This is a genomic window from Halosaccharopolyspora lacisalsi, from assembly GCF_014137975.1.
GTDB classification, from domain to species: domain Bacteria; phylum Actinomycetota; class Actinomycetes; order Mycobacteriales; family Pseudonocardiaceae; genus Halosaccharopolyspora; species Halosaccharopolyspora lacisalsi.
On record NZ_JACGWZ010000005.1, the window covers coordinates 114,155 to 170,837 of the forward strand.

The following is a 56,683-nucleotide window of genomic DNA, read 5'->3' on the forward strand; positions in this document are numbered from 1 at the left end:
CTCTGCGCCCGGTGGCGCACGGAGACGACGATCGAACCGAAGTCGTGGACCCCGGCGGCGAAGACGGTTCCCAGCGTGATCCACAGCAGTGCGGGGCCCCAGCCCCAGAACGCCGCGACGGCGGGCCCGACGATCGGGGCGGCACCGGCGACCGACGTGAAGTGGTGCCCGAAGAGGACGTGCTTGTTGGTGGGGATGAAGTCGACACCGTCGCGCATCGTGTGTGCCGGTGTGGCACGCTGCGCGTCGAGTCCGTAGACCCGCCGAGCCAGGTAGGACGAGTAGTGGCGGTATCCGAGATAGAAGATCCCGAGCACCACCAGTGCTGGCACGATCGCGGGCATACGCTTCAACTCCTACGACAGGTGGTTTCGGTTCGATGGGGGCTCCATCAACTGTGCGACTGTAGAACCGGCACCCGCACCTACGCACTAGCCAGGAAGGCCTCGTTTTGCACAAGTCGGTCACAGTGTGGCGGCGCGCGCTGGTAGCCGAGGTCTGCTGGATCGACGGTGACGGGCGTCCGGCGAGCATCCCGGCCACGCCGCTGCTCCTCGACGACGTTCCTTGCCTGGCGCTGCCGTACGCCTGGCGGGATCGGGTCGCCGCCCTGCGGGATTCTCCCGAGGTCGCCTTCGCCGTCACCGACGCGCGGTCGCTGCCGGAGGAAACCACCGGAACCGCGGTGTTCGGTACGGCCGGGGTCGTCGAGGACCTGGACGGTTCGGTGTTCGCCGACGAGCTGCTGGAGCAGGAGCTGGTGAAGTATCCGCCGTCGCGGGTTCTCGCCGACAGCGTGCTCCTGCGCCGGGAGAACTGGTGGTGGCTGCCGCGCCTGATCGTCCGGCTCGACGGGATGACTCGCACCGCGGAGCTGACGCCCCGCACCGATCCCTCCCGGCAGGCACTACTGGTGCGCGACGACCTCGGTCTGCGGATCGACTCGGTCACCGTGGAACAGCGCGAGGAACAGCGCCCGCTGCTGCGGACTCTGGACGGGGAGAACCCGCGGGGTGACACCGGTCCGGCTCTCGTCCTCGGGCACGACCACACCACCGACTTCGAACGCTGGGAGCCGTGGAGCTTGAGCGGACACCTCAGGGGTGAGGAGCTGCTGGTCGAGCAGTCCAGTGGTCGGCCGGGAGCACCGTTGCCGTCGCTGCGGTTGCTCGAACGCATTCGCCGCCAGCGAGCTCTGGAGAAAGCCTGTCGACGCGGGATCACCGAGGCCGAACGGGTCCGTGGTGTACCCGGTTCCGCGCGATGATCACCTCTGTTCCGGCTGGACCAGGAGGCCGACTCCGGCGTAGGCGTTGGAGTCGAGTGCCTCGTCGTCGCTGACGGGTTCGTCGGGGCGCCACTGGGCGCTGGGCACGATGCCGGGTTCCATGAGCTCGTAGCCGGAGAAGATCTCGGCGACCTCCTGCCGGGTGCGCCAGTGCACGTGCGGGGTGGAGGTGCGTCCGGTGACCGTTTCGGCCCCGTGCTTTTCCTCGGCGGTCATCCGCAGGGCCGCGCTGTTGGAGATGACCAGGGCGCTGCCGGGGGTGCAGACGTCGCGGTAGGTGCTCATGAGACCGGCGGCGTCCGGAGTGTCGATGATGTCCAGGATCGCCACGGTCAGCACCGCCACCGGCCGGGTGAAGTCCAGCAGTCCGGCCACGCCGGACGCGTTCAGCACGGAGTGCGGCTGCCGCAGGTCGGCCTGGCTGACCGTGATACGCGGGTCGTCGCCGATCAGGTGGCGGGCGTGATGGACGGCGACGGACTCGACGTCGACGTAGGCGATCCGGGCGTCGGGATCGTGCTGGTGGGCGATGTCGTGGACGTTGCCCACGGTCGGTACGCCGGATCCCAGGTCGAGGAACTGGTCGATGCCCAGGTGGCACAGTTCGCGGACGGCGCGGCCGAGCAACGCGCGGTTGATCCGGGACCACGTCCGGATGCCGGGATGCACCCGGAGGAACTCCTCGGCGGCGTCGCGGTCGACGGCGAAGTTGGCCGCGCCGCCGAGGAAGTAGTCGTACATCCGGGCGATGTTCGGTGTGGTGAGATCCACCTCGGACGGTTCCGGCCCCGGCTCGCTCACGTGGTGCCCCTTTTGCTCGCGGTCATGTCCGACGTCGCAGTCTTGCAGCCCGGAATTCGGCGGAAAAGTGGTTCCGCTCGGCCACCGGATCGAAGACGGCCGATCGGCGCGTGCGGTGCTGCGCGATTCGTCGACCTCGGTCCGGGAGCGCTTCGGCTCAGGAGGCCTTCCGGCCGTGCTCGCGCAGCTGGGTGAACAGCTCGGGCAGCATCAGGTAGCTCCCGGCGAGGTAGGCCACTCCTCCCACGAGGAAACCGATCTTGACGATGAGCGCACCGGGGTAGGACTCGCTGGTGGGCAGCCCGGGCGTGCCGAGTCCGGGCAGGGCACCGATGACGAAGCCCACCGAGCCGATGACGAACAGCACTCCCACCCACCAGGAGACGTTGCGGGGATCGAAGCTGACGTAGCCGTGCCCCGCCTCGATGAACTGCAGGAAGCCGGACACCAGGAAGAGCACGGCTCCCAGCAGGCTGGTGGTCCAGAGTCCGAGCTCGGGCAACCAGTTCAGGCTGGAACCCAGCGCGAAGATCGTCTCGTAGTTGAACACCAGCGATCCCAGGAACAGCACGAACGGCACCAGGAACTCCAGGTGCCGCAGCTCGAAGGCGAACCAGCGAAACCGCTCCGGGGCGTGGCTGCGACGGTCGGGGCCGATGGCCCTGTCCGCGTTGAGGGTCTCCAGGATCTGCCCGTAGATGCTGACCGTGTAGAGCGTGGCCCCGACGAAGTAGCAGGTCTCGGCGAACAGCGACATCCGGTGGTGTCCCCCGAAGGCCCCGGGCACCAGCGAGCCCGCCGCCCCCGCCACGAAGCACACCGACCCCACCACGAAGATCGTGGCGATCCACCACGCCAGCCGGTGCGGTGCCCAGAACCGCAGCCAGGGGCTCTTGGTGGAGTGGTCCTCGCCTCTCGCCCGGGTTCGTAGTCCCAGCCGGTCGGGGTAGGTTCGCGGTCCCACGCCCTTGCGGTGGTGGCGGGACTCCCAGAGGTAGCTGGATTGGTCGGGAAGGCGGTAGGTTCTCCAGGTCACGAACGGTCTCGGGCCTCCCGAACCGGTCAGCTCCCAGTCCTGCGGGACCCGCGGCCCGACTTCCCTCCGTGACGTACCGATGTCGACCGTCCCCTGCACGCCGGTGATCACTGCGAGGGCCGCCACACCACCGTGAAGCCCACCGGACCAAGATATCCCCGCGACGCTCGAAAGCACCCGGTGAACATCCGCGCAGTCCCACCAACGAGCGACGATTCCCGCGTTCGTGGTGCGCCGTTGCTCAGCTCGGCGAGGTCGAACTGGACGGGGTGGCGAACGTCGTCGGTTACCGTCAGCACGGACCGCTGCGGCGGTCGCACCTGACGTCGTGCGTAGCGTGGCGATCCGAAGCGCTCCAGTTCCGCGGCGTGGTTCCGCGTGGCTCGTCGAGGTCGTGGTCACCGTGCCTACTCGGGTGGTTTGACGGCGGTGAGCCGTTCGATGGCCCCGAGGCGGAGGTGTCGCCGGTAGACGATGGTGAAGCCGGTGTCGCGGACCAGCGGGGCGACGTGGCGCAGGTGGGCGTCCTGGATCCCTCGCCGGGTGGAGAGCCGTTCGAGGAGGCGTTGGATCGCTCGGACCGGGCGGTGGGGGCTGGCGACGTGGCCGAGCAGTACCAGGTGTCCGCCGGGGCGCAGGACGCGGTGCGTCTGCGTGAGCGCGGCCCGGTCGTCGGGGATGCTGCTCAGTCCGAGCGTGCAGATCACGGTGTCGAAGGTGGCGTCGGCGAACGGCAGGGCCTGCGCGTCACCTTCGAGCAGGTCGACCGGCGGCTTCCTGCTCTCGGCTCGGGTGCGGGCGAGGGCGAGCATCTCGGGGCTGAGGTCGATGCCGGTCAGGGCCACTCCTGGTGGGTAGTGGTCCAGGTTGCGTCCGGTGCCGACGGCGATTTCCAGGGTCTCGCCGCGGGCTTGGGAGCAGGCCCAGGAACGGCCGTCGCCGAGCATGGCGCGCTCGTAGTGGCGCGTGTCGGAGTCGTAGTGCGGTGCGTAGGCGTCGTACTGGCGCCGTGCTCGCGAGGTCGCGTCCCGTTCGGTCATCGATCGTGTACCCGCTTCATCGTTTTCCCGCTTTCCCGGCGGGACCGTGCTCGTCGACGTTTCCGACCACCAGGGTGAGCCCCCAATACGGGAAACGCCATCGCCGCCCCGAGGCGACCGGTCACACACGCTGCTTGAACACCCACGCAGCCAGGGGAGCGAAGACGACGGTGATGCCCACCGCCCAGATCAGGCTCACCACGATCGGCCCCGCCTGCACTCCGGTGACCATCAACCCCCGGGAGGCGTCGGCGAGCACGGACACCGGATTGACGCCCACGAGCTCCCGCAGCCACCCGGGCAGGGTCTGCACGGGCACGAAGATGTTGCTGACGAAGGTCAGCGGGAACAGCGCGGTCATTCCGTAGATCTGCACCCGCTCGGGGTCCGGGGCGAGCAGACCGACCACCACGGCCACCCACGAGAACGCCAGCGCGAAGATCAGCAGCAGCGCCACCGCGGCGAGCAGCCCGACGATCCCCGTACCGACGCGGAAGCCGAGGATCATCCCCACGCCGAGGACGAGCACGATCGACCAGGCCTGCTTGACCTGGTCGGCCAGGATGCGGCCCGCCAGCGGGGCCCACCGCGCCAGCGGGAGCGAGCGCAGCCGGTCGAAGACGCCCTTGGTGAGGTCGGTGTTGAGTCCCTGACCCACGTAGAGGCTGACGAACAGCATGTTCATCACGATCACGCCGGGCAGCATGAAGGTCAGGTAGGCTCGCCAGTCGCCCATGATGGCGCCGCCGAACATGAAGGTGAACAGCAGCACGAACATGATCGGCTGGATGCTGAAGTCACCCAGCTCCCAGGGGTTGTGCCGCACCTGCACGATGGTGCGCCAGGCCAGCGTCAGGCTCTGGCGCACGCCCTGGACCGGAGTCACCCGCGCTTGCGGCCGCGGACCTGCCGGTGGGGCGTCGGCCGGAGTGCTCATGGCAGCATCTCCTCGCTCGCGGACCGCTCGGCATCCTCGGCGGGGCGGCCGGTCAGTGACAGGAACACCTCGTCCAGGCTGGAGCTGCGCAGCACCAGCTCGGTGACCTCGACCCCGGAGTCGTCGAGGCGGCGCACGACGGCGGGGAGCACGGCCGGATCGGTGACCGGCACGGTCACCCGCTGTCCGTCCACGTCGGGGGTGTGCCCCGCGAGGTCGCCGACCACCGAGGTCACCAGCGGCAGCTGGGACTCGTCCTCGGGACGCACCACCAGCCTCCGGGAACCGAGCCTGGCCTTGAGCTCGTCGGGTGTGCCGGTGGCGATGACCCGACCGTGGTCGATGACGACGATGTCGTCGGCCAGCGCGTCGGCCTCGTCCAGGTACTGGGTGGTCAGCAGGACCGTCACGCCACCGGCCACCAGCTCGCGGATCAGCGCCCACAGCTCGGTGCGAGCGCGCGGGTCCAGCCCGGTGGTCGGCTCGTCCAGGTAGAGCATCGAGGGGTGGCCCACGAGGCTGGCCGCGAGGTCGAGTCGGCGCCGCATCCCGCCCGAGTAGGTCTTCGTAGGCCGGTCGGCGGCATCGCTCAGACCGAACTGGGTCAGCAGCTGGTGGGCCCTGCTCCTGGCCCGTGCCCGGGAGGTCCCGAGCAGTCGACCGATGAGCAGGAGGTTCTCCAGTCCCGTGAGGCTCTCGTCGGTGGCCGCGTACTGCCCGGTCAACCCGATCAACTGGCGCACCCGGTGGGCGTCGCGGACCACGTCGTAGCCTCCGACGGTCGCGCACCCCGCGTCGGGTCGCAGCAACGTGCTCAGCACTCGCACGACGGTGGTCTTGCCGGCCCCGTTGGGCCCGAGCAGCCCGAGCACCGTGCCCGTCTCGACAGCGAAATTGACGCCGTCCAGCGCCGTGGTCGTACCGAACCGCTTGACCAGCCCCTCGGTCCGGATGGCGTGGTTCATCGTGGGCTCCCGTTCGTCGACCGGCGCGGTGGTCACCGAGGCCCCTCGAGGGCCGAGGTCCCGCACGTCGATCCGGAACCGTTACGAGCGGCGGGGTTTGCCGCGCTTGCCGCCCTGAGGTGCGCCGGAACCCGATTGTCGCTTCCCGCCGGTCGACTTGCGAGCGGCAGCCTTCTTGCCGTCGGAACGCTCGTGCTTCGCCGGCGCCGGGGCCGGCGAGCGCCCGCGCGAGCTGTTGACGGTGCGTCCGCGGACGATCCCGATGAACTGCTCCATCAGATCGGTGGTCTCGCCCTCCAGCCACGACAGCGCGACGCGCGACTGCGGGACGTCCGTGACCGGCCGGTAGGTGACGTCCCTGCGGTGGTGCAGGCGGGCGAGCGACTGCGGGACGACGAGCACCCCCACTCCGGCCGCCACCAGCTTGACGGCGGCCGCGGTCGTGGCGGGGCGCTCGATCGCGGGCCGTCCGGGCGGTTGCTCCCAGTCGAGGGTGTCGTCGAGGGGGTGGAACACGATCTCGTCGGCCAGGTCGTCGGTGGAGACCTCGTCGGCCGCGGTCACGAAGTGGTCCTTCGGGGTCACGACCACGGTCGTCTCGGTGTAGAGCGGGATCGCGTGCAGGCCCGTGCGGTCTGCCGGGAACCGGAGGAGGACCGCGTCGGCGGTGCGCTCCCGCACCGTGTCGGCGGCTTCGGCGGCGGACACCTGAACGAGGTCCAGGGGGACCTCGGGCGACCGCTCCTTCCAGGTCCGCACCCACTTGTCGGGTGTCACCCCCGGGACGTACGCGAGCGTGAAAGACGGGTGTTCGGGCGAGCCTGCCATACCGGCCAGATTACCGGGCGTGATGGCGGGTGACGTGTGCACGGTCGATACCCTGGACCCATGACGTCGCACAAGACCACCCAGACGATGAAGCCCGCGACCGCGGCGAAGAAGCTGAACGTGTACCTCGAAGCCACTCCCGCGGAGTTCCAGGAGGGTGTCGTCTCGCGCGACGAGCTGAACTCCCTGCAGACCGACCCGCCCGAGTGGTTGCAGGAACTGCGCCGCAACGGCCCCCATCCGCGGCAGGTCGTCGCGGCGAAGCTGGGCGTCTCGAACGGCGGTCTCGCGCGCAACGGAATCACCGATCCCCTCACCACGGAGCAGATCGACGCGTTGAAGGCGGAGATGCCCGAGTGGCTCCAGCGTGAACGCGCGACCCAGGCCGAGGTCCGGAAGGAAGCGGCGCGCGTCAAGGAGAAGACCGCGACCCCCGGTCAGTCGCGTTCCTGACAGCGGCACCGGTTCGCCGCCCCGCGGCTGTTCGCGCGGTTGCGTCGCTTCGCGTCGGAGCGGGCCGTCCGCCCGCGGTCGGCGCCGTGTAGTCGTGGTTCACCGGCGTCGGCCGCACCGGCTGACGAGGGCGTCGACGACGAAGGACAGGCCGATGCCGACCAACCAGGCGTCCTTGGCCAGACTCAGTCCCTGCTGAGTGGGTCGCGGACTGCCCCGCTCGTGCATGCCGGGCGTTCGCAGGTACAGCCCGACCAGGCCGCCCGAGAAACCGGTCAGTCCGGCCCCCGCCACGCCGGTGGGGACCACCGGAGCGAGCAGCGCGGCACCGAGCGTGATCTCTCCGGCGGAGAGCAGTCGGGTGAAGACGACGGGGTCCACCTGTTTCAGGAAGGGGTACGCCCCGGCCGCCATCCCGTGGAGCCCCTCGGCGGTTTCCTGGTCCACGGGACGTTTCGTCAGGCCCGAGTTGAGCACGAACGCCCCGACGATCAGCCTGGCGGGCAGGTGCCTCGCCTTGACCGGAACTCTCATCGCTACCTCCCGTACTCGCGGTGTCGCCCCTGCCGGTGACCGGGCGGTCCGAGCACGGCCCGAGCCGCCAGCGCCACGATCGCAGTCGAGATCCGGCAGCGCAGTGCGAAGGTCCCGGCGGATTCCGCGCGGCGGTGCTCCTCGGGTGCTCCTCAGTCGAGATCGATGCGGATGGTGAGCATGTCACCGCCGCCGGTCAGGCGGCGCAGCAGCATGCTGTCGAGGCGGTAGCCGGGGCGGCCGCTGCCGAGTCGGTGGTGCCGGGCGCGGGCGTCGTCGTCGTCGGGGAGCGGGTGGGCGGTGCCCTCGCGCCACCGCATGCGGAGTCCGTCGCGCAGGCGTGCCGGGCGAGCTTTGACGCGAACGCGCGGATCGGCGCGAAGGTTGCGCACGTAACCGGCGCGGTCGCCGAGCCCGGCGATGACCCAGAAAGTGTCCCCGTCGAGTCCGTTGGCCACCGGGGTCAGCCGTTGTCGCCCCGTACGCCGCCCGGTGGTCTGCAGCAGCGCATACGTCGGAGGTGCCAGACCCCGATCCAACAGGGCGATCATCGGAGGGTCGGCCAGCTGGGCGAAGTCCAGCGCGCTCCTCTCGCGGTTCTCGGATGATCGGGACTTGCGTGCCACTTCTTCACCGCTTCTCCGCGTCGTCGGACGGTCCCGGAACCCTGGTAACAGCGTCCACCGAGTTCACCGAGGCGCGCAACCGCGTCGACCCGCGGCTCCGGTCCCGGTTCAGCTCGCGACGTGGTCGTGTGAGTCGGGCTCGGTGTCGGGGACGATTTCGACGGTTCCGCCCGTGCCGTCGATGCGCAGGAGGTCACCGGTGCGGATCGCGGTGGTCGCGTCGCGGATGCAGATCACCGCGGGGATTCCGTACTCGCGGGCGACCGTGGGGCCGTGCGCGATCGGTGAGCCCGTGTCGCTGACCAGCCCGGCCGCCGTCATGAACAACGGTGTCCAGCCGGGGTCGGTGGTGGGGGCGACGAGGATCTCGCCGGGTTCCACGTGGGCTCGGACCGGGTCGATGACGACCCGGGCCCGGCCCTCGGCCCGTCCCGGAGCGGCCGGCATGCCGGCGAATCCGTCCTCGGGCGCGATGGTGGGTATGGTCGCCTCGACGTCGGTGCCGTCGGTCAGCAGCGTTCCCGGGACGCTGCGGCGGCGTACTTCGTGAGCGTGGACGCGGCGTCGCTCGGCCACCAGCTCCCGGCGTTCCGCGCGGTCGCGGACGGCCGCGTGGGCCTCCTCCAGTTCGAGGAACATGATGTCCTCGGGAGCGTCCAGCAGATCGGCGGCGGCGAGCTCCTCTCCGGCGAGCACGAGCTGGCGGCGCATCTCGGCGTAGGGGATCAGCCAGGTGAACTTCGCGTACTCCCGCATCCCGGTCAGCGACCGCGACCGGCGCATGAGGAACGCCGCGATCCGGCCCCGGACAGGGCGGGCGCGCACGGCCCGCGCGCTGAGCTCCGCGAGCTTGGCCTCCGCCGCTGCGGCGGCTCGCTCGAACCGGCGCTCCGGTGCCTGCTCGGGGTCCTGCAGGCGCAGGTAGTTGGCGACGGCGCCGAACACCGGTGACGGGTCCTCCCGCCAGCGCGGGACGCCGATGTCGACTTCGGCGGCGGTGCGGTGCCCGTAGTCGTCGAGGAAGGCGTCGATGCCGATGTCGGGCAGTTCCCCGCGCCGGTAGCGCTCGGTCAGCTCGTCCGGGGAGGTGTCGGTGAACAGCGTGCCGTGCGGCCGGGCGCGTTCGGCGATCCGCCACAGGGCCAGGTCCATCTCCGTGGTGACGTTGTGCGGCATCCCTCCCAGCACGATGTCGGTCTCCTGCTTCGACGCGATGCCCTTGAGCAGGGACTCCGGGGCGGTACCGGTGAGGATTCCGGCGAAGACCGGACCGATCACCTCCACGAGCGCCTTGCTGAGCATGGTGTCGAAAGCGCTGCCGGTGACCCAGTCCAACCGCTCACGGGCCGTCGCGCCGTCTCCGGGTCCCTTCAGGTGGCACAGGCTCTCCGCGGCCCGAAGGGCCTTGGCGCGGCCTGCGGCGGGCCGGGCCAGGGACAGCCCGAGACCGGTCAGGGTCTTGGGGAGCAGGGTGGCCGCGAGGGAGAACGCGGTGCGGAGGGAGAACGGCAGGCCGGGCCGTGGCGCGAAGCGCGGGTCGCCGAGCATCCGCGTCACGGCCTCCTGGACGCGCGGGCCGTAGACGTCCAGCCCGGTGGCGAGTTTCCGGCGCATCGACTTGCTGCGGAGGAAGGGGCTGAGGTCGACGTAGAGGCGACGTCCGATGTCGACCATGAGGCCGTCCGGGTCGCGCGGGTCGACGGTGACCCCGGCCGTCCTGCACCAGCGGCTCCACACCTCCTGCATCATCGTCATGCCCATGGGGGTGAACGGCCGCAGCATGCCCTGCAGGTGACCCGCTTCCAGGTAGAGGCGCGGCAGGTCCTGGAGGTTCTGCGGGGGGAGCGGGAAGAGCGTGGTGATCGGGCGCGACTGCAGGATCCACAGGATGCCGTCGGCGTCGTAGGCCCACTCCACGTCCTGGGGCGCGCCGAAGAGGTCCTGGAGTCTGCCTCCGGCGTCGCGGAGTTCCTCCAACTGCGCGGCGGTGAGGCAGCCCGCGTCGTCGTTCGGCGCGGTGCCCTCGTCGAGCGCGTGGTGGTCGGGCTCCGTCGACCCGTCGACGACGGCGGTGCCCAGTCCGCGGACGGCGTCCACCACGGTGCGGGTGCGGGTACCGGTGACCGGATCGGCGGTGAACAGGACGCCCGCGGTGTCGGCGTCGACCATGCGCTGGACGACGACGGCCATGCGCACGTCGGCGCGGTCGATGGCGTTGGCGTCCCGGTAGGCGACCGCGCGCTCGTTGTCGAGAGAGTCCCAGCAACGGCGGACCGCGTCGACGACGGCCTCGGCGCCCTCGACGTTCAGGTACGTGTCCTGCTGGCCGGCGAAGCTGGTGTCGGGCAGGTCCTCCGCGGTGGCGCTGGAGCGCACGGCCACCGGGCCCCCGCCCATCCGCTCGTAGGCGGCGGTGATGGCCTCCGCCGGTATTTCCCCGGCGGCGTACGCGGTGGTGGTGACGCAGAAGCCGGGCGGAACCCGCTCGCCGGCCGCGACCGTCTCGCCCAGGTTCCCGGCCTTACCGCCGACGAGGTCGCCCATGTCACGGCGGACCTCGTGCAGCTCGACGACGGCGTCGCCGTCGGCTTCCGCGTTCGTCATTCGTCGGACTCCTAAGCCTGAGCTGGGCCTCGTGAGTGCGGGCGTCTCGGAGTCGCGCGAGGCCTCGGGCGAAGGAGTGGTATCCATGTGTGCTCCGTCCTGGCTCGCTCGACCATCGACGCCGACCAGGCTTCCCGGCACACCGCGAAGCACCCTACTCCCGCGAGGAGCCTCTTCAACAGCCCCGATCAGCGGCGGCTGGTGCGGTACCGGTCACTTACCGGTCACTTACCGGTCTCGGAGGTCCTCGGCGGTGATCGGACGGCCCGGCAGCGACTCGCCCGGGCGCGTCCGCAGCCCGTCGAGCATGATCGAAAGCGTCCGGTCGAACGCGAGCGTGGCCAGGTCGTGGTTGGTCGTCGGTTGGCGCAGGATCTGCGAGAGCATGATCGCGACGTCGCCCGCGCCGACGTCCGGACGCATCGTCCCCGCCGCCTGAGCGGTCTTGATGGTCCGATCGAGCTCGGCCATCAGCGCTTCCCGGAACTCCCCGGTCCTCGGGTCGTCGTGCAGGATCTCCCTGGCCCGTGCGGAGACCAGGGCGAGTTGGATGGTCACCCGGAGCTGGTGGGACCGGCCGACCAGGCGTACCAGCGCGTCCCACGCCGTCGGTTCCTCGGCGGTGGCCGCGCGCGCCTCGTCGAGGACCTGCGCGAAGCTCTCCTGCGCGACCGCGCGGATGAGCGCCTCCCGGTCCGGGAAGCGCCGGTAGAGCGTGCCGACACCGACGCCGGCGGTGCGTGCGATCTCCTCCATCGGCGCGTCGGGACCTTGCGCGGCGAACATCTCGCGGGCGGCGGCGAGGATCTGGTCGCGGTTGCGCCGTGCGTCGGCCCGCAGCCGGGCATCCGGGTCAGCCGCCATCTCGTTCCTCTCCGTCACCGGTGGGGAATTGTCGCATTCGCGCACAGGTGGACGGAAACCTTCCGGATCGGTACCTTGGTGCCAGACAAGCGGAAGAAGACCTTCCACATAGTCCTTGACTCGCACACGTGGTCCTTGGCTCACACAGTCTTTCTCCCGGATCGGGGTGGAACCGTGACCGCTCGACTTCCCGACACGCTGCCCATCACACGCGGCTGCCCGTACGCGCCTCCGGACGAGCACCGCCGGTTACAGCAGGAAGCGCCGATCTCGCGCGTGACGTTGCCCAGCGGCATGACCGTGTGGGCGCTCACGCGGCACGAGGACATCCGCACGATGCTCACCGACCCGCGGTTCAGCTCCGACAGGCGCAATCCGAACTTCCCGCTGCTGCTCGAGGGACAGCGCCTGAACACCGACTTCGTCCCGTCCCTGATCGGCATGGACCCGCCGGAGCACGGTCCGGCTCGTCGCGAGGTCGTCGGCGAGTTCACCGTCAAGCGGATGGCCGCGCTGCGCCCGCGAATCCAGGAGATCGTCGACGAGCACATCGACGCGATGCTCGCCGGGCCACGTCCCACCGACCTGGTGAAAGCGCTGTCGCTGCCGGTGCCGTCGCTGGTCATCTGCGAGCTGCTCGGCGTCCCCTACGACGACCACGACTTCTTCCAGGCCCGCTCGTCGCTGCTGCTGAGCCGGACGGCCTCGCCGGAGGAGCGCAAGCGCGCCGTTGACGAGCTGCGCGAGTACCTCGGCGAGCTGATCCTCGCCAAGGAGCGGGTACCGGCCGACGATCTGCTCAGCCGCCGGCTCGCCAAGTCCGACGACCACGAGGAGCTGAAGAGTCTCGCGTTCCTGCTGCTCGTCGCCGGGCACGAGACCACGGCGAACATGATCTCGCTCGGCACGATGACCTTCCTCGAACGTCCCGAGGACATCCGCACGATCCACGAGGACCCGTCGAGAACGCTGCCGGCGGTCGAAGAGCTGCTGCGCTACTTCACGATCGCCGAGATCGCGACCTCCCGCGTCGCGGTCGACGACACCGAGATCGGCGGTGTGCCGATCCGCGCCGGGGAAGGCGTGGTGGCGCTGAGCAACACGGCCAACCGCGACCCCGAGACCTTCGACCGGCCCGACGAGCTGGATCTCGAGCGCGGTGCGCGGAACCACCTCGCCTTCGGCTTCGGCGCGCACCAGTGCCTGGGCCAGAACCTCGCGCGGATGGAGCTGCAGATCGTGTTCGACACGCTGTTCCGCAGGATCCCCGGACTCCGCCCGGCCGTGCCCCTCGACACCCTGCCGTTCAAGGACGACGCGAACGTCTACGGCATCCACGAGTTCCCCGTGACCTGGTAAGGAGATACAGCGATGCGCATCGTCGCCAACACCGACGTCTGCGTCGGCGCGGGTCAGTGCGTGCTCACCGACTCGGCGGTGTTCGACCAGGACGACGACGGCACGGTTGCCGTTCTGATCGAGAACCCGGAGGGACAGCGCCTGGACGGCGCGCGGGAGGCGGTCACGCTCTGTCCCAGCCGAGCTCTGTCCCTCGTCGAGGACTGAGCCCCACCCGCACCGATGGGCCACGAACCGGGTCCTTGCGCGACCGGGACGGGTGGTCCGTGAACGGAGGAGTTCCGGCACTCGCATCGCCGGAACTCCTCCGTTCACCCCGTGGGCCCCTCCGGCGCATCGGCCGGTTCGTGGTCGGTGGTGAGGTGCCGGACGCCGTCGAGGACGGTGTGTTGCCAGTGCACGAGGTCGTGGCCGCCGGGGAACCGGTGGAGGGGGACGTCGTAGCCGCGAGCCCGCAGCACCGTTCGCAGGTGACGGTTGGCGGCCAGGCCGACGCCACCATCCTGGAGTCGACGTGACGGAAGCTTCGTCCCGCTCGGAACAGCTCGTCTCTTGTGGAGGGTGTGGCAGGAGGGCGGACGGAGGGGCGCCTCCGCCGACCGAACCTCGGCGAGAGCGTTGGCGCGAACCGGTCGCGGTGCTACCTTAACGAGTGTTCGGTAAGCGGTGATACCGCCGAAGGGGACCGCGTGGACGTCGAGGGCCGGGTAGCGGCCGCTTTCCGGGACGAGGTCCGCCGGTGGCTCGCGCAGGACGGAGTTGGTGAGGCCGGTGGAGGAGCCGACGGTACTGCTGTCCCGGGACGGTGCGGTGTCCACCATCGCGCTGAATCGTCCACATCGGAAGAACGCGATCGACGAAAGGACCTGGGGCCTGCTGCAGGAAGCGCTGCGCGAGGTCGGGCAGGACCGGCGGACCCGGGCGGTGGTGATCACCGGTGCGGGAGGCGATTTCTGCGCTGGTGCGGACATCGGTTCCGAGCGGGAGGAGCCCCATCCGCTGCCGCGCATGCACCGGATCAACGATGTCGCGCTGGCCTTGCACGAGCTGGACAAGCCCACGGTCGCCAAGGTCTCGGGGATCGCGGTCGGCGCGGGGTGGAACATGGCGCTCGCTTGCGACCTGGTGGCGGCGTCCGATGATGCCCGGTTCAGCCAGATCTTCGCCCGGCGCGCGTTGTCCGTGGACTTCGGCGGTTCCTGGCTGCTGCCCAGGATCGTCGGTCTTCAGCAGGCGAAGCGACTGGCCCTGCTGGCGGATTTCGTCGGTGCCGAGGAGGCCTACCGGCTTGGGTTGGTGACCTGGGTCAAGTCCGCCGGGGAGCTGGACGCGTTCGTCGCCGAGACGGCGGCGGAGTTGGCCGCAGGTCCCCCGATGGCGCTCGCGCAGACGAAGAAGTTGCTCGAGGGGGGCGTGAACGCGACGTTGCGGGAGGCGCTGGAGAACGAGGCCCGGGCGCAGACGATCAACTTCGCCACCGCGGACGTCCCGGTGGCGCTCCGCGCGTTCCGGGACAAGACCGAGCCGTACTACACCGGCGATTGGGCGGTGCCAGAGGCATGAGCGAGTACACCGAGATCCGCTACGAGGTCTCCGGCCCGATCGCCACCGTGACGTTGCATCGCCCGGAACGGCTGAACGCCTTCACCACCACGATGGCCCGCGAGCTCATCGACGCGTTCGACGCGGCGGACGCCGACGACGGGGTGCGCGTGGTGGTCGTGACCGGTGCGGGCCGCGGTTTCTGCGCGGGCGCGGACCTGGAGGGCGGCGCGGACACCTTCAACGCCGGCGAGGACGGCGACCCCCGGCAGTCCGTGCACGGCGAGATCGACGGCGTGCCCCGCGACGGCGGCGGGACGGTGTCATTGCGGATCGCGTCCTGCCGCAAGCCCGTGATCGGCGCGATCAACGGTCCCGCGGTCGGTGTCGGCGTCACCATGACGCTGCCGATGGACGTCCGGATCGCCGCGGACACCGCCCGGTTCGGCTTCGTGTTCGCCCGTCGCGGCATCGTGCCGGAGGCGGCCTCGACGTGGTTCCTGCCCCGCGTCGTGGGGATCTCCCAGGCGATGGAGTGGGTGGCCACCGGCCGGGTGTTCGACGCGGACGAGGCGCGCTCCGGTGGCCTGGTGTCCCGCACGGTACCGGGTGACCAGCTGCTGGACACCGCGACCGAACTCGCCCGCGAGATCGCGGACAACACCTCGGCGGTGTCCGTGGCGGTGGCCCGTCAGCTGCTGTGGGGCATGCTGGGCTCGCCGACGCCGTGGGACGCGCACCGCGCGGACTCGCACGCGATGTCCGAACTGGGGGCCGGAGCCGACGCCGCCGAGGGCGTGTCGGCGTTCCTGGACAAGCGTCCCCCGAGCTTTCCCATGCGGGTGAGCACGGACGTGCCGGAGTCCGTTCCGCAGTGGCCGCGACTCCCTCAGGATGGCTGAACCGACACCCCGAACGCTCACCGGTGTCGCGGAGCGGACCGCCGCGCATCGGTGCTCTCGTCGATCACCGCACAGGTCGCGCGGTGCTCCGAATCGGTCACGGTGCTCCCTTCCCGGCGCGACGCCTTGTCGGGTGATCGTGGAAGGACGTAATTTCGACGAACGATCGTTCGGTTTTTCCGTGAGGAACCCTGCCGAGTGCTCGTCGTCCGAACGAACCCGCCCGCCGCGAGCGGCTGCGGTAGTCCGCGAGGTTCCGTTCACGAGCAGTGCTGAGGCGCCCGGCATCGGGAGGGAGCACGCATGTCGAGCAACGACGCTGATGGCCGCATCGCCTTCGGCGCGGTGCGGAAATTCGAGCTGCGCGAGCGGGCCGGGCGGGAACAGTGTCCTGAATCGTTGAGGAGAGCGGATGGATTTCGAGTTGCCCGATGCGCTGAAGGAGCTCCTCGTGGACCTGGACGCGTTCGCGGACGAGGAAATCCGGCCGTTGCAGGAGCAGGACGACAACGAGCGCTTCTTCGATCACCGGCGGGAGTACGCCAGGACCGACTTCGAGGGCGGCGGAACACCGCGACCGGAGTGGGAGGAACTGCTCGGGGAGATGTTCCGGCGCGCGGACGAGGCCGGCTGGTTGCGGTACGGCCTGCCGAAGGAGGTCGGTGGCAGCGGTGGCTCGAAGCTCGACATGGCGGTGATCCGCGAGCACCTCGCGCACAGGGGGCTGGGGCTGCACAACGACCTGCAGAACGAGTCCTCGGTGGTCGGCAACTTCCCGTTCGTCCACATGTTCCTCGCCTCCGGAACTCCGGAGCAGCGCGAGGAGTTCGTCGAGGACGTCATCACGCGGCGCAAGCGACTTGGCTTCGGTCTGACCGGACCGGAGCACGGCAGCGACGCGACGTGGCTGGCCACCAGGGCCGGCCGGGACGGTGACGACTGGATCATCGACGGCGCCAAGCGGTTCAACTCGGGAATGCACTCCGCGACGCACACGTGGAGCAACGAGCTCGGGACGTCGCCGCGCAGGGCGAGGCCGCGCTGCGGTCAGGGAGCTGGGTCTGCGGTAGAGCCGCGAGGTGGTGCGGAGGCTTTCCGGCGGTCGTGCACCTGTGGTGCCCGGTCCACGATGCGCAGCGCGATGGACACGTATCGCTCGGCCAGTTCCCCCGGCTCGACATCACCGTCCGGGGCGTACCACTGCGCGATCGCGTTGCAGGCGGCTTGGATCGCGCGTCGGGCGTCGCGCGGGTATGCGCAGCGGAACACGTCGTCACGCACGCCTTCGTCGATGATGTCCTGCCACAGCCGGGTGGCCGACTCGCGCAGCGTCACCAGTCGCTGCGCGTGCGGCTGCTCCAGGTTCCGGAACTCCTGCGCGGCGATCGTGCTGTCCACCCGCCTGCGGACCCGGTAGTCCACGGTCGCGCGGACCAGGGCGCACAACCGCGATGCGGGATCGGCTTCGGTGGTGCGCAGCGCGGATTCGCAGGTGCGGAAGTAGTCGTTGACGCCGTCCTCCAGCAGCGCGGCCAGCAGTTCCTGCTTGCCGGAGTGCCAGTAGTACAGCGCTGACAGGCTCAACCCGGCGCGCTTGGCCACGTCCCGGATGGACGCGCCGTGGTAGCCGCGCTCGGCGAAGACCTCCCGCGCGGCGTCGGTCAGCGCGACGCCGCCGCTGCCGCGTGGCACGGCGGAGGTGGTGCCACTTCCCCCGGGCTCGTCGGACTCCGACTCGGACACGGTCATCGGCCCAGCGTACGTGCCACCGGCAGCCGAGCGGACGAGCCCGAACGCGGACTCACCCCTTCGCGCACCGAGCTCTCGCGTTCCAGGCGTGATCACTGAGACATTGAGTTCGGCAGAATCCACCGAACCCGACCCCAGGAAGGTGCTCTCCGCTCATGACCGTTCTCGATTCGCCGATCCCCCGGTTCCACCTCGCCATGCCGGTCGACGATCTGGAGGCCGCCCGCCACTTCTACGGCGACGTGCTCGGCCTGGAGCAGGGCCGCAGGGCGGAGTCCTGGGTGGACTGGAACCTGCACGGTCACCAGTTCGTCACGCACCTCGCGCCCGCCCGCTCCGAGCAGGTGCACAACCCGGTCGACGGTCACGACGTACCGGTGCCGCACTTCGGTCTGCTCCTGAAGGTCCCGGAGTTCCACGAGCTGGCCGAGCGGTTGCGGGCGGCGGGTACCGAGTTCGTGATCGAGCCCCACGTGCGCTTCGAGGGACGACCCGGTGAGCAGTGGACGATGTTCCTGCTCGATCCGGCGGGCAACGCGCTGGAGTTCAAGGCGTTCGCCGATGACTCGCAGGTCTTCGCCGTTCCGGGGGAGCGCGCATCATGACGACCGGACGGCGTGACCTGCTGACGAGCACCGCCGAGATCGCGCTGCGATACCTCGAGACCGCGGGTGAGCGTCCGGTCGCTCGCGAGGTGTCTCTGGAGCGGCTGGTGGAGGAGCTCGGTGGCCCGCTGCCCGCCGCACCGACCGACCCGGCCGAGGTGATCGACCTGCTCGACCGCGGCGCCGATCCGGGACTGGTGGTGACCAGCGCGGGGCACTACTTCGGGTTCGTCGAGGGAGGTGTCCTTCCCGCTGCGCTGGCGGCCGACTGGCTCGCCTCGGCGTGGGACCAGAATCCCGCCTTCTTCGCGCTGTCCCCGGCGGCCGCCGCGGTCGAGGAGGTGTGTCGCGGCTGGCTGTGCGAGCTGCTCGGGTTGCCGGAAACCGCTTCCGCCGGTTTCACGACGGGGGCTCAGATGGCCAACTTCACGGGCCTCGCCGTCGGGTTGCGCCGCGTTCTGGCCGCTGCGGGGTGGGACGTCGACTCCGACGGCCTGTTCGGGGCGCCGGAGGTCACCGTCGTGGTGGGGGAGCAGCGCCACGCCACCGTGGATCGAGCGCTGCGCCTGCTGGGGCTGGGAAGCCGGCACCTCGTGGCCGTGCCGACCGATGACCAGGGGCGCATGCGCGCCTCGGCGCTGCACGACGTATTGGGCGGTGGACCGACCCTCGTGTGCGCGCAGGCCGGCAACGTCAACACCGGAGCGTTCGATCCGCTGCGCGAGATCTGCGAACTCGCCCACGAGCGCCACGCGTGGGTGCACGTGGACGGCGCGTTCGGCCTGTGGGCGGCGGCCTCGCCCTCGTCGCGTCACCTGGTCGACGGTGTGGAACTCGCCGACTCCTGGGCGACCGATGCGCACAAGTGGCTCAACGTGCCCTACGACTGCGGCATCGTGCTGTGCGCGCATCCCGACAGCCACCGGGCGGCGATGACGCTCTCGGCCTCGTACCTCGCGCGGAGCGGGAGCCGCGACGGCGCCGACTGGACCCCCGAGAGCTCACGCCGAGCTCGGGCCCTCCCGGTGTGGGCGGCGTTGCGCGGTCTCGGGCGAACGGGTGTCAGCGACCTCGTCGAGCGCTCCTGCGCCCAGGCGCGTCGCTTCGCCGAGATCCTTTCCGGCGTCGACGGCGTCACCGTGCTCAACGAAGTCGTCCTGAACCAGGTGTTGGTGCGCGTCGGTGATGACGACGAGCGCACACGCGCGGTCGCCGCGGCGGTCCAGTCCGGCGGAGCGATCTGGCTCGGCACCACCGTGTGGCGGGGCGAGGTCGCCCTGCGCATCAGCGTCTGCGACCACGCCACCGACGATGCGGCCGTCACTGTGGCCGCGGAGGAGGTACTGCGCGCGGTCCACGCCTGCTGAGGCCGTCCCGATGGGTGAACGGACCGGTGACGACTCGGTCCTTCGCCGACCGGGCAGCCAGTGCCCACGGGGGAGTCCCTCGCCCACCGAGCGGTCGTCCCGACGAACCCCTCGGCGACGAGCACGGGGCCTGATGGTCACTGGTGGAGGTGCCGTTCCGCTCGGGCCTGCTCGTCCAGCTCCTCGTAGGCGCCCTCGTCGAGCTCCGACCCGTGGAGGACGGGCCCCGTCGACCACGGGATCGGGCACGGCGGGGCATGGTCGGGATCGGGACACAGCAGTCGGGCGATGCGTTCCTTGAGCTCTTCGGCCTGCTGCTGGGTGGCGTGTGCTCCCACCCGTATTTCCCGGACGCTCGGCTCTTCGGACATCGCTCCCGCTCCTCGCCTCGCGAACTACCCACCAGCGCTTCGGAGCACGGTGGTGCTTACGGCCGCGCCTACTGCCGAGAGCGCTCCACCGTGGCCGGCCCGGGACCGAATGCTACTGGAATTCTCCGTACGCGGTGCCCGCTCGACCGGGAACGCTTCAGGCGGCCCTCCCGGGCGGGTTCACAGCGGGTGGGTGCAGCCGCAGGAGTCGCGGTGGACCAGCGAGGACGGCAACCGGTGCGTTTCCGGTGCTGTGCCGGGTCCGGCGATCCGGCGCAGCAGCAGCTCCGTGGAGGTGGTGCCGATCTCGGCGCAGGACTGGGAGATGACGGTCAGCCGCGGGGAGAACCAGTTGGCCCAGGGGAAGTCGTCGAAGCCGACCAGGGCGACGTCGTCCGGGACGCGCAGTCCGGCTTCGCCGAGAGCCTGCATCACGCCGAGCGTCATGCCGTTGTTGGCCGAGATGACCGCCGTCGGCGGCTGAGCGAGACCCAGCAGGCGCGTGGTGGCCCGCGCGGCCGCACGCGTCTCCGATCTGCCCTCGACGAGCAGCGTGTCGTCGAGGTGCAGACCGTTGCGGCGCACGGCCTCCCAGTACCCCTGCACCCGTTCGGTGGTGGTGGACAGGCCGCTCTGCCCGGACACCAGGGCGATGCGTTCGTGGCCGAGCTCGGCCAGGTGGTCGACCAGCTGCGCGGTCGACTCGGTGTTCTCCGGCCCGACCTGGTCGTAGCGCTCGTCGATCAGGCGATCGGCCAGCACGACCGGCACCTCCTGCGAGTCCAGGTAATCCAGCGTCCGGCGTGGATCCGGAGAGGGAGCGAGGATGATCCCGTCCACCCGGCGTTGGTGCATGCTGCGTACGACGGCGAACTCGTGGTCGGGATCGTCCCGGGACTCGGCGAGCATCATGGTGTATCCCTGCCGCACCGACTCGGACTCGATGCCCTGCAGAACCCGGCCGAAATAGGGGTTGCTGATCGCCGACATCACCACGGCGATCGACTGCGTACTGGCCGTCGTCAGCGAGCGAGCGAGCATGTTCGTGACGTAGCCGGTGGATTCGATCGCTTCGAGGACGGACTGCCGGGTCCCGTCGGTGACCGTGCGGGTGCCGTTGATGACGTGCGAGACCGTCGCGGTGGATACGCCCGCGGCGCGCGCGACGTCGCCCATGTTTGCCATCGCAGCAAGGGTCCTTTCCGGCTGCTCGTCGAGTGTCTCAGGATTGTTTCTCCTGTTCAGTGGTGGTACTGCTGGGTCGTGTCCTGTGATCACCCCCGGGTGAGACCCCTGCTGTGGTGGTGGGCGGTTTGGGAGCGAACCGTAACAGTTAATCGGTTACGTAAGGGGTTGCGTAAAGGCTTAACCCAAAGCTACCGTTCCGTCCACTCCGGCGCTGAGTCCTGGGTCACAAGAACGACCCGCTCCCGTCCGGACGGCACGGTCGGCTTTGAGGAAGGAAAAGATGACGCAGCTGAACGCGCAGACGCTCTCCGAATTCGGTGTCTCCGTGCCGACCTACGACCGTTCGCAGCTTCGCGGCGGAATCGTCCACCTCGGAGTCGGTGGCTTTCACCGTGCTCACCAGGCGATGTACCTGGACGAACTGATGAACCGGGGCGAGGCCCTCGACTGGGGGATCACCGGGGTCGGGCTGATGCCGCACGATCGCCGGATGCACGAGGTGATGCAGGCCCAGGACTGCCTGTACACGCTGGTGGTGAAGCATCCCGGCGGCTCGCGGGAACCCCGCGTGATCGGCTCGATGATCGACTACCTGTTCGCTCCCGACGACCCGGACGCGGTGCTGCGACGGCTGACCGACCCCGCCACGAGGATCGTGTCGCTGACGATCACCGAGGGTGGTTACCACCTGAACCAGGTCACGGGCGCGTTCGACGCCGATGACCCGGCGATCCGGCACGACCTGCGCCCGGGGGCGGTTCCGACGACCGCCTTCGGCTACATCGCGGAGGCGCTGGAGCGCCGTCGCGCCAACGACGTCGAACCCTTCGTCGTGATGTCGTGCGACAACATCCAGGGCAACGGCGAGATCGCGCACCGGATGATCCGCTCGTTCGCCGAGCTGCGCGATCCCGCGCTGGCGACCTGGATCGACGAACGGGTGAGCTTTCCGAACTCGATGGTCGACCGGATCACTCCGTCCACGACCGACTCCGACCGCTCCCGGCTCGCCGAGGACTTCGGGATCGACGACGGCTGGCCGGTGGTGTGCGAGCCGTTCGCCCAGTGGGTGCTGGAGGAGCGGTTCCCCCGGGGACGTCCACCGGTGCACGAGGTGGGCGCGCAGGTCGTCGAGGACGTGGCCGCCTACGAGCTGATGAAGCTGCGGCTGCTCAACGCGAGTCACCAGGCGCTGGCCTACCTGGGCTACCTGAGCGGCTACCGCTACGCGCACGAGGTGTGCGGCGACCCGGTGTTCGTCCGTTTCCTGCGCGGTTACATGGACGAGGAGGCGACACCCACGCTGTCGCCGGTGCCGGGAGTGGACCTGGAGCACTACAAGAAGCAGCTGATCGAGCGGTTCGCGAACCCGGAGATCGCGGACACCCTGGCGCGGCTGTGCGCGGAGAGCTCCGACCGCATCCCCAAGTGGCTGGTGCCCGTCGTGCAGCACCGGATCGCCGAGGGTGGTGTGCTCCGCCGCAGCGCTCTCGTCATCGCGAGCTGGGCGCGGTACGCCGAGGGCTTCGACGAGTCGGGCCACCCCATCGACGTCGTCGACCGGCGACGGGAGCAGGTGACGACTCGCGCGCGGCGGCAGCACCAGGACCCGCTGGCTTTCGTCGAGGACCGGGACCTGTTCGGGGACCTGGTCGACGACGAGCACTTCACCTCGGCGTATCTCGCGGCGCTGGAGTCGCTGCACACCCACGGCGCCCGTGCCGCGGTCGAGATGTGGGCGGCGGAGTGACGGTGCCGATTCGGTGACAGTCGGATTCATTCCCTCACGGAAGTAGTGGCCACTATGAGGAAACCACTCAGGGCGTACGGAAGCGCCGTCCTGGTCGCTTGCCTGACGCTGTCGGGATGCGCCGGCGCGGGCGCGTTGGGATCTTCCGCGGACAAGACCGTGACGATCGCGATGGTCTCGAACTCGCAGATGCAGGATGCGATCAAGCTCTCGCCCCGCTTCGAGGCGGCGAATCCCGGCATCGACCTGAAGTTCGTCTCGCTGTCGGAGAACGAGGCCCGCGCCAAGATCACCGCATCGACGGCGATGCGGAGCGGGCAGTTCGACGTGGTGATGACCAGCAACTACGAGACGAAGATGTGGGCGGAGAACGGTTGGCTGCGCAACTTGTCGACCTACGCCGCGAACACGCCGGGATACGACGTGCAGGACTTCGTTCCGAGCCTGCGCAAGTCGCTGTCGCATCGGGGCGACATGTACTCGATGCCGTTCTACGGCGAGTCGTCGTTTCTGATGTATCGCAAGGATCTGTTCGAAAAGGCCGGCATCACCATGCCCGAGAACCCGACGTGGCGGCAGGTCGCCTCGTACGCGAAGAAGCTGCACGATCCGGGCAACCAGGTCGGCATCTGCCTGCGCGGCAAGCCCGGCTGGGGTGAGAACCTCGCACCCCTGAACACCGTGATCAACACGTTCGGTGGCCGCTGGTACGACGAGAACTGGAACGCCCGGCTCGACAGCCCCCAGGTCGCCAAGGCGGTCGGGACTTACGTCGACCTGGTTCGCAAGTACGGCGAACCGGGCGCGGCCACGTCGGGTTTCTCCGACTGCGCGACTCAGTTCTCCCAGGGCAACGCGGCCATGTGGTACGACGCCACCTCGGCGGTGTCCACCGTGGAGAGCCCGGACTCCAGCCGCGTGGTCGGCAAGGTCGGATACGCGTCCGCCCCGGTGAGCAAGACCGAGCATTCCAACTGGCTCTACACCTGGTCGCTGGGCATTCCCGAGGCCAGTGACCGGCCGGACGCGGCCTGGAAGTTCATTTCCTGGATGACCAGCAAGGAGTACATCAAGCTGGTCGGCAACGAGTTGGGATGGTCCCGGGTACCCCCGGGCAGTCGGTTGTCGACGTACCGGATCCCGCAGTACCGGAAGGAAGCCGCGGCGTACGCACCGCTGACGCTCGAGGCGTTGCGTCAGGCCGATCCCGAGCACCCGACGACACGGCCCGTTCCCTACAACGGTGGTCAGTTCCTGCAGATCCCCGAGTTCCAGGATCTCGGTACGCGCGTGAGCCAGCAGATCGCGGCGGCGATCGCGGGCAAGAAGAGCGTGTCCGCGGCACTCAAGCAGGCTCAGCAGTACGCCGAGGCCGTCGGCAAGACCTACCGGGAGCAGTCATGACCAAGCAATCGACCATCTCGCGCGCCGAAGGATGGCGACGCCGCGGACCCCTGCTCCCAGCGTTGATCTTCACCATCGTCGTCACCCAGGTGCCGTTCGCGTTCACGCTGTACTACTCGACGCAGTCCTGGAACCTAGTGCGGCCCGGTTCGCGGGAATTCATCGGCCTGCGGAACTACCTCTACGTCTTCCGTGACAGCCAGTTCCGCGAAGTCGCCCTGAACACCGTCATCCTGATCGCGGGCACGGTGCTGATATCGGCGGTGCTCGGGCTGGCCGTGGCGCTGCTGCTCAACCGCACCTTCCGTGGCCGGGGCGTCGTGCGCACCCTGGTGATCACACCGTTCCTGATCACCCCGGTGGCCGGTGCCCTGCTGTGGAAGACCGCGATGTTCGACCCGGTGTTCGGGCTCGTCAACTTCGTGCTGCAGCCACTGGGCCTCGGTGACGTCGAGTGGGTCAGCCAGTTCCCGCTGGCGAGCGTCATGGCCAATCTGATCTGGCGGTGGACGCCGTTCATGATGCTGCTGATCCTGGCCGGTCTGCAGAGCATGCCCACCGACGTCCTCGAGGCCGGTCGGGTCGACGGCGCCGGTCCGATCACGCTGTTCCGGGAGCTGACGCTGCCGCACCTGCGCCGGTTCATCGAACTGGGCGTCGTGCTCGGTGCGATCTACTTGATCAACACCTTCGGCGCGGTCTACATGATGACCCAGGGAGGTCCGGGAGTGGAGAGCGCGAACCTCCCGTTCTACATCTACCAGCGCGCGTTCCTGGGCTTCGACATCGGCCAGGCCGCGGCGATGGGCGTGATCACGGTCGTGGCCACGATCCTGATCTCCACGCTGGCACTGCGCCTGCTGTTCAAGACCTTCACCGCGACTCGGGAGGCAGCGTGATGTCCGATCCCGCCCGCCCCACCAGCACTGCCGCGGAGACCCCGCGGAAGTCCGCGTCGACCGAGGCGGTCGTGCCGCGCCCGTCGACCGAGAACGTGCACCGGCGCCGCCGTGCCCACCGCAAACACCGCGGCGTGGGAATGATCTGGTCGGCACTGGCCTGGATCGTCGGCCTCGGGTTCTTCTTCCCGGTGCTGTGGATGGTGCTGACCGCCTTCAAGCACGAGCGCGAGGCCTACACCGACCCGCCCACGCTGCTGTTCACGCCGACACTGGACCAGTTCCAGGCGGTGCTGGGCAGCGGGATGGGGCTGACCCTGCTGAACTCGGCGTTCGCCACCGCCGTGTCCACCGCCTGCGTCCTCGCGCTCGGGATCCCGGCGGCCTTCGCGCTGTCACTGCGACCGGTGAAGCGGACCCAGGACGTGCTGTTCTTCTTCATCAGCACCAAGATGCTGCCGATCGTGGCCGTGATCATCCCGTTGTACGTCATCGTCAACGAGATCGGCATGCTCGACAACATCTGGGCGCTGATCGTCCTCTACACCGCGATGAACCTGCCGATCGCGATCTGGATGATGCGGTCGTTCTTCCTGGAAGTGCCTCCCGAACTCCTGGAGGCGGCCAGCATGGACGGCGCGAGCCTGGCCACCGCCGTGCGTCGGGTGATCCTGCCGCTGGTGTCTCCCGGCATCGCAGCGACCGCGCTGATCTGCGTGATCTTCTCCTGGAACGAGTTCTTCTTCGCCGTCAACCTCACCGCGGTGCGCGCGCAAACCGCGCCGGTGTCGTTGGTGGGGTTCATCACCGGGGAGGGCCTGTTCTGGGCCCGCCTCTCGGCGGCCTCGACGCTGGCCGCGCTGCCGGTCGTCATCGCCGGTTGGATCGCGCAGAACAAGCTCGTCCGGGGGCTGTCCTTCGGAGCCATCAAGTAACCACCCGACCTCCGTGATCCGCCGAGGAGCCAGCCATGGCCGAGATCGCCTACAAATCCGCCTCGTGCATCTACGAGGGCACCGACACCCCTGCCGTCGACCGGCTCACGCTCGAGATCGAAGACGGTGAGTTCGTCGTGCTCGTCGGCCCCTCCGGATCGGGCAAGAGCACCGCGCTGCGCATGCTCGCCGGGTTGGAGGACATCGACGAGGGAACCATCACCATCAACGGCACCGACATGGTCGGCGTCCCCTCCAAGGACCGCGACATCGCGATGGTGTTCCAGAACTACGCGCTGTACCCGAACATGACCGTGGCCGAGAACATGGGATTCGCGCTCAAGATGCGCGGGCTGGCCAAGGACGAACGGCGTCGCAAGGTCGAACGGGCCGCGCAGCTGCTCGACCTCACCGAGATGCTCGACCGCAAGCCCGCCAAGCTCTCCGGCGGTCAGCGCCAGCGCGTGGCCATGGGAAGGGCGATCGTTCGTGAGCCGCAAGTGTTCTGCATGGACGAGCCGCTGTCCAACCTGGACGCGAAGTTGCGCGTGCAGACCCGCACCCAGATCGCCGCGCTCCAACGGCGGCTCGGGGCCACCACCGTTTACGTCACGCATGATCAGGTGGAGGCGATGACCATGGGAGACCGGGTGGCCGTCCTCAAGGACGGACTGCTGCAGCAGTTCGCCACCCCCACCGAGCTCTACGACAGCCCGGTCAACGCGTTCGTCGCCGGTTTCATCGGATCGCCGGCGATGAACCTGGTCTCAGCGCCGGTCACTTCCGAGGGGGTGAAGCTCGGTGGCACCACGCTGCCGCTCGAGCGCGACCAGCTGGCCGAGCTGCACGAGCACGGACTGACGTCGGCCACCGTCGGTCTGCGCCCCGAGCAGCTCGAGGTGGCACACCCCGGTGAGGGGGTCGACGTGCGGATCGACCTGGTCGAGGAACTCGGCAGCGACTCCTACGTGCACGCCCACCTCACAGCCGACGACACCGGGGAACCGGCCACCCTCGTCGCGCGCTCGCACAGCCGCACCCCCGGGCGCCTGGGTGAGACGATCGCCTTTCGCAAAAGTCACGGACCGGTGCACGTGTTCCATCCCGAGACCGGTCAACGCCTGGCCGCCTGACGGGGTCGTCTCGTGCGGCGGTCCGGTCGCCGACGACAGCGGGCGAACGCCCGCTCGAGTGCGAGCTCCGGAGGCATCGGCACGACGCGGGTCGATGCCTCCGGGCGGCTTCGCCCCGTGGGGCCCGGCCCGGGACGGTCGGATTCCACGAGCACGGTGCCGGACACCGGCCAGGCGAGTGGAGGAGCGCGTCCATCGGAGTCGTCACGGCGGGGGTGTTCGGCTGCCGTCCCCGTGCGGCACGAACTCCGCCCCGACGCGTCGCCAGTTCTCCAAGAACGGCGGTACCCGCCACTCCGGACGCGTGCTCGTGTCGATCTCCTGGTGGTAGAACCCCGCCGAGCTGCACTGCTCGACCCAGCTGTTCCGGCGTTGCCGCGGCGTCAGGTGAGGGGCGTGTAAGTCCTCGTGGAGGTCGAGCAGGACTTCCAGAGAGTGCCGGAAAGCAGCGGACTCCTGCTCGTGCGGGTCGCCGATCACCGCGAAGTGGTCCATCATCCGACCCCCGCACGCGTCGCATTCGCACACCCACCTTTCCACCTGGTCCGGCGTGACCCGCACCGCTGTCGCCGCCTCCTCGACGCCGAGGTGGGAAAGGCAGTGCCCGGCCAGCACCGGGCGGGGACGACGAAGGCGGAAGATCGTCTCCACCGCTGCCGCCACCGCTCCGAAGCACGACGCGCCCAGAGCCGACACGTCACCGCGCAACAGGAGCACCGGGTTTTCGCCGCCCAGCAGCCGCAGCAGGCCGCGCAGAGTCTCCGGCACGTCGAGGGGATCTCCGAAGTGTTCCAGCACGAGGGTGACCGGAACCCCCGAAGCGTGGAGCTCCTCCTCGAGGACGCCCAGCGAGGTGGGATCCGAGAGCCAACTCGAGTGGAGTGGTAAGCAGGCGATGACGTCCTCGCCCAGCTCACGGGCACGGGTCAGGATGCTTCGCAGTCCGACGAGATCGCCCTCGCCGACACGACCCGAGTCCGTGAGCACGGGAGCGCGCAACCCCCGCTGGGACAGGATCCACTGCTCGTCGAACGGCGCGGTGGCACAGCGGTGCCCGTTTACCCCGTATCGCTCCGCGTCGCACAGGAGTGGTTTCTCGAATCCCCGCTTCCGCAGCGAGTGAGCGATCTTCGGGGCATCGGTCCCGGTGAGCACCAGGCCGCACCGTGATCGGTCGTCGAGGAACGGAGCCACGGTGTGCACCTCGTCGGTGCGGCACCGGAGCAGCAACGTGCCGGCGAGGTCGTCCGGTCGCCCGGACCCTCCCGTCCGGGCGGAATCGGCCGTGTCGTCATCGGTGCGTTGATCGGGTCCCGACATGACAGCCTCTCGGGGTCGCACTGCCGGGGCGTGACCTCCCGCAGAGCCACGAGCCGTCACGCTCCCTGCCGCGGTCGCGGACTACCGAGCGTACTGATCGCGGGTAACGGCACCGACGGGCTCGGACGCCTCCTCGTCGTCCCGAACGGGTCGAGTGATCGGCGACGTTCGCGATGGTGACGGGTGTTTTCCCTGTTGGGAAGTCGTCCGTGGATGCGGCGGGGGCATCCCGTCGCGTGCGGACCCACGAAAGGGGAGTGCCGCAGATCACAGATCATGCCATTCGTTTGGCCCACGGTGCGTCGTCGGGATCCCGCTCAAGGATTTCCCGCACGATTTCTCCGCGCCCCCGCCCCGGGGACGAAGGCAACCACGACGGGGACTCCGTTCTCGCCGGTGCTCTTCGCGTGCTCCGGTTCGGATTCCCGGACCGGACGGTCCTGGTGGCCTTCCCCTTCGGGCCTGTATCGGTCGGTTGTACAGACATCTCCGTCGTGCCGCCACTACGTTGGGCCTCATGACGGAGATCGATGTGCCGCAGGTTGCCGATCCCGATATAGCCGGACTCGTGCGGTCCGAGGTGGAGAATCGCTGGCCGGACGGTGTTTCCGACCTCGATGAAATAGCGCGTTACGGGCTGGTTCCCTTTGGGAAAATGATGGGTCCGTGGTTGCTCGTCAGGTCGAGCCTGGCGGTGGGGGGAGAACTGGAACCGGTTCTCCCCGCGGCCGTGGCGGTGGAGTGCGTGCAGGTCGGGGCGATGATGCATGACGACATCATCGACGACGATCCGCAGCGGCGAAGCAAACCCGCGGCATACTCGGTTTTCGGGCGGTCGGCGGCGACCGTGGGCGGTGACGGCCTCTTCTTCCACGGTTTCGCGGCCTTGTCGGAATGTCAGGAAGCGGGCGTTCCCGCGACGCGTGTTTCGCGGGCGCTCGGCGTTCTGGCGCATACCGGCCTGCGCATCGGAAATGCGGCTCTCAAGGAAGTCCGGATGAGTCACCGCATTTGCTCCACGGCCGCGTACTTCGACATGATCAGAGACAAGAGCGGTGCTCTGTTGTGGATGGCGTGTGGCCTGGGGGCGACGCTCAGCGGTGCCGACCAACGGCACGCGGAAGCCCTGGGCGAGTACAGCGATCTGCTGGGAATCGGTTACCAGATTCGCGACGACCTGATGGCCTACGACGGAACGCGGGCGGGAAAGCCGAACGTCTCGGACATCCGCAACAGTCGGCCGACGCTGCCCGTACTGCTCGCGCACCGCGACGCGTCCCCCGAACACCAACATCGGATCGAACGCATCCTCGCGGACACGACGTCGCCCATCGCGGACCGTCGGGAAGCCATGACCGAGCTCGTTCACGAGTACGGAGCGGTCCGATCCGCGCGCGAGACCTCCCACGACTACGCCCGCCTCGCCGCGAAAGCGCTGGATCCGCTGCCGCCGAGCGAGCACAAGAACGCCCTGATCGACCTCACTGTCCCCGGGAACCTGGCTTAGAGCGGGGATCCCGCTCGAAGAGGTGGTGCCGTGACTGCCATGACGTACTCGCGATATCTGCACCTGGAAACCCTGCTGGACCTGCAGCATCCGCTCACGCCGCCCGAGCAGCAGGACCTGCACGACAGCGAGCGTTTGTTCATCGTGATCCACCAGGCGTCCGAGACGCTGCTGGGTCAGGCCCTGACGGATCTGCGGCACATCGAAGCCGACCGGTGCGCTCGGCAGTGCCTCGCGCGCCGGGTGGATCGGGCGACGCAGCTCATCGATGCGATGGAAGGGCAGCTGAGAGTCCTGCGTCGCACGCTCGATCCGGATGACTTCGCCGTCTTCCGAGAACGGCTCGGGACGGCGAGCGGACTGCAGTCCGCCCAGTTCCACGAGCTGTTCGCGGTGGTCGAGCGCTTGACGCCCCACGCCGACCGCCACGTCCCGGTGGCGTTCCGCCGGCTCGAGACTTTGCGCACCGCGGTCCGGCGCTGGCGCTGTACGCACCTGGACCTGGTCGAGCACATGATCGGCGGATCGTCGGGGACCGGTCGCACGTCCGGCACCGACTACCTGGAGCGCCGGTTGAACGGTCCGGCGGGAGGCGACACCGTTCGCACCGCCACGAGTGCGGCGCCGCGCGCGTCGTCGTGAGAGGCGGAGAATGCGTACACGATTCCCCGGTCGGTCCTTGGGGCACGTCGTCGTGATGGGTGGCAGCGTGGCCGGGTTGCTGGCCGCTTACGCGGTCTCGCACCGCGCCGACAGGGTGACGGTACTGGAGCGTGACCGCTGCGAGGACGATCCCGCGCCGCGGGCTGGCGTACCGCAGTCCCGGCACACGCACGTGCTGCTGACCAGCGGCATGATGGCTCTGGACGACCTGCTTCCGGGGCTGATGTCGACGCTGCGGGACGCGGGCGCGCCGTGCCTGGACGTTCCGGCTGATCTCGGTGTGTGGCAGGCGGGTCAGTGGGTGCTGCGGGACAACCCCTCCGCCCCGGTCGTCACCGCGTCACGGCCGCTCGTGGAGCACGTCATCCGCCGGAGGGTCCTGGCCGAGGAGCGCATCACGGTGCTCGTCGGCACCGAGGCGACGGGCTTCCTGGGGGACTCCCACCACATCAGGGGTGTCTCGAGCCGCGCTCGCGGAGCCGGCAGCCGGGGTCGATGCGACATCGAGGCCGACCTGGTGATCGACGCGACCGGTCGTGGTAGCCACACCCCGGAATGGCTGGCCGAGCTCGGCGCCGACGTGCCGGCCGAGGACGTGCTGGAGACCGGACGGGCCTACGCCACCGGTGTCTTCCACGCCGATGGTTCCGGGCGTGCCGGACGGCTTCGCGGTTTCTACATCGTCCCCGACGCCGCGCAGCCGTTCGGCGCGATCGTCCTCCCCGCGGAGAACGACCGGATCATGGTCACGTTGTCGGGTCCCCGGGGAGGCGCGCCTCCACTCGACCCGGACGGTTTCGTCGAGTTCGCCGGGCGGCTTCCGCACGACGCTCCCCACCGGTGGCTCGGCACGGCGCGTCCGGTCGGTCGTCCCGTGGGGTACCGGCACACGGCGAACCGGCGACGTCGATACGACAGCGCGCTGCGTGATCGCACGGGGTTGCTCGTGGTCGGAGACGCGCTCTGCGCGTTCAATCCCGTTTACGGCCAGGGCCTGTCCGTCGCGGCCATGAACGCGGTGGCCCTGCGCCGGGAGCTGGATCGCACCGACCGGATTCCGTCGGCGTGGAGGCTGCAGCGAACGCTGCTGCGGTCGGCGCGCTCGGCCTGGGACGTCGCCACCGGCGCGGACAGCCCGATGCCCGGAGCGGTCGGCAGCGCTCGGCGCACCGGCCCCGTCGACGGTGCCGTCAACTGGTACCTCGAACGCGTGCGCGCTCACGTCCCGGGAGACCCGGCGGTGTGCAGCGCCTTCCGGGACGTGCTGTTCCTGCTGGCCCCGCCGAGCAGCCTGCTGACGTCCCAGCGGGTGCTTCGACGATCACTCCTGCACCCGGTGATCCCGACGCCCGCCGAGCCGTCCCCGCACCGCGGTGCGCCGGACCGCGGCGCACCCGCGCCCCGGACCACGTCGTGATCTTCCACCCGGCCGACCACGGAGGTGCGCACACCGTGCGACACATCAGTTCAGTCACCAGCCGACGGGCGAGGCCCCGTCGGACGACGGGCGTCGAGCAGCGGGCACCGCGTCCCGGGCTGCGCGGGCGACCCGGTGCCCACCGAGCGGAGCCGACGACATGACCACATCGACCGCCCGACTGCCCTCGGCGCTCGACCGGGGTAGAGAACTGGTCCAGCCGGCTCTTCGCGAAGCCGTGGAGCACTACCTGGGTTCGGACATGGCGCTGGTCGCCCGGTACCACCACGGGTGGACCGACGCCGAAGGCACTCCGACCGACGTCTGGACCGGCAAGCTCGTCCGTCCCGCCCTGACGCTGCTCTCGGCGCAGGCGGCGGGCAACTCATCCGCCGACGGCACACCCGCGGCAGCGGCAGTGGAGCTGGTGCACAATTTCTCGCTGCTGCACGACGACATCATGGACGGTGACACGGCACGTCGGGGCCGCGCGACCGCGTGGACGCTGTTCGGCGCGCCCAGCGCGACCCTCGCCGGTAACGCGTTGCTGACCACGGCGACGAGTCTGCTGCTCGACGCGGAGGCCGTGGGTGCGCGGTCGGCGGCGGCGTCGCTGATGTCGGCCACCCAGCGGATGATCAACGGTCAGGCGACCGATATCGCGTTCGAGCACCGCGACGACGTGACCCCCGCCGAATGCCTGCGGATGGCCGGTGACAAGACCGGCGCGCTGCTCGCCTGCGCCTGCTCGCTCGGTGCCGAGCTCGCCGGTGCGGAGGCGGCGCTGATCGGGCGGCTCCACGCGTTCGGCGAGCATCTCGGGATCGCCTTCCAACTCGTCGACGATCTGCTCGGGATCTGGGGCGAGTCGGGACGCACCGGCAAGGAGACCGGTGCTGATCTGAGAGTGCGCAAGAGGACGCTGCCGGTGGTGGCGGCCCTCGACGCGCAGGGGTCGGACGAGCTCGCGACCCTCTACTTCCGGCGAGAACCACTCGACGAACGGGAGGTTCGCCGCGTCGCGGAGCTGGTGGAGGGTGCCGGCGGTCGTGACTGGGCGCTGAGCCGGGCGGATCACCACGTGGCAGCGGCGCGGGAATGCCTCGCCGAAGCCGACCTCGCGGAGTCCGTCCGCGCGGAATTCCTGGAATTCGCCGAGTTCATGACCGGCAGGCGATTCTGATGGGCCGATCCGGACCCCGGTCCACGAACACCCGCACATCCGTCGCGGTCCGATCCGCCGACGAGACCGCGCGACATCCGAAAAGACCGGCAGGCGTCGCCGCACCGCGCTGTTTCCGGTCCGCGAGCAGGAAGGACATGTCATGACAGAGCCCAGGGCACTTCCCATCGCCGCCCGTGCCGAGGACCGTCCCTTCGATCCGGCCGCTGAGCTCTACGAGCTGCAGCGGGAGGAGGGACTGCCCCGGGTCACGGTGCCCAGTCCGATCCTCGGGGACTTCGAGGCGGTGATGATCACGCGCTACGAGGACGCCAGGAGCGTGCTGCGTGACGACCGGTTGCGGATGGGGTTCGTGTTCGACCCCGAAGCACCGCGCACCATGTTGAACCAGCCCGGCAATCTGCTGAACTACAACGGCGACGAGCACTCTCGGCTACGGCGGATGCTCACCGGCGCTTTTTCGGTCAAGCGCGTCCGCGCGTTGCGGCCGATGATCGAGGAGATCGTGTCCGCGAGGCTGGACGCGCTGTCCGAGGCCGGCCCGGGCGCTGACCTCGTGCGGGTGTTCAGCACGCCCATCCCGACCATGGTGATCTGCGAGCTGCTCGGTGTTCCCTACGCCGACCGCGCCGACTTCCAGCACCGCGCGCAGGTCGGTCTGGACGTCAACACGACGCGCGAGGTGCAGATCCGGAACCTCGCCGAGATGGACGAGTACATGGCGGGGCTCGTCGCGGACCACCGGAAGCAGCCGGGCGACAACGTGCTCGGTGGCGTCGTGCGGGACTTCGGGCACGAGCTCACCGACGACGAGCTGGTGGGCATCGGCAACATGCTGCTCATCGCCGGACACGAGACGACGGCCAGCATGCTCTCGGCGAGCACGGCACTGCTGCTCCAGCATCCCGATCAGCTGGCCGTCGTCCGCGACGAACCGTCGAAGATCGACGACGCCGTCGAGGAACTGCTGCGGTACTGCGCTCCCGCCACCATCATGCCGCGCCAGGCTGCCGCGCCGATGAGCGTGCGCGGTCAGCGGATCGAGGAGGGCGAGCGGGTCGTCGTGTCCATCCTGGCCGCCAACCGCGACCCCGACGCGACCGAGCACGACCTCGACGCGCTGGACGTGAGCCGGCAACCCCGCCCGCACGTCACGTTCGGTCACGGCGTGCACCAGTGCCTCGGCCAGCAGCTGGCGCGCATGGAACTGCGGGTCGCGCTGCCCGCGCTCTTCGACAGGTTCCCCACGTTGAAGCCGGCCGTTCCCTGGGAGGAGATCGACTACCGGACCACCGCGCTGGTCTTCGGCGTGCGCGAACTACCGGTCACGTGGTGACGGAGGAAAGGACCGTGATGATGAACGTGGAGGTCGACCAGTCCCGGTGCGTCGCCGCCGGCCACTGCCTCGCTTCCGTACCGGAGGTCTTCGACCAGCGTGACGACGACGGCGTCGTGGTGCTGCTCGACGAGACGCCTCCGGAACAGCAGCACGAGCGCGTCCGGGAGGCGGCCGTGCGCTGCCCGTCCGCGGCCATCGCCGTCCGGGCTCGGGACAGCTCGTCATGAGCGACGTGCTCGTCGCCGGCCGGAACGACGCGGGCCGTTCGGGAGACACGCGACCTGATCACCGCAGGCGCTGAGAGGCATTGATGGGAGACGAGTGGTCCATGTCCGATTCAGAGGTGCCGGTACTCATCGTGGGGGGTGGCGGCTGCGGTCTCGCCGCGTCGGTCTTCCTGTCCGACATGGGAGTGGAGCACCTGCTCGTCGAGCGACGGGAGTCGACGTCGGTACTGCCCCGAGCGCACTACCTGAACCAGCGAACGATGGAGATCCTCCGCCAGCACGGGATCGCCGAGGACGTGTACCGGGCCAGCGCACCGCCGGCGAACATGGAAGAAGTCGTCTGGCGGACGTCGCTGGCCGGTGACGGGCCGCTGGACGCGCTGGACCTGCACCGGATCGACGCGTTCGGCGGTGGTGCGACCGCGGCGGCGTACGCGGCCGACAGCCCGTGCCCGTCGACGAACCTTCCGCAGCACCGCCTCGAGCCGTTGCTGCTGCGGCACGCCGAGGAACGAGCGGCGGGAGGGGTCCGCTTCCACCACACGATGGAGGAGTTCACCCAGGACGAGTCCGGGACAAGCGCGCGCGTGACCGACCGCGCCACGGGTGAGCAACGGACCGTCCGGGCCCGGTACCTCCTGGCCGCCGACGGGGGACGGAGCATCGGTGACTCCCTCGGAGTGGAGATGGACGGAGAGGGCGGGGCCCTCGACGTGTACTCCGTCCACTTCAGCGCGGACCTGGCCGAGTGGTGGCCCGGGGACGCGGTGCTCATGACGAACTTCGTCGATCCGGACGGTGGGCTGATCTCCCGGTACGGGATGGTGGCCCTGGGGCCCCGGTGGGGGCTGGAATGCCGGGAGTGGGCGTTGCATTTCCACCTGCCGCCGGAGACCACTCCGGACCTCGGGACGGAAGCCGTCACCGCCACGGTGCGGGGACTGCTGAAGCTGCCCGATCTCGACCTGACGGTCCACCAGGTGAGCCACTACCGGCCGGAGGCCGTCGTGGCGAGTTCGTTCCGGGTAGGCGGGGTCTTCCTCGCCGGGGACGCCGCGCACCGCCAGCCGCCCGCCACGGGACTCGGGCTGAACTCGGCGATCCAGGACGCGCACAACATCGCCTGGAAGCTCGGCGCCGTGCTCGGCGGCGGGGCGGATACGTCGTTGCTGGACACCTACGAGGCCGAACGCCTCCCGGTCGCTCATCGGAACGTGGACTGGGCGATGTACGCCTTCCGCAACCACGCGGTCATCCACGCGGGCCTCGGTATTTTTCCCGGCCAGCCGCCTGAAACCACGCGAGCCACCATTCGGGCGCTGTTCTCCGGCACCCCGATGGGCGAGACGCGGCGAGCCAGGGCCGCGGAGGTGTTCGCCACCCAGCGGGTCGAGTACCAGGCACACGACATCGAGATCGGCCACTACTACCGGACCGGTGCCCTGGAACCCGACTCGTCGGACCCGCCGCCCCGCGATCCGATGGGGTGCACGTACCGGCCGGTCACCAGGCCCGGGCACCGGTTGCCGCACGCGTGGCTGACCCGTGACGGCAACCGCGTGTCGACCCTCGACCTCGTCGGTCCCCGAGGTGGGTACGTGCTGATCACCGGTCCGTCGGCGGCCGGGTGGGTGGCCGCGGGGGAACGGATCGCGGCCGCCCACGGCGTGACGCTGAAGGTCGTGCCCGTCGACGCGGACCCGGAGGTGGGTGGCTACCACGACGTCGACGGTGGCTGGTCGGCGGTCAAGGAGATCGGCGATGACGGCGCCGTGCTGGTGCGTCCGGACAACCACATCGCCTGGCGCAGCGTTCGGGGCGGCCCGCGCTCCGCCGAGGAGCTCGACGCGGTCTTCCGCGGGATTCTCGGACGTACCGATGTCACGACCACGGGGAGCTGATGATGTCCGCTGTCGAGCACGAACTGGTCGTGCGGGAGTTCCTGACCGGTATGGGACCGACCCCCGCCGACGTCAGGTCCGCTCTGGACCGTTTCCTGACCGACGACTGCGTGTGGGAGAACCCCGGTTCGCCGGTGTGCCGGGGAAAGGAGCAGATCGTCGCCCTGATGCCGGCCGACTTCGCACGACTGGAGGTCTGGTTCCGGTGCATGGCCACCGTCGGCGAGACCGTCCTGGTCGAGCGGGTGGAGAACATGCTGCGCACGGACGGAAGTCCGATCGCGCGGAACCTGAAGGTGATGGCCGCTTTCGAGCTGACCGAAGGGCGGATCAGCGCGTGGCGGGACTACTTCGACATCACCGACCTCGTTTCCGGTTCGTGATGACGGGCGAGCGCGGCGACGGGTGTCACCATCGAACCGGGAAGGCGGTCACATGACGAACGTGCAGGCACGAGTGCGGTACTCGCGGGCCGAGCTGGTGGAACGGGTCCATTCGGTCGGACCGACGCTCGCGGCCGGGGTCGCCCGGGGTGATCGCGAGCGCAGGTTGCCGGAAGACACCGTGCACGCGATCAATGAGTCCCAGGTGGACAGACTGTGGACCGCGCGGTCCTACGGCGGGCTCGAAACCGATGTCCGAACCCTGAGCGAGGTCACCAAGGTGCTCTCGCACTACTGCCCTTCCACGTCGTGGGTGGTGAACAACATCAACGGATCGAACCTGCTCTCCGGGCGGTTCCCGGAGCGGACTCGGGACGAGGTGTTCGCGGACAATCCCGGAGCCAAGCTCGCCTCGGTCTTCGTGACCGCGGGCGAGGCGAGGCGTACCGACGGGGGCTACCTGCTCACCGGGACGTGGCCGTACGCCTCCGGCATCCTGCACGACGACTGGGCGATCCTGGCCGCCAAGGAGGTCGCCGCCGACGGCAGCACCACCCGGCCGATGTCGGTGCTCGTGCCCACCGGTGACCTGGTGATCGAGGACTCCTGGTTCACCGTCGGCATGCGGGCCACCGGAAGCCACACCGTCGTCGCGACGGAGGTGTTCGTTCCCGGGAACCGGGTGATACCGCTCTGGGAGCAGCTGGGGCGTCAGCACTGTGGCGACATCACGCTGCCACCGCTGTTCCGGTCGCCCGCCGTGGCGTCCATGGCCGTCATCTGCGCTTCCGTGGTGGTCGGTATCGGCCAGGCGGCGCTGGCCCTCGTGGTCGACAGGGCTCCCGGCCGGGGAGTCGCGCCGACGGTCTACACGAGTCGGCCGGATTCCGGGACCTTCGTCTCCGAGCTCGGCAGGACGGCGCTGACCATCGATGCCGCCGAGCTGCACGTGAACCGGGCCGCGGACGTGATCGACCAGGCGGCGGTGGCGGCCGAGCCGCTTCCGGAGAGCGAACTCCGCCGGATCCGGGGTGACGTCGGGCAGGCGGCGAAGCTGGTGACGTCCGCACTCGACGAGCTGATGTACGCGAACGGTGCCGGCTCGTTCGCCGAGTCCAGTCCGCTGCAGCAGTTCTGGAGGGACGCCAACACGGCGGCCCGGCACGCGATGCTCAACGTGCACGTCGGCCACGAGCTCTACGGTGGTGGGTTCTTCGGTCTGGATTCCATCGTGCCCAGTCTCTGAGCCGCCCGGTCTCCGAACCGCCCTGGTCTCCGAACCGCGGAGTCGTTTTTCGCCCACCCGCGAGGTAAGGACGTCCCGTCATGTGGCTGCCCCCCTTCCTGATCCCGATGTCCGAGGTCGCGCCGGTCACCGTGGGACCTGCCGACGTCGCGGACTGGCTCTTCTGGTCGTTGGCCGGACCCACGGTGCTCGGGTGGATGGCGACCTATCTGCTGGCCATCCGGCAGACCGCCGTGGACGGGCGAACGGGGATTCCGGCCTACATGGTGGCGGTCAATTTCGCGTGGGAGTTCAGCCTGGCCTTCCTGCTGGAACAGACGCCGACACAGCGGCAGATCAACTTCGTCTGGGTCGTCGTCAACGTTTTCCTGCTGTACCAGATGCTGCGGTACGGTCACCGCGACTATCCGCTGTGGTCTCCGCGTGCTTTTCGCGCGGCGATGGTCGGCCTTCTCTGCTGGGCGGCGCTGATGGTGATGGCCGGGGCCAACGAGTTCCACGACCTCGACGGCATGTACATCGGCATGATCATCAATGTGCCGTTGAGCGCCGCGTTCATCCTGATGCTCCGGCGGCGCGATTCCTCCGTGGGGCAGTCCATGTACATCGCCGTCGCGAAATGCGTCGCGTCCCTGTTCGCCGGATTCACCGGTTTCGCCCTCTATCCGTCCCGCCTGCTGTTCCTCGTGGTGGTGCCGACGATGGTTGCGCTGGACATCGCCTACATCGTGTTGCTGTACAGGCAGCTGCGTGCCGAGGGACGATCGCCGTGGGCTTTCCGGACGCGGCGGGAACCCGTCGAGTCCGTGAGCCGGTCGTGAGCGGAGATCCGACCGCGCCCGCTTCGGCGGTGCGGTGAACGTCAGGCGGTACTCCCGGTCAGATCACGCCCATGCGCAGGGCGTACGCGACCGCGTGGGGCCGGTTGCGGAGCTTGAGGCGTCCGGTCACACCGGAGACCACTCGCTTCACGGCCCGCTCCGAGAAGCACAGCTCGTCGGCGATCTCGGTGGTGTCCAGGCCGTGCGACATCAACCGCAGGACGTCGATCTCCCGCGGGGTCAGGCCGGAGACGTGGAGACCGTGCGGTGACAGCACCTCGCGCTGGACCCGTTCGAACTGCTTGAGCAGTTCACCGAGCATGCTGGTGGACAGGAAGCCCCCGCCGTCGGCGGCTGTGAACACCGCGTGCTCGATCCGGTCGCCGGTGGCCGCTTCCCGGGGAAGCACCGCGGCGACGTTGCACTCCACGGCGGTGACCAGGTCGTCCCGGCTGGTCTCGGAGAGGATCAGCACCACGGGTGAGTCCATGGTGGCCTTCACCTTGCGCAGTGTCGAGGAGGTCTCCACGGTCAGCCGTTCGGCCGCGATCACGACCACGTCGATGGGGGTGAGTTGCTCGGACGGCACCACCTCGATGCCCGGCCGGGAGTCGAGGTAGGTGCTGATGGCCATGCTCGTCAACGGATCCGCTGCTCGTACGAACGCTCGGACTGCGTGCACTGTGCGCTCCCAGGTTCTACGTGCCACCCGCGTGGCTCTCACGAACAGTGTGCGAGCGACCGCTGGCGGATGTCTGCGTCGTGATCGCCGAGATCGGACTCGCGCAGGGTTCTCCTGCACGAGCCGAACACTTTGTCGACGGCATCCAGACAATGACGTGGAGCGCCGATGGCGCGGACGTGAACACCTCGCCCGGAAGGGGCGTCGAGCGATTCGTCGCCGAGAGGAACGAGTGGTTCAGCCGCGGTATTCGTCGGTCAGCATGGCCGCGGCCAACTCCACCCGGGAGCGGTGGCCGGTCCTGGCGAACATCCGGTTCAGGCGACTCTCCACGCTCTTCTCGCTGGTACCGAACAGCAGCGCCAGTTGACGGTTGGTCAACCCCTCGGTGACCAGTACCGCGAGCAGCCGCTCGTTCTCCGCCGTGGTGATGCTGCGGCCGGGCACCGGGACGTGGTGCGCGCGCATGATCCCTCGCAGCTGAGCGCGCCAGAGCAGGGCGTCGAGCTCGCCGAGGAGCACGTAGGCGTCCGAAAGCAACCGCTTCGTGTCGATCCCGCACAGTGCCACGCTGGTGAAGACCCACGCCGATTCGTCGGGGATCGCCCGCTCGCGTGCTCGCCGCACCGCCGTCCTACCGGCCGCGCGATCGCCGTGCACGCGTGCCCGGGAAACCAGGTAGGTGAGCTTCGCGCGGTGGGTTCCCAGCGCTTCCGCGACCCCCTGAGCACGGTGCACGCACCGGACGGCCTGCTCGTGGTTTCCCAGCGCGTGCTCGCGAACGGCCAGGTCCGCCCACATGTGCTCGGTGCCGAGCACGAAGCCGTTCTCGTCGGCGCTGTGCAACGCCGAGCGCAGCAGCTCATCGGCGTTTTCCGGTTCCCCCAGCGCCCGCAGGCACCTCACGTCGGCGTGGTCGAGCAGGTGGTCGAGGTGCATGCCGCGGGCCATGTCGGTCAGCTCTCGCGCCCTGGTCAGCCAGCCCCGTCCGATGAGCACTCCGGCAGCGCCCCGGGCCATCACCACCGGAACGAGCGGTCGTGTCGAGTAGCCACCCTCGGCGATGCTGCGTCGGGCCATGTCCAGCGCCGCGGAGTGCTCTCCGCGCAGCAATCGCAGCAGCGACCGCTCCGTGTTGTGCAGCTGCTCGACGCTGACGTCGTTGGCGCGCAGCACCCTCGTCGCCTCGTCCCGCTCGCCCAGCATGAGCAGCATGTCGACCTCGTAGCGAATCTGCTCGAACCGGTGTCGCGGGTGATCCCGCGATCGCCACGACCGCGGATCGGCCAGGAACCGCCGCAGCAGACTCGGATCACCGGTCAGCACGCCGGCACCGCCGCGATATATGTGCCCCAGGTCGGCGGTCACCGGATTCGCCGTGGTCCACGACCGCTGGTGCTCCCGTAGCAGTTCGTCGCCGTCGGTATAGCGCCCCAGGAACAGCAGCGCGAACGCCCGGGTGACCAACTCGTTGGCCGGTCCGCCCGACAGCGAGATCTCGCGGGCCGCCAGCCTGTTCAGCTCCGACCACTGGCCGCACGCGGCGAGCGAGAGCACGTAGACGAGCTCGGTCTCCTGCAACGTTTCGGCGGACAGGCGCTCGGCGTACTCCACGAGTACCGCTCGCGCGCTGTCGACCGACTCCTCCAGCCGGTTGTGAATGGCGCACGCCGCGCTGTGGGACAGCAGTGCCATGGACCGCTTGTCCGGTTCGTGCACCCGGTCGACCAGCGCGCGCAGCCAGCGCACGGCGCGCGCGCCGTCGGTGAACATCACGGCCTCGCTGCCGGCCAGCAGTTCGTCGGTGGAGCGTTCCGGGTCCACGAGCCTGCCCGCCGCCACCAGCTGGTCCGGCAGGAACGTCTCGTCGGCGGGCTCGGCGACGCCGTCCCACACCGCACGCACCGCCAGCGCGCACAGCCGCTGCTGCTCGTAGGGGCCGAGCGAGGCTTCGAGCGCCTGACGCACCACCGGTGCCCGGAATTTCCACCCCGCCTTAGACGAGCCGACGAGCACGCGACCTGTTTCCAGCGACCGCAACGAGGCGTGCGCGACCGTCGGATCGATCTCGAGCGCCTCGGCGACCAGTCCCGCGGCGGCGTCGCCGAGCGGGGCGAGGACCGTCATGGTCCGGGCCACCGACCAGCACAGCGCGCCGCTGTCCCGGATGGCGGCCAGCAGTGGATGCTGCTCGGACAACGGCAGCGGGTCGAGTGTGCGCTGCGAGTAGGCGTGGCGGTCCACCACGCGCAGCGCTCCGGACTCCAGCTGCGCTTCGATCTCCGAGTTCAGCGCCGCCGGATTGCCCCGACTGTCGGTGTGCAACCGATCGACCAGTTCGGAGTCCGGAACCGCGCGCACGGACGCGGCGATCAACGCGGTGGTCTCGGCCCGGGCCAGTGGGCGCATCGTGATCACGCGGGCCGCTCCGCCGGCCACGAGTCGGTGCATCGTGGTGGCGCGCTGGTGATCGTCGGGGCCGGTGGGGGGCCAGCAGCGCCAGGTCGCGACGACGGTGAATCCGGGACCGGCGAACCGACGGATGAACTGATCGAGCAGCGAGACGGTACCGATGTCGGCCCATTGCGCGTCGTCGACCAGCACTGTCAGCGGGAGGTGCCTGCGCACCGCGGACGAGACGATGCCGGCGAGCTGAGCGGAAGCGGTCGATGACGAGGGGTCGTGGTCGTCGGCGCTCAGCCGTGCCACCAGGCCGAGCGCCGAGTTCTCCGAGGTGGTGGCCGAGGGCGGATGCTCTTCGGAGAGCTCGAGCTCGGCGAGCAGGCGGTACAGCAGTCCGTAGTGGCCGGCGGTGTCGTTCTCGCTGAGCCGCACCGTCAGTACTCGGGTGCCGGTGCCGGTGAGCTTGTCGGCGATCGCCTCCAGCACCGTCGAACGCCCGAGGCCCGCCTCTCCGGCGAGCAGCGTCAACCGTGGTTCACCAGCACGCACCTTCGTGCACACGTCTTCGATCAGCGCTGTTCTGCTGGACGTCCTCGGTGCTCGGGGGGCGGCCTGATCGTCCTGCGGGACAAGGGGAGTGCGCGGACTCCATCGGGAGGAATCAGTCACGGTGACGGTCATTCGTCGGGCTTTCCGCACGCTGAGCGCATGGCATCGCGAGAGCGTGAGCGTGTCCGACCGTCGGGTGTGGATCCGTTCGCTTCCGGTAATGAGAGGTGTCGAACGACAGTGTGTGCTCTCTCATGTGGGCGATTATGGTTCACGCGAAAGACGTTATTCATCACAACAGGATGTGAACTCAGCCACTGGCTCGTCCCGGACAGGATGCCGCGGAGTCACGAGCGCGAGCTCTCCGGGCGGAAGGTCGAGCAACACGTCAACACCGCCGAACGAGGGAAAACGCGAATGCCTCGAAAGCGCACGGTAGTAATCGGGCGGGACGAGCAGCTGGAACTGCTTGACGGCGCGGTAAGCGACACGGGAGACACCGGGTCGCTGATCATGGTGCGGGGTCCGGGCGGATCGGGTAAGAGCGCGCTGCTCGACGCGGCCGAGAAGCGCTGGTCGAAGTGGGGCGTACGGACGTTCTCGATCGCGGCCGTGGCCGCGCCGCGGATGTTCGACGTCCTGTTCGACGCCGTGCGGCTGCGCATCGACGAGCAGCAGGACGTCCCGTGGCCTCCCGGGATGCTCGAGGCCGTCGCCGCGTGCACCCAGCTGCGTCCCCGGGATCGGAAGGGGGCCGAGCACAACCTGCTCCCCTTCGGGTACGAGCTGACCCGTGCACTGGCCCACCTGGCGCACCGCGAACGCATCGTGGTGCTGATCGAGGACGTCGACCGGCTGGACCGGAAGTCGGCGTTGGCGCTGTCGTTGCTGGTTCTGGGCGTCCGTGCGGCAGGCATCGTCGTCATCACCACCGGAAGCACGCACCACGGAGTGCTGGAGCAGTTCGTTCGCAGCGCTGACGTCACGATGGACCTCCCCCCGTTGCGTAACGCGGACATCGTGGCGCTGCTCAGCCGATGGGCGGGCATGAGCGCGCCCGTGGATCCCACCGTGACCAACGCGTTGCTGGCCGGACTCGGCCCGCTGTTCGGCAACCCGGGTACTGTGCGCTCCACGTTGCGCGCGCTGCGCGATGAGGGCCGTTTGGTGCTCGTCGACGAGCACGTCTGCCTGCGTCCGGCCGGGGAACCGGTCGCGCTGGCCGACGACCACGAACTGCTCGCGGCAGTGCGCGACTGCGGCCCCGGCGGCGCCGCGGTGGTGTGGGGGATAGCGGTGCTCGGCGAGGTCGCCGTTCACGATCTGCCGATGCTCGCCGTGGCCGCGGATACCGATCTGCGGTCCTGCGGGCGAGTGCTCGACCGGCTGGTGCGGCAGGACGTCGTCCGCGACCAGGACGGTGTGCTGCGGATTCCGGTGCCCGCGCTGGGAGTGGCGTTGGGCCGTGCCGCCGTACGGCCGCCTCGGACGGTGCACGCGGCGATCGTTCGGTACCTGCTCGACAGGATCGAAGACGGGGCGCCGGTGGACCGGGCGGTACTGGCCCACCACTCCGCCCGTGCCGAGTCCGAATTCGGTCACCGGGGGCCGGTCGACACGCTGATCGACGAAGCGGACCGGATGGTGGACTCGGACACCGCGCGGGCCGCCGACTGGTACCGCGCAGCCGTGCACCGGCTGGTCGGTGCGGACCGGCGTTGGGCCGGGCTGCTGCCCACGATGCTGCGGTTGCAGCTCTCGGCGGGTCGCCAGCACGAGCTGGCCGACGACCTGAGCGCGGTGGCGTCGACGTTGCTGGCGCCGGACGAGGACGGGACCACCTCGGTAGCGCGGAGCGCGTACCCGGTAAGCGGTGACGCACTGCTGTTCGAGGTCACGGTCTGGTGGGGTGCGGCGCTGCTGCACGAACAGCGCATCGCCGAACTCCGCGACTCGGTGCGGGTGTTCGAGGCGGTGGCCGTCCGGCGCGGGTGCGCCGACGAGGTGCGCCGGTTCTCCGCCGCCGTGTCCCGCGGTGAGTCGCGCGAGGTGTTTTCCGCGTTCAGCGCGCTGATCACCGCGGGAACGGCGGAACCCGGCACGACGGGGGACTTGCGGGTTCACTCCCTCGGTGCGCTGCTGTCGCTGATGAGTGCGCTGGACGGGGACGACAACCGGTTCCAGCGGGCTCGTGCGGCGTGGGAGGCTTCGGCTCCCGGTGAGCTCACCGGGCCGGAGGCGACGTGCCTGCGCGACGCGGTAGGAGTGGGGGACTACGCAGCGGTCCTGCGCCTGCTCCTGGGACGGCACTACCAGCCGCACCGCGAGGGAGCGCTACATCGCTATCACCACGTCGTGTCCGCCTACCATTCCGGGGACTGGGACACCGCGCTGTCCGAGGCTCGCGCGTTGGAGACCGGGCGGGGTCCCACGCACACCGGACCAACGCACCACCTGGCACGGGTGATCGCCGCGGAGATCTGCTCGGCACGCGGCGATTTCGACCGGGCCGAGCGGTGGCTGCACCGGGTGCCGCCGCTCGCTTACGGGCACCTGGCGAGCTGGGCCCGTTGCGGGCTGCTCCACCGGAAGGGGCGTACCGCCGAAGCGGTGACCGTGGGCAGGCGGGACTACGAGCGGTACCGGGACCACGGCACCGTGGTGGGGTCGGAACGACTGCTCGCTCGCCTGATCGACTACAGCCTGCGGCTCGACGACGACGCCGGGGCACGCGGACTGTTCGACGAGCTGCGGGCGCTCGACGAGCGAGTGCGCACAGGTTCCTCCCGGGAGATGGTGCTGATCACGGGCGGCGCGTTGCACGCGGACGTCGGGAGCCTCCGCGTGGGTGTGGAGTTGGCCCGACAGCGCGGCGACGCCTACAGGGTCGCCTGCGGATGCGCGGTGCTGGGCGCGCTGGCCGACGATCCGCAGCCGTGGTTGCACGAGGGATACGCGCTGACCAAGCGGTTCGGCTCACCGGTCGGTCGGGGGGTGTTCACCGACCTGATGCGCGCCAGCGGAGTGGCGCCGCCGCGCTCGCGCAGCCCGCGATCGGTGCTGTCTACCACCGAGAGCACGATCATCGACCTGGTCAGCGACGGGTACACGAACCGCCAGATCGCGATCGCGATGCAGGTCAGCGTCAAGACCGTGGAAAGTCGTCTGACCAGGCTGTTCGATCGCACCGACTGTCGTTCGCGCGTGGAGCTGGCCGCTGCGCGGCTGGAGGGGAGACTGGTGCGGGCGTGACCTCCCGGGCACGAGCGTGGTTGGGGTTAGCTGACGGAGACGGTGGGTTCGCCGCTGGTGGTGGTGCCGTCCATGTCCTCGGCGAGGCGCCCGGCCTCCTCGATGAGGGTCTCCACGATCTGGTGCTCGGGCACGGTCTTGATGACCTCGCCGCGCACGAAGATCTGGCCCTTGCCGTTGCCGGAGGCCACCCCCAGATCGGCCTCACGGGCCTCCCCGGGCCCGTTGACCACACACCCCATCACCGCCACCCGCAGCGGCACCTCCATGCCCTCCAACCCGGCGGTGACCTCGTCGGCCAACTTGTACACATCCACCTGCGCCCGCCCACACGACGGACACGACACGATCTCCAACTTGCGCGGACGCAGATTCATCGACTGCAGAATCTGGGTACCGACCTTGATCTCCTCGACCGGCGGCGCCGACAACGACACCCGAATCGTGTCCCCGATGCCCTGCCGCAACAACGCCCCGAACGCCGTGGCCGACTTGATCGTGCCCTGAAACGCCGGACCCGCCTCGGTCACCCCCAGATGCAACGGATAATCACACCGCTCGGCCAACAACTCGTAGGCACGCACCATCACCACCGGATCATTGTGCTTGACCGAGATCTTGACGTCGTGGAAGTCGTGCTCGGCGAACAACCCCGCCTCCCACAACGCCGACTCCGCCAACGCCTCCGGCGTGGCCCTGCCGTGCTTGTCCATCAACCGCTTGTCCAACGACCCCGCATTGACCCCGATCCGGATCGGCGTGCCGTGATCCTTGGCCGCCTGCGAGATCTCCCGCACCTGATCGTCGAACTTGCGGATGTTGCCCGGATTGACCCGCACCCCCGCACAACCCGCCTCGATCGCGGCGAACACGTACTTCGGCTGGAAATGAATATCGGCGATAACCGGAATCTGCGACTTCTGCGCGATCACCGGCAACGCCTCCGCGTCCTCACTCGTCGGACACGCCACCCGCACGATGTCACACCCCGCCGCGGTCAACTCCGCGATCTGCTGCAACGTCCCATTGATGTCACGGGTGTTGGTCGTCGTCATCGTCTGCACCGAGATGGGATGATCACTACCCACTCCGACCGGCCCCACCTGCAACTGCCGGGTCTTACGACGCTCAGCGAGCACGGGCGGAGGCATGGGCGGAATGCCGAGCGCGACCTGGTTCAACGTGGACTCCCTGCCAGTCGGGGTGAACGGTTCGTGTCCGAGCTCCCCTGCAGCGCCAGCGCGGTCTCGGCGACGGCCTCACCGGTGAGGCCGTGTTCGGCCAGGATCGCCGACCTCGCCCCGTGGTCCAGGAACTCGCGCGGCACACCGAGGTTGTGCACCGGTGCGGGAATCCGCGCGTCCGTGCAGGCCTGCGCCAGCGCTGTGCCGAGGCCCCCGGTACGCACGCCGTCCTCGACGGTGAGCACCAGACTGTGCCGCGACGCCAGGTGGACCAGGGACGGTGCGATGGGCAGTACCCAACGCGGATCGACGACGGTCGCTCCGACGCCGTGGTCCGACAGCAGCTCCGCGGCGCGGATCGCCGGTGCGGCCAACGGCCCGGTGGAGACGAGCAGGACATCGAGGGGCCGGGAGCGGCTGCGGAACAGGATGTCCAGGCCGTCCATCCGCCGGAGCGCCGGGATCTCCGCGCCGGCGCCGCCCTTCGGGAATCGCAGCGCGGTGGGGCCGTCTTCGGTGGACACCGCCTCGCGGAGCAGGGCGGCGAGTTCGGTGGCGTCGCGCGGTGCGGCGACGCGCATCCCCGGTACCGCGTTCAGCAGGGCGAGGTCCCACATCCCGTGGTGGCTGGGGCCGTCGGGTCCGGTGATGCCCGCGCGGTCCAGGACGAAGGTCACGGCCAGGCGGTGCAGTGCCACGTCCATCATGACCTGGTCGACGGCGCGGTTGAGGAACGACGCGTACAGGGAGACCACCGGGTGCGCTCCGCCCATCGCCAGCCCCGCCGCGCTGGTGACCGCGTGTTGCTCGGCGATGCCCACGTCGAAAACGCGATCGGGGTAGCGCTGGGCGAACCGGTGCAGTCCCACGGGGTGCAGCATCGCGGCGGTCACCGCCACGACTTCCGGGTGCTCGGCCCCGACCTCCACCAGCTCCTGCCCGTACGAACCGGTCCAGCTCGGTGCGGAGCTCTTTCCCGACAGTCCGGTCTCCGGGTCGATGACGCCGATGCTGTGCATGTGGTCGGTCTCGTCGTTCCTGGCCGGGACGTAACCGCGTCCCTTCGTGGTGACGCAGTGCACGACGACCGGGCGGTCCAGCAGCGCCGCACGTTCGCACGCCCGCTCGACGGCGCCGATGTCGTGCCCGTCCACCGGACCGACGTAGTCGAACCCCATCGTCGTGAACAGGTCGCGGTCCGGATCGCGGTTGTCGCGCAGCGCGGCGAGGTGTTCGGCGATCCCCCCGACCGTGGGGCTGTAGGAGCGGTCGTTGTCGTTGAGCACGACCACGGTCCGGCCACCACCACGCCCGAGGTTGTTCATGGCCTCCCACGCCATGCCTCCCGTCAGCGCGCCGTCGCCGATGACAGCGACCACCCGGCGGTGCTGCTCGTCGCGCAGCCGCTGCGCCTTCTCCAGACCGTCCGCGTAGGACAGTGCGGTGGAGGCGTGCGAGTTCTCCACGTGGTCGTGCGGGGACTCCCGGCGCTGCGGGTAGCCGGACAGACCGTCCGCTGCGCGCAACGTGCCGAAGGAGTCCTGCCTGCCCGTGAGGATCTTGTGGACGTAGGACTGGTGTCCGATGTCGAACACGATCCGGTCGCTGGGTGAGTCGAACACCCTGTGCAGGGCGATGGTCAACTCCACGACACCGAGGTTCGGCCCGAGATGTCCACCGGTCCGGCAGACGCTGTGCACCAGGAACTCCCTGATCTCGGCGGCCAGCGCGGTCAACTGGTCGTGGTGCAGCTCCCCGAGCCGGTGCGGGTCGGTGATTCGGCTGAGCAAACTGGATGCCATGTCCTCGTATCCGTTCGTCGCGAGGTTGCTCGATGACTACTCGGCGGCGGCGCGAACCGCACCGGGGAGGTCGAAACGCGTCGTCTCGTAGGTGAGCTCGCGTTCTTCGACGGACACCGGCCCGAATGCGGCGAGCGCCTCCACGGCCTCGGTGACCAGGTCGGGCGGTGCCGAAGCACCGGCGGTCATCCCGATCGTGCCCACTCCGTCGAGCCATTCCGGCCGGATGTCGCTCCCGCGGTCGATGAGTTCGGCCGGTGTGCCCTTCCGCCGGGAGAGTTCGACGAGACGTACCGAGTTCGACGAGTTCGTGGACCCGACGACCAGCACGAGGTCGGACTCCTCCATGATCGCTTCGAGCGCTTCCTGCCGGTTGGTGGTGGCGTAGCAGATGTCCTCCGACGACGGCTCGCTCAGGGCGGGGAACTTCGTGCGCAGCGCGTCGACGAAATCAGCGGTCTCGTCCATCGCGAGCGTGGTCTGGGTGAGGTAGGAGACCTGTTGCGGGTCGGAGGGCGCCAGGTTCTCGACCTCCTCGGCCGACTCGACCAGCACGGTGGAGCCCGGTGCCTCGCCGATGATCCCGTCGATCTCCTCGTGCCCGGAGTGGCCGAAGAGCACGACGGTGTCCCCGCGGGCGGCGAAACGGCGGGCCTTGGCGTGCACCTTGCTGACCAGCGGGCAGGTTCCGTCGATGACGTCGAGGCCGCGTCGTGCCGCCTCCTCGCGCACCGCGGGGGAGACGCCGTGCGCGGAGAAGACGACGGTCGCGCCGTCGGGCACCTCGTCCAGCTCCTCGACGAAGACCGCTCCCCGGCGGGACAGGTCGTCGACGACGTGGGTGTTGTGCACGATCTGCTTGCGCACGTGGACCGGCGCGGTGCGCGACCGCAGAGCTCGTTCGACGATCTCGATGGCTCGCTCGACTCCCGCGCAGAAGGATCGCGGACCGGCCAGCAGGATGCGGCGGGCGCTGGTGTGGTCCGCGCACTGGTCCGAACTCGTAGACGTCATGTCGGGAACGCTATGGAGGTGGCGACCGCGGGCTCAACGGCCGATTCAGCTTTCCGGAACACCGGTGCGCTTCGATGCGCGTCGGCCGATCCGCCCGCCGGCGCGGCAGTCGCCACGGGCACGACCGCGGGATTGCAGGGGACATCAACCGCTGCCGACCTTGTTCCCACCGGGGGCGTCTGGCTGGATGCGAATCGAGTGGTGGGGGCGAGCGGTCAGTTACAGCGACGGGAGTATCGCCATGAAATCCGCACGCGTGCCGCGAGGCCCGCTGCAGCGTTCCGCGTCGGGACCAGGTGAGCAGTGACCGATACCGAGGGAGGTCCGCTCCGCAAGGCGTTCACCGTGCTCGATGCGCTGTCCGGGGCGTCGAAACCGGTGACGCTGTCCGAGCTGTCCCAGATCGTGAACTTGCCGAAATCGACGGTGCACCGCCTGATGCGGGTGCTGACGGATCTCGGTCTCGCCGTCCGCATGGAGTCGAAGGCCTACCGGCTCGGGGATTACGTGTCCCGACTGGCGGGTAAGCGCGCTCCGTCGACCGTGCACGACTTCGACCACGCCATCACCCCCTTTCTGCTGGAGCTGTTCCAGCTCACCCGGAAGGTGGTCAGCGTAGGAGTGCTGTCCGGACAGCGCGTGCGGCACGCGGGCACTCTGTACGGTCACGGTCACAGCCGTCTCGCGATGGCCCTGCGGCATCCCGTGCCCGCCTACTGCTGCGCGGCGGGCAAGCTCCTGCTCGCTGAGCGCATTCGGCCCCTCACGGACTTCTCCGGTGCCGCGCCCGCCGCGTACACCCGATGGACGATCACCAATGCGGACCGCATGGAGCGGGAATTCGAGCTGATCCGGCGGACGGGACTGTCCTACGCGCGAAGCGAGTACCTGCCCGAACTCGCCGAGGTCGCCGCGCCGATATACCTCGGCAACACCGACCCGGTGGCCGCGGTCGTCGTGAGCGGCACGGTCACCACCATGGACCTGAGAAGCGTCGGGCGGACCCTGCTCGAGACCGTCGGAGTGATCGAGGAGAAGCTGGCCGGGGCTTCGTGACGCCGCGGTCCCTCACGGGGCGTGTTCGCCGTGGTTCCTCCGGGGCCTTGATGGTGGTGTGCGTCTGGGTGAGACTCGCCGGATGACGAGTCGTATCGCTGTTCTGGGCATCGACGCCGTGGAGCCGGAGGTGGTCGCCCGTTTCTGGTGTCGGGTGCTGGATTGGACCGTCGTGGAGCGGTCCGCCGGGGGCGGGGTTTCGATCGGGCCGGTCGGTGGTGCGCGGCCGGAGATCGATGTGCTGCCGGTGCCGGAGCACAAGGCCGTCAAGAACCGGATGCATCTCGATGTGCGTGCCGAGGACGTTTCCACGGCGGCGGAGTTGGAGCGCTTGTTCGCGTTGGGGGCTCGGCGGGCCGACGTGGGCCAGGCGGCGGGCGCGGACCAGGTGGTGCTGGCCGATCCGGAGGGCAACGAGTTCTGCCTGCTGTCGCGGTCCGTGCAAAACCCGGACGACTCCGAGAAACCACCGCCGTAGCGAAGTGCCTTCGACGTGCACGGCAAGGATGGCGCCGCGGGCGGGACTATCACCATTCACCACAACACGTTCCGGGGCAGCCCTGCACCACGCGCGGCTCGCCGCCGAGGCCACGAGGGACGGAACGCTGGGCTACGCGTTGCTCCTCGCGGGGAAACCGGCGTGATTCGTCCGGTGCGGTTCAGCGGGCTTCCGGTTCGTCCAGGACGGCGTCGACGGTGCTGCGCCCGCTCAGCGCCTCGTCGAGCGTGGCCGCCCACTGGTGGACGATCCGTTCGCGCCGCGCGGAGTCGTCGGTGAGCACGTCGGCGAGCCCGAGTCCACGGGCCAGGTCGAGGGTGTCCTGTACCAGGCGGTGCGTCACCGGGTCCGTGTCGTCGGCGCCGAGCAGCTCGATGGTGACCTGGTGGGCGATGCGCCCGAACTTGGCCTCCAGCGGCACGATCCGCGCTCTGAGCGCCTCGTCCGGGGTGCGCCCCGGGCGGTTGGTGTGCGATCCGGCGACCCTGTTCCGGTTGTACACCGGTCGCCCCGTCGATCCGGCGCTGTACCGGGAGCATGGATACGTTTGACCACCTCGATGAGCAGTTCGCGGATGCCGTGCACGTTCAGGCTGTAGAAATTGGCGCTCTCCCACTTCGAGAGATGGTGCAGGATCCGCGGTCCGATTTCATCGGCCAGTTCTGTGCCGTGCACCGACATCAGATCGGCACTCATCCAGAGGGCGTCCTCGGGCAGGGAACCCGCCCATCCGAACGTCAGATGCGGATTGTAGTGGTCTTCCGCGGATTTCTCGGCGATCCGGTCGAGCAGCTCGACGTGCCGATTCGTCGCGGCAGTGTCGATGCTGGGCACGGAGAATCCTCAGGGGTTTCGGTGTGTGAACGAACGATGAGCGCGGGAGGAGGCGTATTTTGAACGCGCAGTACGCGAGTGGCTCCGATGCTTTCGATCCGCGTACAGCGGTTCGGGCGGATTCTCCCGCTCGTTGTCGGGAGAACCAAGTCGTCACGGCAACAGCCCCTCGTGGGGCGTCCAGGATTTTCCCGGTCATTATGCGACAACGACTCGAATGTCCGATTAGCACAAAGGGGTAGCCGACCGGCTACCCCATGAGGGTGTTCGTTTTCGCAGCCCGGACGGGTCTTGGCCGGCCGCATTCCCGTCGGCAACATGGATGTCGTCATCGAGGACGACGCGAGCCGCTGATCGGGGAAGCGCCACTCATGTCCTCGGCAGGTTTTCGACAGGAGGTGTGGTGCGGTGCTCGAAGCTTCCGCTGCGCGGTCGATGCGGCAACGTGAACCTGGCCGGTGGGAGCTGTGCGGACAGTGCTGGTCGATGATCTACGGCAAGCGGCTGTCCCGCGAGCTGCGGGTGTGCCCCAGCTGCGGTCACCACTTCGGAATCCCGGTGGCCGAGCGTCTGGACGCGCTGCTCGACCCCGGCTGGACACCGGTGGGGGTCGAGGTGACGGCCGAGGACCCGCTCGGTTTCACCGATCTCGTCGCCTACCCCGACCGGCTGCGGTCGGCCCGCCACCGCACCGGTCTGCAGGACGCCGCGCGGTGCGCGGTGGGAGCGGTGGAAGGGCATCCACTCGTTGTCGCGGCCGTTGACTTCGACTTCATGGGCGGCAGCCTTGGCGGTGCTCTCGGGGAGATCATCACCACCGCCGGGGAGATAGCGCTGCGACGACACACGCCCCTGCTCATCGTCTCGGCCTCCGGCGGAGCGCGAATGCAGGAGGGTCTGCTGGCGTTGATGCAGATGGCCAAGACCAGCCAGATGCTGGCGCGGCTGGACGAGGCGGGCGTGCTGAGCATCTCGCTGATCACCGATCCGACCTTCGGCGGTGTCGCGGCCTCCTTCGCGACCTCCTGCGACATCCTGCTCGCGGAACCAGGCGCCCGGCTGGGTTTCGCCGGTCCGCGGGTAATCGAGCAGACGATCGGTGAGAGCTTGCCCGAGGGCTTCCAGACAGCGGAGTTCCTCTTCGAACACGGACTGATCGACCGTGTGTGCTCGCGCCACGACCAGCGGCCGGTGCTGGGCAGGTTGCTGGCGGCCTGCGGAGGTGCTGCGGGACAGGTCGCCGACACCGACCTCGGCCCCGATGTCGTGTGCACCGACTCCGCCGAGGTCCGCGAACGAGTGGCCTGGGATGCCGTGCAGCAGGCACGGGGCATCACCCGGCCGCTGGCGCTGGACTACGCGAATCTGCTCCTCGACGGGTTCGTCGAGCTGCACGGCTCGCGACTGGCCGGTGAGTCCGGCGCACTCATCGGCGGAGTGGGACTGCTCGGTGGTGAACCGGTCATTCTGCTCGGTCACCAGCGGGGCAGCAACGCCCCCGAACTCGTCCGCCGCAACTTCGGCATGCCGCAGCCCGACGACTACCGGAAGGTGCAGCGACTGGCCAGGCTGGCCGCGAAACTGCGTATCCCGGTGGTGACGCTGATAGACACTCCCGGCGCCTACCCGGGGGTGTCGGCAGAGGAGCGCGGGCAGGCCTTCGCCATCGCCGAGACTTTGCGCGTCTTCGCCGCGCTGCCCACGCCGGTCGTCGCGGTAGTGATCGGGGAGGGCGGAAGCGGTGGCGCACTGGCTCTCGGACTGGCCGACAAGGTGCTGATCTGTGAGAACGCGGTGTACTCGGTGATCAGTCCCGAGGGGTGCGCGGCGATCCTGTGGAAGTCCGCCGCCGCGGCCGACCAAGCCGCCGAGCAGCTGCGGCTGACTGCGGGCGACGCACTGTCGCTCGGGGTCGTCGACGGCATCGTGCCGGAACCGCGCGGCGGTTCGGAGCAGGATCCGGGACGTGCCGCCGACTTCCTGGCGAACGCGCTGTCCCGGTCGCTCCGAGACGTGCACGCGGACGGATCGCGGGGCCTGGTCCAACGCCGAACCGCACGATTCCGGGGATTCGGCGCCGATCTCGTCTCCCACACATTCACCGAAACGCAGGAGTGAGCATGACCGACGGCGATTACGCACGTTTGGAAGACGAACTGGAACGTGCGCTGGACCCCGACTCCGAGGAGGCCTGGGACCGGGGGCACGTCTCCGACCCGGGAGGGCTGCTGGCCCAGGCGCGCAGTACCGCCGTGCGACTGGTCTCGGAGTCGGGTGGCTCGTTGCGTTCGATGGTCGTTCGCGCCGGTCCCGTGGCCCTCGAGTTGAACTGGGCCGATTCCGCCCCCGCCGAAGCCTCGGCTCCTGCTGACCCGGTACGGGCGACGGCCGCTCCGGACGTGCCCATCGCGGGCTCGGACCCCGAGCTCACTCACGTGTGCGCGCCGCTGGTCGGTGTCTTCTACCTCGCCCCCGGCCCGGATCAGCCGCCGTTCGTGCGGGTCGGCGACACGGTGGCGTCCGGTCAGCAGGTGGGCATCGTCGAGGCGATGAAACTCATGGTGCCGGTCGAGGCCACCACCTCCGGCATCGTCACCGAGATGCCGGTGGCCGATGCGGAATCCGTCGAGTACGGCCAGGCTCTGCTGGCCGTTCGCCCGGTGGAGCAGTCGTGATCCCGCGCGACAGGCCCTTCGACACGATCCTGGTGGCCAATCGGGGCGAGATCGCCCTGCGGGTACTGCGCAGCTGTCGCGAGCTCGGGGTCCGAGTCGTCGTCGCGCACTCCACCGCCGACGCTGACTCGGCCGCAGTACGGTACGCCGACACCACCGTGTGCATCGGCCCTCCCGCGGCGGGCAAGAGCTACCTCAACCGCGCGGCCGTGCTGGAAGCGGCCAAGCGTACTGGAGCGCAGGCGATCCACCCCGGCTACGGGTTCCTCTCCGAGCACCCCGACTTCGCCGAGGCGTGCGAGGCAGAGGGGGTGGTGTTCGTCGGCCCACCTGCCGAAGTGATGATGCGGCTCGGCGACAAGGTCGCCGCGCGATCCAGCATGGCCGAGGCCGGAGTGCCGATGCTGCCCGGCACGTTGCACCCGGTCACTTCCGAGCAGCAGGCGGCCGAGGCCGCCGCCGAGATCGGCTACCCGGTGATCGTCAAGGCCGCAGCGGGCGGTGGGGGGCGGGGGATGCACGTCGTGCACGACCCTGACGAGTTCTCCGAGGCGTACCGGCGCACCACCGCCACGGCCCGCACGTTGTTCGGCGACGGGCGGGTTTACGTGGAGCGTTATCTGGCCTCGGCGCGTCACGTCGAGGTGCAGCTTCTCTGCGACACCCACGGCAACGCGGTGCATCTCGGCGACCGGGACTGCTCGGTGCAGCGTCGACACCAGAAGCTCGTCGAGGAGGCTCCGGCACCGGGACTTCCCGACGAGGTCCGCGACCGGATGGGCGATGACGTGGTGCGAGCGGCGCTGGTCACTGGCTACGTCGGGGCCGGCACCTTCGAGTTCCTGGTGGACGACGAGTTCAACCACTACTTCATGGAGGTCAACTGCCGTATCCAGGTCGAGCACCCCGTTACCGAGATGGTCACCGGCATCGACCTGGTCGCCGAGCAGCTGCACGTCGCGGCGGGTGCCGCGCTGCCCTTCGGGCAGGACGACGTGCGCATGACCGGCACCGCCGTGGAGTGCCGAGTCAACGCCGAGGACCCCGACAGCGATTTCCGCCCGGCCGCGGGTCTGCTCAGCGAGTTCACCCCGCCCGGTGGCGCGTTCGTGCGGGTCGACACGCACTGCCGCCCGCACTACCGCATCCCCGCCGAGTACGACTCGCTGTTGGCCAAGGTCGCGGCGTGGGCACCTGACCGGGCGGGGGCGCTCGCCCGGATGCACCGGGCGCTCGGTGAGTTCGACATCGCGGGGACCGGCGTGCACACCACCACGCGCTTCCTCCGGAACCTCATCGGCCAGCCGGTGTTCGCTCGGGCCGAGCACGACACCGGTCTCGTCACCGCAATCCTGTCGGAAAGGACCCAACGATCATGATCGTGCTGAGCGAGCACGAAACCGGCACCACGGCGTTCGACGAGCTGCACGAACGGCTGTCGTTCGACCGCACCGTGGACCGCACGCTGTTGCATCGCGCCGCGCTGTCCGAGGTCTTCGTGACCGACTCGTGCCGTACGGGGGATTCCACCTACGCCGTCGCGGCC

53 protein-coding genes and 1 pseudogene (2 of these 54 cut by a window edge) are annotated in these 56,683 nt (G+C 69.4%); 33 read left to right on the forward strand and 21 right to left on the reverse strand.

Features of this window, described 5'->3' with window-relative positions:
* Window positions 1–344, reverse strand: partial view of a carbon starvation CstA family protein gene (locus tag FHX42_RS17135; RefSeq protein ID WP_182545435.1) — the beginning only. Its footprint begins 1,375 nt before the window's first position; 344 of the gene's 1,719 nt are visible here — the first part of the coding sequence; it begins with the start codon at window positions 342–344; the stop codon falls past the left edge of the window.
* Window positions 345–451: 107 nt separating this feature from the next.
* On the opposite strand from FHX42_RS17135, the gene FHX42_RS17140 reads away from it, so the two are divergent.
* Entirely contained in the window at window positions 452–1,267 is an 816-nt protein-coding gene (locus tag FHX42_RS17140; protein WP_182545436.1) for a hypothetical protein, read from the forward strand.
* Here the strand turns inward: FHX42_RS17140 and FHX42_RS17145 are convergent, their stop codons facing one another.
* The 6 genes from FHX42_RS17145 to FHX42_RS17170 form a co-directional block, all read right to left on the reverse strand.
* Window positions 1,268–2,089 (reverse strand): SAM-dependent methyltransferase, encoded by an 822-nt coding sequence (locus FHX42_RS17145; RefSeq protein ID WP_328796314.1) that lies wholly within the window; start codon window positions 2,087–2,089, stop codon window positions 1,268–1,270.
* A 157-nt stretch (window positions 2,090–2,246) separates the two neighbouring features.
* Window positions 2,247–3,251 (reverse strand): hypothetical protein, encoded by a 1,005-nt coding sequence (locus FHX42_RS17150; protein ID WP_182545437.1) that lies wholly within the window; start codon window positions 3,249–3,251, stop codon window positions 2,247–2,249.
* A 281-nt stretch (window positions 3,252–3,532) separates the two neighbouring features.
* Window positions 3,533–4,165, reverse strand: a complete 633-nt coding sequence (locus FHX42_RS17155; protein ID WP_182545438.1) for a class I SAM-dependent methyltransferase — start codon at window positions 4,163–4,165, stop codon at window positions 3,533–3,535.
* Window positions 4,166–4,286: 121 nt separating this feature from the next.
* Window positions 4,287–5,102: an ABC transporter permease gene (locus FHX42_RS17160; protein WP_182545439.1), complete on the reverse strand. Its 816-nt coding sequence runs from the start codon at window positions 5,100–5,102 to the stop codon at window positions 4,287–4,289.
* Window positions 5,099–6,067, reverse strand: a complete 969-nt coding sequence (locus tag FHX42_RS17165; protein WP_182545733.1) for an ATP-binding cassette domain-containing protein — start codon at window positions 6,065–6,067, stop codon at window positions 5,099–5,101. The genes FHX42_RS17160 and FHX42_RS17165 overlap by 4 nt, the downstream gene beginning before the upstream one ends.
* An 81-nt stretch (window positions 6,068–6,148) precedes the next feature.
* Window positions 6,149–6,895, reverse strand: coding sequence for a LysR family transcriptional regulator substrate-binding protein (locus FHX42_RS17170; protein ID WP_182545440.1), 747 nt, complete (start codon window positions 6,893–6,895; stop codon window positions 6,149–6,151).
* Window positions 6,896–6,955: 60 nt separating this feature from the next.
* On the opposite strand from FHX42_RS17170, the gene FHX42_RS17175 reads away from it, so the two are divergent.
* Entirely contained in the window at window positions 6,956–7,348 is a 393-nt protein-coding gene (locus tag FHX42_RS17175) for a DUF5997 family protein (RefSeq protein ID WP_182545441.1), read from the forward strand.
* Window positions 7,349–7,447: 99 nt separating this feature from the next.
* Here the strand turns inward: FHX42_RS17175 and FHX42_RS17180 are convergent, their stop codons facing one another.
* The 4 genes from FHX42_RS17180 to FHX42_RS17195 form a co-directional block, all read right to left on the reverse strand.
* Window positions 7,448–7,882 (reverse strand): hypothetical protein, encoded by a 435-nt coding sequence (locus tag FHX42_RS17180; RefSeq protein WP_182545442.1) that lies wholly within the window; start codon window positions 7,880–7,882, stop codon window positions 7,448–7,450.
* A 152-nt stretch (window positions 7,883–8,034) separates the two neighbouring features.
* Entirely contained in the window at window positions 8,035–8,508 is a 474-nt protein-coding gene (locus FHX42_RS17185) for a nitroreductase/quinone reductase family protein (protein ID WP_220480505.1), read from the reverse strand.
* A 108-nt stretch (window positions 8,509–8,616) separates the two neighbouring features.
* Entirely contained in the window at window positions 8,617–11,112 is a 2,496-nt protein-coding gene (locus tag FHX42_RS17190; RefSeq protein ID WP_182545443.1) for a PEP/pyruvate-binding domain-containing protein, read from the reverse strand.
* A gap of 228 nt (window positions 11,113–11,340) precedes the next feature.
* Window positions 11,341–11,976 carry a TetR/AcrR family transcriptional regulator gene (locus FHX42_RS17195; RefSeq protein WP_182545735.1) on the reverse strand — a complete coding sequence of 212 codons (636 nt, stop codon included), beginning with the start codon at window positions 11,974–11,976 and terminating at the stop codon, window positions 11,341–11,343.
* 174 nt (window positions 11,977–12,150) lie between these two features.
* Here FHX42_RS17195 and FHX42_RS17200 point away from each other — a divergent pair, with 174 nt between their 5' ends.
* The 6 genes and pseudogenes from FHX42_RS17200 to FHX42_RS26740 form a co-directional block, all read left to right on the forward strand.
* Window positions 12,151–13,335 (forward strand): cytochrome P450, encoded by a 1,185-nt coding sequence (locus FHX42_RS17200; RefSeq protein ID WP_182545444.1) that lies wholly within the window; start codon window positions 12,151–12,153, stop codon window positions 13,333–13,335.
* 12 nt (window positions 13,336–13,347) lie between these two features.
* Window positions 13,348–13,542 (forward strand): ferredoxin, encoded by a 195-nt coding sequence (locus FHX42_RS17205; RefSeq protein WP_182545445.1) that lies wholly within the window; start codon window positions 13,348–13,350, stop codon window positions 13,540–13,542.
* A 155-nt stretch (window positions 13,543–13,697) separates the two neighbouring features.
* Window positions 13,698–13,853: a hypothetical protein gene (locus FHX42_RS17210; RefSeq protein WP_182545446.1), complete on the forward strand. Its 156-nt coding sequence runs from the start codon at window positions 13,698–13,700 to the stop codon at window positions 13,851–13,853.
* Between the two features lie 253 nt (window positions 13,854–14,106).
* The gene (locus FHX42_RS17215) at window positions 14,107–14,898 is read left to right on the forward strand and encodes an enoyl-CoA hydratase/isomerase family protein (RefSeq protein WP_328796319.1); all 792 of its coding nucleotides are present in this window, start codon (window positions 14,107–14,109) and stop codon (window positions 14,896–14,898) included.
* Complete coding sequence (locus FHX42_RS17220) at window positions 14,895–15,779, forward strand: crotonase/enoyl-CoA hydratase family protein (protein WP_182545448.1); 885 nt, start codon at window positions 14,895–14,897, stop codon at window positions 15,777–15,779. The genes FHX42_RS17215 and FHX42_RS17220 overlap by 4 nt, the downstream gene beginning before the upstream one ends.
* A 412-nt stretch (window positions 15,780–16,191) precedes the next feature.
* Window positions 16,192–16,614, forward strand: a pseudogene (locus FHX42_RS26740) (acyl-CoA dehydrogenase family protein); the annotation flags it as partial.
* A gap of 212 nt (window positions 16,615–16,826) precedes the next feature.
* On the opposite strand, the gene FHX42_RS17230 reads toward FHX42_RS26740, so the two are convergent.
* Window positions 16,827–17,528 carry a TetR/AcrR family transcriptional regulator gene (locus tag FHX42_RS17230; protein ID WP_182545449.1) on the reverse strand — a complete coding sequence of 234 codons (702 nt, stop codon included), beginning with the start codon at window positions 17,526–17,528 and terminating at the stop codon, window positions 16,827–16,829.
* A gap of 155 nt (window positions 17,529–17,683) precedes the next feature.
* On the opposite strand from FHX42_RS17230, the gene FHX42_RS17235 reads away from it, so the two are divergent.
* Window positions 17,684–18,133, forward strand: coding sequence for a VOC family protein (locus tag FHX42_RS17235; RefSeq protein ID WP_182545450.1), 450 nt, complete (start codon window positions 17,684–17,686; stop codon window positions 18,131–18,133).
* The gene (locus FHX42_RS17240) at window positions 18,130–19,500 is read left to right on the forward strand and encodes a pyridoxal phosphate-dependent decarboxylase family protein (RefSeq protein WP_182545451.1); all 1,371 of its coding nucleotides are present in this window, start codon (window positions 18,130–18,132) and stop codon (window positions 19,498–19,500) included. The genes FHX42_RS17235 and FHX42_RS17240 overlap by 4 nt, the downstream gene beginning before the upstream one ends.
* A 137-nt stretch (window positions 19,501–19,637) precedes the next feature.
* Here FHX42_RS17240 and FHX42_RS17245 read toward each other — a convergent pair whose 3' ends face one another.
* On the reverse strand, window positions 19,638–19,871 hold the full coding sequence (locus tag FHX42_RS17245) for a hypothetical protein (protein ID WP_182545452.1): 234 nt from the start codon (window positions 19,869–19,871) through the stop codon (window positions 19,638–19,640).
* Between the two features lie 180 nt (window positions 19,872–20,051).
* Window positions 20,052–21,056 carry a LacI family DNA-binding transcriptional regulator gene (locus FHX42_RS17250; RefSeq protein ID WP_182545453.1) on the reverse strand — a complete coding sequence of 335 codons (1,005 nt, stop codon included), beginning with the start codon at window positions 21,054–21,056 and terminating at the stop codon, window positions 20,052–20,054.
* Between the two features lie 283 nt (window positions 21,057–21,339).
* Here FHX42_RS17250 and FHX42_RS17255 point away from each other — a divergent pair, with 283 nt between their 5' ends.
* The 5 genes from FHX42_RS17255 (at window position 21,340) to FHX42_RS17275 (ending at window position 27,180) form a co-directional block, all read left to right on the forward strand.
* Entirely contained in the window at window positions 21,340–22,809 is a 1,470-nt protein-coding gene (locus tag FHX42_RS17255; protein WP_182545454.1) for a mannitol dehydrogenase family protein, read from the forward strand.
* 54 nt (window positions 22,810–22,863) lie between these two features.
* On the forward strand, window positions 22,864–24,213 hold the full coding sequence (locus FHX42_RS17260; RefSeq protein WP_182545455.1) for an ABC transporter substrate-binding protein: 1,350 nt from the start codon (window positions 22,864–22,866) through the stop codon (window positions 24,211–24,213).
* Window positions 24,210–25,112: a carbohydrate ABC transporter permease gene (locus tag FHX42_RS17265; RefSeq protein WP_182545456.1), complete on the forward strand. Its 903-nt coding sequence runs from the start codon at window positions 24,210–24,212 to the stop codon at window positions 25,110–25,112. Before FHX42_RS17260 ends, FHX42_RS17265 begins: the two co-directional genes overlap by 4 nt.
* Before the next feature lie 140 nt (window positions 25,113–25,252).
* A complete protein-coding gene (locus tag FHX42_RS17270) occupies window positions 25,253–26,047 on the forward strand; it encodes a carbohydrate ABC transporter permease (RefSeq protein ID WP_220480546.1) in 795 nt (264 codons plus the stop codon).
* A 35-nt stretch (window positions 26,048–26,082) separates the two neighbouring features.
* Window positions 26,083–27,180, forward strand: a complete 1,098-nt coding sequence (locus FHX42_RS17275) for an ABC transporter ATP-binding protein (RefSeq protein WP_182545458.1) — start codon at window positions 26,083–26,085, stop codon at window positions 27,178–27,180.
* Window positions 27,181–27,384: 204 nt separating this feature from the next.
* On the opposite strand, the gene FHX42_RS17280 is transcribed toward FHX42_RS17275, so the two are convergent.
* Complete coding sequence (locus tag FHX42_RS17280) at window positions 27,385–28,500, reverse strand: hypothetical protein (RefSeq protein WP_182545459.1); 1,116 nt, start codon at window positions 28,498–28,500, stop codon at window positions 27,385–27,387.
* A 517-nt stretch (window positions 28,501–29,017) separates the two neighbouring features.
* On the opposite strand from FHX42_RS17280, the gene FHX42_RS17285 reads away from it, so the two are divergent.
* The 10 genes from FHX42_RS17285 (at window position 29,018) to FHX42_RS17330 (ending at window position 39,187) form a co-directional block, all read left to right on the forward strand.
* Window positions 29,018–30,007, forward strand: a complete 990-nt coding sequence (locus tag FHX42_RS17285) for a polyprenyl synthetase family protein (RefSeq protein ID WP_182545460.1) — start codon at window positions 29,018–29,020, stop codon at window positions 30,005–30,007.
* A 39-nt stretch (window positions 30,008–30,046) separates the two neighbouring features.
* Window positions 30,047–30,649 carry a tryptophan 2,3-dioxygenase family protein gene (locus FHX42_RS17290; protein ID WP_235987490.1) on the forward strand — a complete coding sequence of 201 codons (603 nt, stop codon included), beginning with the start codon at window positions 30,047–30,049 and terminating at the stop codon, window positions 30,647–30,649.
* 10 nt (window positions 30,650–30,659) lie between these two features.
* Window positions 30,660–32,087, forward strand: a complete 1,428-nt coding sequence (locus tag FHX42_RS17295) for an FAD-dependent oxidoreductase (RefSeq protein ID WP_182545462.1) — start codon at window positions 30,660–30,662, stop codon at window positions 32,085–32,087.
* Between the two features lie 160 nt (window positions 32,088–32,247).
* Window positions 32,248–33,270 carry a polyprenyl synthetase family protein gene (locus FHX42_RS17300; RefSeq protein ID WP_182545463.1) on the forward strand — a complete coding sequence of 341 codons (1,023 nt, stop codon included), beginning with the start codon at window positions 32,248–32,250 and terminating at the stop codon, window positions 33,268–33,270.
* A 142-nt stretch (window positions 33,271–33,412) separates the two neighbouring features.
* Window positions 33,413–34,606, forward strand: a complete 1,194-nt coding sequence (locus tag FHX42_RS17305) for a cytochrome P450 (protein WP_182545464.1) — start codon at window positions 33,413–33,415, stop codon at window positions 34,604–34,606.
* A gap of 20 nt (window positions 34,607–34,626) precedes the next feature.
* On the forward strand, window positions 34,627–34,836 hold the full coding sequence (locus FHX42_RS17310; RefSeq protein ID WP_182545736.1) for a ferredoxin: 210 nt from the start codon (window positions 34,627–34,629) through the stop codon (window positions 34,834–34,836).
* Between the two features lie 101 nt (window positions 34,837–34,937).
* A complete protein-coding gene (locus FHX42_RS17315) occupies window positions 34,938–36,737 on the forward strand; it encodes an FAD-dependent monooxygenase (protein WP_182545465.1) in 1,800 nt (599 codons plus the stop codon).
* 2 nt (window positions 36,738–36,739) lie between these two features.
* Complete coding sequence (locus FHX42_RS17320) at window positions 36,740–37,120, forward strand: limonene-1,2-epoxide hydrolase family protein (RefSeq protein ID WP_182545466.1); 381 nt, start codon at window positions 36,740–36,742, stop codon at window positions 37,118–37,120.
* A gap of 52 nt (window positions 37,121–37,172) precedes the next feature.
* Entirely contained in the window at window positions 37,173–38,366 is a 1,194-nt protein-coding gene (locus tag FHX42_RS17325) for an acyl-CoA dehydrogenase family protein (protein ID WP_182545467.1), read from the forward strand.
* Between the two features lie 80 nt (window positions 38,367–38,446).
* Window positions 38,447–39,187 (forward strand): transmembrane-type terpene cyclase, encoded by a 741-nt coding sequence (locus FHX42_RS17330; RefSeq protein WP_182545468.1) that lies wholly within the window; start codon window positions 38,447–38,449, stop codon window positions 39,185–39,187.
* 58 nt (window positions 39,188–39,245) lie between these two features.
* Here FHX42_RS17330 and FHX42_RS17335 read toward each other — a convergent pair whose 3' ends face one another.
* Together FHX42_RS17335 and FHX42_RS17340 are read right to left on the reverse strand one after the other, a co-directional pair.
* Window positions 39,246–39,821 carry a helix-turn-helix transcriptional regulator gene (locus FHX42_RS17335; RefSeq protein WP_182545469.1) on the reverse strand — a complete coding sequence of 192 codons (576 nt, stop codon included), beginning with the start codon at window positions 39,819–39,821 and terminating at the stop codon, window positions 39,246–39,248.
* A 285-nt stretch (window positions 39,822–40,106) separates the two neighbouring features.
* Window positions 40,107–42,953, reverse strand: coding sequence for an AAA family ATPase (locus FHX42_RS17340; protein ID WP_235987448.1), 2,847 nt, complete (start codon window positions 42,951–42,953; stop codon window positions 40,107–40,109).
* A 285-nt stretch (window positions 42,954–43,238) separates the two neighbouring features.
* On the opposite strand from FHX42_RS17340, the gene FHX42_RS17345 reads away from it, so the two are divergent.
* Entirely contained in the window at window positions 43,239–46,073 is a 2,835-nt protein-coding gene (locus FHX42_RS17345; protein WP_182545471.1) for a helix-turn-helix transcriptional regulator, read from the forward strand.
* Window positions 46,074–46,099: 26 nt separating this feature from the next.
* On the opposite strand, the gene ispG is transcribed toward FHX42_RS17345, so the two are convergent.
* From ispG to ispH, 3 genes are read right to left on the reverse strand one after another with little or no spacing between them, the layout of a single operon-like run.
* Window positions 46,100–47,224 (reverse strand): flavodoxin-dependent (E)-4-hydroxy-3-methylbut-2-enyl-diphosphate synthase, encoded by a 1,125-nt coding sequence (gene ispG, locus FHX42_RS17350; protein WP_182545737.1) that lies wholly within the window; start codon window positions 47,222–47,224, stop codon window positions 46,100–46,102.
* Window positions 47,225–47,250: 26 nt separating this feature from the next.
* Window positions 47,251–49,059, reverse strand: coding sequence for a 1-deoxy-D-xylulose-5-phosphate synthase (locus FHX42_RS17355; protein ID WP_182545472.1), 1,809 nt, complete (start codon window positions 49,057–49,059; stop codon window positions 47,251–47,253).
* Between the two features lie 36 nt (window positions 49,060–49,095).
* Entirely contained in the window at window positions 49,096–50,073 is a 978-nt protein-coding gene (ispH, locus tag FHX42_RS17360) for a 4-hydroxy-3-methylbut-2-enyl diphosphate reductase (protein ID WP_182545473.1), read from the reverse strand.
* Between the two features lie 303 nt (window positions 50,074–50,376).
* Between ispH and FHX42_RS27455 the strand changes: the two genes are divergently transcribed.
* Together FHX42_RS27455 and FHX42_RS17370 are read left to right on the forward strand one after the other, a co-directional pair.
* A complete protein-coding gene (locus FHX42_RS27455) occupies window positions 50,377–51,129 on the forward strand; it encodes an IclR family transcriptional regulator (protein ID WP_182545474.1) in 753 nt (250 codons plus the stop codon).
* An 82-nt stretch (window positions 51,130–51,211) separates the two neighbouring features.
* Window positions 51,212–51,607, forward strand: coding sequence for a VOC family protein (locus FHX42_RS17370; protein ID WP_182545475.1), 396 nt, complete (start codon window positions 51,212–51,214; stop codon window positions 51,605–51,607).
* A gap of 181 nt (window positions 51,608–51,788) precedes the next feature.
* On the opposite strand, the gene FHX42_RS17375 is transcribed toward FHX42_RS17370, so the two are convergent.
* Complete coding sequence (locus FHX42_RS17375) at window positions 51,789–52,130, reverse strand: hypothetical protein (protein ID WP_220480508.1); 342 nt, start codon at window positions 52,128–52,130, stop codon at window positions 51,789–51,791.
* Between the two features lie 35 nt (window positions 52,131–52,165).
* Here FHX42_RS17375 and FHX42_RS17380 point away from each other — a divergent pair, with 35 nt between their 5' ends.
* From FHX42_RS17380 to FHX42_RS17400, 5 genes are all read left to right on the forward strand, one after another.
* Window positions 52,166–52,525: a hypothetical protein gene (locus tag FHX42_RS17380; protein WP_182545476.1), complete on the forward strand. Its 360-nt coding sequence runs from the start codon at window positions 52,166–52,168 to the stop codon at window positions 52,523–52,525.
* A 345-nt stretch (window positions 52,526–52,870) separates the two neighbouring features.
* A complete protein-coding gene (locus FHX42_RS17385; protein ID WP_328796324.1) occupies window positions 52,871–54,580 on the forward strand; it encodes an acetyl-CoA carboxylase carboxyltransferase subunit alpha/beta in 1,710 nt (569 codons plus the stop codon).
* Between the two features lie 2 nt (window positions 54,581–54,582).
* On the forward strand, window positions 54,583–55,137 hold the full coding sequence (locus tag FHX42_RS17390) for an acetyl-CoA carboxylase biotin carboxyl carrier protein (protein ID WP_182545477.1): 555 nt from the start codon (window positions 54,583–54,585) through the stop codon (window positions 55,135–55,137).
* A complete protein-coding gene (locus tag FHX42_RS17395) occupies window positions 55,134–56,516 on the forward strand; it encodes an acetyl-CoA carboxylase biotin carboxylase subunit (RefSeq protein WP_182545478.1) in 1,383 nt (460 codons plus the stop codon). Before FHX42_RS17390 ends, FHX42_RS17395 begins: the two co-directional genes overlap by 4 nt.
* Window positions 56,513–56,683 carry the 5' portion of an AfsA-related hotdog domain-containing protein gene (locus FHX42_RS17400; protein WP_182545479.1) on the forward strand. 846 nt of this gene lie beyond the right edge of the window, so the window shows 171 of its 1,017 coding nt (coding positions 1–171); it begins with the start codon at window positions 56,513–56,515; its stop codon lies beyond the right edge, outside the window. Before FHX42_RS17395 ends, FHX42_RS17400 begins: the two co-directional genes overlap by 4 nt.

Bases quoted from the DNA above. Each gene is read 5' to 3' on its own strand.
- FHX42_RS17155 (WP_182545438.1), bottom strand. From the start codon at position 4,165: ATGACCGAACGGGACGCGACCTCGCGAGCACGGCGCCAGTACGACGCC.
- FHX42_RS17160 (WP_182545439.1), bottom strand. From the start codon at position 5,102: ATGAGCACTCCGGCCGACGCCCCACCGGCAGGTCCGCGGCCGCAAGCG.
- FHX42_RS17165 (WP_182545733.1), bottom strand. From the start codon at position 6,067: ATGAACCACGCCATCCGGACCGAGGGGCTGGTCAAGCGGTTCGGTACG.
- FHX42_RS17170 (WP_182545440.1), bottom strand. From the start codon at position 6,895: ATGGCAGGCTCGCCCGAACACCCGTCTTTCACGCTCGCGTACGTCCCG.
- FHX42_RS17175 (WP_182545441.1), top strand. From the start codon at position 6,956: ATGACGTCGCACAAGACCACCCAGACGATGAAGCCCGCGACCGCGGCG.
- FHX42_RS17180 (WP_182545442.1), bottom strand. From the start codon at position 7,882: ATGAGAGTTCCGGTCAAGGCGAGGCACCTGCCCGCCAGGCTGATCGTC.
- FHX42_RS17190 (WP_182545443.1), bottom strand. From the start codon at position 11,112: ATGACGAACGCGGAAGCCGACGGCGACGCCGTCGTCGAGCTGCACGAG.
- FHX42_RS17195 (WP_182545735.1), bottom strand. From the start codon at position 11,976: ATGGCGGCTGACCCGGATGCCCGGCTGCGGGCCGACGCACGGCGCAAC.
- FHX42_RS17205 (WP_182545445.1), top strand. From the start codon at position 13,348: ATGCGCATCGTCGCCAACACCGACGTCTGCGTCGGCGCGGGTCAGTGC.
- FHX42_RS17220 (WP_182545448.1), top strand. From the start codon at position 14,895: ATGAGCGAGTACACCGAGATCCGCTACGAGGTCTCCGGCCCGATCGCC.
- FHX42_RS17230 (WP_182545449.1), bottom strand. From the start codon at position 17,528: ATGACCGTGTCCGAGTCGGAGTCCGACGAGCCCGGGGGAAGTGGCACC.
- FHX42_RS17235 (WP_182545450.1), top strand. From the start codon at position 17,684: ATGACCGTTCTCGATTCGCCGATCCCCCGGTTCCACCTCGCCATGCCG.
- FHX42_RS17240 (WP_182545451.1), top strand. From the start codon at position 18,130: ATGACGACCGGACGGCGTGACCTGCTGACGAGCACCGCCGAGATCGCG.
- FHX42_RS17245 (WP_182545452.1), bottom strand. From the start codon at position 19,871: ATGTCCGAAGAGCCGAGCGTCCGGGAAATACGGGTGGGAGCACACGCC.
- FHX42_RS17250 (WP_182545453.1), bottom strand. From the start codon at position 21,056: ATGGCAAACATGGGCGACGTCGCGCGCGCCGCGGGCGTATCCACCGCG.
- FHX42_RS17255 (WP_182545454.1), top strand. From the start codon at position 21,340: ATGACGCAGCTGAACGCGCAGACGCTCTCCGAATTCGGTGTCTCCGTG.
- FHX42_RS17260 (WP_182545455.1), top strand. From the start codon at position 22,864: ATGAGGAAACCACTCAGGGCGTACGGAAGCGCCGTCCTGGTCGCTTGC.
- FHX42_RS17265 (WP_182545456.1), top strand. From the start codon at position 24,210: ATGACCAAGCAATCGACCATCTCGCGCGCCGAAGGATGGCGACGCCGC.
- FHX42_RS17270 (WP_220480546.1), top strand. From the start codon at position 25,253: ATGATCTGGTCGGCACTGGCCTGGATCGTCGGCCTCGGGTTCTTCTTC.
- FHX42_RS17275 (WP_182545458.1), top strand. From the start codon at position 26,083: ATGGCCGAGATCGCCTACAAATCCGCCTCGTGCATCTACGAGGGCACC.
- FHX42_RS17280 (WP_182545459.1), bottom strand. From the start codon at position 28,500: ATGTCGGGACCCGATCAACGCACCGATGACGACACGGCCGATTCCGCC.
- FHX42_RS17285 (WP_182545460.1), top strand. From the start codon at position 29,018: ATGACGGAGATCGATGTGCCGCAGGTTGCCGATCCCGATATAGCCGGA.
- FHX42_RS17290 (WP_235987490.1), top strand. From the start codon at position 30,047: ATGACGTACTCGCGATATCTGCACCTGGAAACCCTGCTGGACCTGCAG.
- FHX42_RS17295 (WP_182545462.1), top strand. From the start codon at position 30,660: ATGCGTACACGATTCCCCGGTCGGTCCTTGGGGCACGTCGTCGTGATG.
- FHX42_RS17300 (WP_182545463.1), top strand. From the start codon at position 32,248: ATGACCACATCGACCGCCCGACTGCCCTCGGCGCTCGACCGGGGTAGA.
- FHX42_RS17305 (WP_182545464.1), top strand. From the start codon at position 33,413: ATGACAGAGCCCAGGGCACTTCCCATCGCCGCCCGTGCCGAGGACCGT.
- FHX42_RS17310 (WP_182545736.1), top strand. From the start codon at position 34,627: ATGAACGTGGAGGTCGACCAGTCCCGGTGCGTCGCCGCCGGCCACTGC.
- FHX42_RS17315 (WP_182545465.1), top strand. From the start codon at position 34,938: ATGTCCGATTCAGAGGTGCCGGTACTCATCGTGGGGGGTGGCGGCTGC.
- FHX42_RS17320 (WP_182545466.1), top strand. From the start codon at position 36,740: ATGTCCGCTGTCGAGCACGAACTGGTCGTGCGGGAGTTCCTGACCGGT.
- FHX42_RS17325 (WP_182545467.1), top strand. From the start codon at position 37,173: ATGACGAACGTGCAGGCACGAGTGCGGTACTCGCGGGCCGAGCTGGTG.
- FHX42_RS17330 (WP_182545468.1), top strand. From the start codon at position 38,447: ATGTGGCTGCCCCCCTTCCTGATCCCGATGTCCGAGGTCGCGCCGGTC.
- FHX42_RS17335 (WP_182545469.1), bottom strand. From the start codon at position 39,821: ATGGCCATCAGCACCTACCTCGACTCCCGGCCGGGCATCGAGGTGGTG.
- FHX42_RS17340 (WP_235987448.1), bottom strand. From the start codon at position 42,953: ATGACCGTCACCGTGACTGATTCCTCCCGATGGAGTCCGCGCACTCCC.
- FHX42_RS17345 (WP_182545471.1), top strand. From the start codon at position 43,239: ATGCCTCGAAAGCGCACGGTAGTAATCGGGCGGGACGAGCAGCTGGAA.
- ispG (WP_182545737.1), bottom strand. From the start codon at position 47,224: ATGCCTCCGCCCGTGCTCGCTGAGCGTCGTAAGACCCGGCAGTTGCAG.
- FHX42_RS17355 (WP_182545472.1), bottom strand. From the start codon at position 49,059: ATGGCATCCAGTTTGCTCAGCCGAATCACCGACCCGCACCGGCTCGGG.
- ispH (WP_182545473.1), bottom strand. From the start codon at position 50,073: ATGACGTCTACGAGTTCGGACCAGTGCGCGGACCACACCAGCGCCCGC.
- FHX42_RS17370 (WP_182545475.1), top strand. From the start codon at position 51,212: ATGACGAGTCGTATCGCTGTTCTGGGCATCGACGCCGTGGAGCCGGAG.
- FHX42_RS17380 (WP_182545476.1), top strand. From the start codon at position 52,166: ATGGATACGTTTGACCACCTCGATGAGCAGTTCGCGGATGCCGTGCAC.
- FHX42_RS17390 (WP_182545477.1), top strand. From the start codon at position 54,583: ATGACCGACGGCGATTACGCACGTTTGGAAGACGAACTGGAACGTGCG.